At 57.8% G+C, this 52,395-nt stretch carries 47 protein-coding genes; 21 read left to right on the top strand and 26 right to left on the bottom strand.

The window, feature by feature from the left end; all coding sequences use genetic code 11:
* Window positions 1-46 precede the first annotated feature (46 nt).
* Window positions 47-1,060 carry a LacI family DNA-binding transcriptional regulator gene (locus tag AUC61_RS24425; protein WP_243248810.1) on the bottom strand — a complete coding sequence of 338 codons (1,014 nt, stop codon included), beginning with the start codon at window positions 1,058-1,060 and terminating at the stop codon, window positions 47-49.
* A 326-nt stretch (window positions 1,061-1,386) separates the two neighbouring features.
* Between AUC61_RS24425 and AUC61_RS24420 the strand changes: the two genes are divergently transcribed.
* The 7 genes from AUC61_RS24420 (at window position 1,387) to AUC61_RS24390 (ending at window position 9,704) form a co-directional block, all read left to right on the top strand.
* Window positions 1,387-3,060, top strand: a complete 1,674-nt coding sequence (locus AUC61_RS24420; protein WP_243248808.1) for an ABC transporter substrate-binding protein — start codon at window positions 1,387-1,389, stop codon at window positions 3,058-3,060.
* A 156-nt stretch (window positions 3,061-3,216) separates the two neighbouring features.
* Window positions 3,217-4,170, top strand: coding sequence for an ABC transporter permease (locus AUC61_RS24415; RefSeq protein WP_122664344.1), 954 nt, complete (start codon window positions 3,217-3,219; stop codon window positions 4,168-4,170).
* Between the two features lie 2 nt (window positions 4,171-4,172).
* Complete coding sequence (locus AUC61_RS24410; protein ID WP_243248807.1) at window positions 4,173-5,066, top strand: ABC transporter permease; 894 nt, start codon at window positions 4,173-4,175, stop codon at window positions 5,064-5,066.
* Window positions 5,067-5,068: 2 nt separating this feature from the next.
* Window positions 5,069-6,112, top strand: a complete 1,044-nt coding sequence (locus AUC61_RS24405) for an ABC transporter ATP-binding protein (RefSeq protein ID WP_243248806.1) — start codon at window positions 5,069-5,071, stop codon at window positions 6,110-6,112.
* On the top strand, window positions 6,109-7,116 hold the full coding sequence (locus AUC61_RS24400) for an ABC transporter ATP-binding protein (RefSeq protein WP_243248805.1): 1,008 nt from the start codon (window positions 6,109-6,111) through the stop codon (window positions 7,114-7,116). Before AUC61_RS24405 ends, AUC61_RS24400 begins: the two co-directional genes overlap by 4 nt.
* Window positions 7,113-8,300: an amidase gene (locus AUC61_RS24395; RefSeq protein ID WP_243248803.1), complete on the top strand. Its 1,188-nt coding sequence runs from the start codon at window positions 7,113-7,115 to the stop codon at window positions 8,298-8,300. Before AUC61_RS24400 ends, AUC61_RS24395 begins: the two co-directional genes overlap by 4 nt.
* A 138-nt stretch (window positions 8,301-8,438) precedes the next feature.
* Complete coding sequence (locus AUC61_RS24390; protein ID WP_243248801.1) at window positions 8,439-9,704, top strand: Zn-dependent hydrolase; 1,266 nt, start codon at window positions 8,439-8,441, stop codon at window positions 9,702-9,704.
* 146 nt (window positions 9,705-9,850) lie between these two features.
* Here the strand turns inward: AUC61_RS24390 and AUC61_RS24385 are convergent, their stop codons facing one another.
* The 8 genes from AUC61_RS24385 to AUC61_RS24350 form a co-directional block, all read right to left on the bottom strand.
* Window positions 9,851-10,336, bottom strand: a complete 486-nt coding sequence (locus AUC61_RS24385; RefSeq protein WP_243248799.1) for a helix-turn-helix domain-containing protein — start codon at window positions 10,334-10,336, stop codon at window positions 9,851-9,853.
* Between the two features lie 300 nt (window positions 10,337-10,636).
* Window positions 10,637-11,248 carry a PqiC family protein gene (locus AUC61_RS24380; RefSeq protein WP_243248796.1) on the bottom strand — a complete coding sequence of 204 codons (612 nt, stop codon included), beginning with the start codon at window positions 11,246-11,248 and terminating at the stop codon, window positions 10,637-10,639.
* Window positions 11,245-12,927 carry a PqiB family protein gene (locus tag AUC61_RS24375; RefSeq protein WP_243248794.1) on the bottom strand — a complete coding sequence of 561 codons (1,683 nt, stop codon included), beginning with the start codon at window positions 12,925-12,927 and terminating at the stop codon, window positions 11,245-11,247. The genes AUC61_RS24380 and AUC61_RS24375 overlap by 4 nt, the downstream gene beginning before the upstream one ends.
* The gene (locus AUC61_RS24370) at window positions 12,920-13,534 is read right to left on the bottom strand and encodes a paraquat-inducible protein A (RefSeq protein ID WP_243248792.1); all 615 of its coding nucleotides are present in this window, start codon (window positions 13,532-13,534) and stop codon (window positions 12,920-12,922) included. Before AUC61_RS24370 ends, AUC61_RS24375 begins: the two co-directional genes overlap by 8 nt.
* On the bottom strand, window positions 13,531-14,163 hold the full coding sequence (locus AUC61_RS24365) for a paraquat-inducible protein A (RefSeq protein WP_243248790.1): 633 nt from the start codon (window positions 14,161-14,163) through the stop codon (window positions 13,531-13,533). Before AUC61_RS24365 ends, AUC61_RS24370 begins: the two co-directional genes overlap by 4 nt.
* Window positions 14,164-14,405: 242 nt before the next feature.
* Complete coding sequence (locus tag AUC61_RS24360; RefSeq protein WP_243248788.1) at window positions 14,406-16,517, bottom strand: putative bifunctional diguanylate cyclase/phosphodiesterase; 2,112 nt, start codon at window positions 16,515-16,517, stop codon at window positions 14,406-14,408.
* Between the two features lie 340 nt (window positions 16,518-16,857).
* Entirely contained in the window at window positions 16,858-17,157 is a 300-nt protein-coding gene (locus AUC61_RS24355; RefSeq protein WP_243248786.1) for a protealysin inhibitor emfourin, read from the bottom strand.
* A 17-nt stretch (window positions 17,158-17,174) separates the two neighbouring features.
* Window positions 17,175-18,242 carry a M4 family metallopeptidase gene (locus AUC61_RS24350; RefSeq protein ID WP_243248784.1) on the bottom strand — a complete coding sequence of 356 codons (1,068 nt, stop codon included), beginning with the start codon at window positions 18,240-18,242 and terminating at the stop codon, window positions 17,175-17,177.
* 159 nt (window positions 18,243-18,401) lie between these two features.
* Here AUC61_RS24350 and AUC61_RS24345 point away from each other — a divergent pair, with 159 nt between their 5' ends.
* From AUC61_RS24345 to AUC61_RS24335, 3 genes are all read left to right on the top strand, one after another.
* Window positions 18,402-18,686, top strand: a complete 285-nt coding sequence (locus tag AUC61_RS24345; RefSeq protein WP_243248783.1) for a hypothetical protein — start codon at window positions 18,402-18,404, stop codon at window positions 18,684-18,686.
* A 45-nt stretch (window positions 18,687-18,731) separates the two neighbouring features.
* Entirely contained in the window at window positions 18,732-19,082 is a 351-nt protein-coding gene (locus AUC61_RS24340; protein ID WP_243248781.1) for a hypothetical protein, read from the top strand.
* 113 nt (window positions 19,083-19,195) lie between these two features.
* On the top strand, window positions 19,196-19,696 hold the full coding sequence (locus tag AUC61_RS24335; RefSeq protein WP_243248779.1) for a hypothetical protein: 501 nt from the start codon (window positions 19,196-19,198) through the stop codon (window positions 19,694-19,696).
* A 165-nt stretch (window positions 19,697-19,861) separates the two neighbouring features.
* On the opposite strand, the gene AUC61_RS24330 is transcribed toward AUC61_RS24335, so the two are convergent.
* Complete coding sequence (locus AUC61_RS24330) at window positions 19,862-20,182, bottom strand: ElaB/YgaM/YqjD family protein (protein WP_122664479.1); 321 nt, start codon at window positions 20,180-20,182, stop codon at window positions 19,862-19,864.
* A gap of 163 nt (window positions 20,183-20,345) precedes the next feature.
* On the opposite strand from AUC61_RS24330, the gene AUC61_RS24325 reads away from it, so the two are divergent.
* The gene (locus AUC61_RS24325; protein ID WP_243248777.1) at window positions 20,346-20,600 is read left to right on the top strand and encodes a hypothetical protein; all 255 of its coding nucleotides are present in this window, start codon (window positions 20,346-20,348) and stop codon (window positions 20,598-20,600) included.
* A 36-nt stretch (window positions 20,601-20,636) separates the two neighbouring features.
* Here the strand turns inward: AUC61_RS24325 and AUC61_RS24320 are convergent, their stop codons facing one another.
* On the bottom strand, window positions 20,637-21,116 hold the full coding sequence (locus AUC61_RS24320; protein ID WP_243248775.1) for an LEA/WHy family protein: 480 nt from the start codon (window positions 21,114-21,116) through the stop codon (window positions 20,637-20,639).
* A 122-nt stretch (window positions 21,117-21,238) separates the two neighbouring features.
* On the opposite strand from AUC61_RS24320, the gene AUC61_RS24315 reads away from it, so the two are divergent.
* The 4 genes from AUC61_RS24315 (at window position 21,239) to AUC61_RS24300 (ending at window position 25,318) form a co-directional block, all read left to right on the top strand.
* Window positions 21,239-22,312: an AraC family transcriptional regulator gene (locus tag AUC61_RS24315; RefSeq protein WP_243248773.1), complete on the top strand. Its 1,074-nt coding sequence runs from the start codon at window positions 21,239-21,241 to the stop codon at window positions 22,310-22,312.
* A 78-nt stretch (window positions 22,313-22,390) separates the two neighbouring features.
* The gene (locus AUC61_RS24310; protein WP_243248771.1) at window positions 22,391-23,158 is read left to right on the top strand and encodes a 3-hydroxyacyl-CoA dehydrogenase; all 768 of its coding nucleotides are present in this window, start codon (window positions 22,391-22,393) and stop codon (window positions 23,156-23,158) included.
* Window positions 23,159-23,262: 104 nt separating this feature from the next.
* On the top strand, window positions 23,263-24,471 hold the full coding sequence (locus AUC61_RS24305; RefSeq protein WP_243248769.1) for an acetyl-CoA C-acyltransferase: 1,209 nt from the start codon (window positions 23,263-23,265) through the stop codon (window positions 24,469-24,471).
* A gap of 73 nt (window positions 24,472-24,544) precedes the next feature.
* Window positions 24,545-25,318 (top strand): enoyl-CoA hydratase, encoded by a 774-nt coding sequence (locus tag AUC61_RS24300; RefSeq protein WP_243248768.1) that lies wholly within the window; start codon window positions 24,545-24,547, stop codon window positions 25,316-25,318.
* A 4-nt stretch (window positions 25,319-25,322) separates the two neighbouring features.
* Here the strand turns inward: AUC61_RS24300 and AUC61_RS24295 are convergent, their stop codons facing one another.
* A complete protein-coding gene (locus tag AUC61_RS24295) occupies window positions 25,323-27,320 on the bottom strand; it encodes a type VI secretion system Vgr family protein (protein WP_243248766.1) in 1,998 nt (665 codons plus the stop codon).
* 336 nt (window positions 27,321-27,656) lie between these two features.
* On the opposite strand from AUC61_RS24295, the gene AUC61_RS24290 reads away from it, so the two are divergent.
* Complete coding sequence (locus tag AUC61_RS24290; RefSeq protein ID WP_243248764.1) at window positions 27,657-28,361, top strand: YebC/PmpR family DNA-binding transcriptional regulator; 705 nt, start codon at window positions 27,657-27,659, stop codon at window positions 28,359-28,361.
* A 177-nt stretch (window positions 28,362-28,538) separates the two neighbouring features.
* Here AUC61_RS24290 and AUC61_RS24285 read toward each other — a convergent pair whose 3' ends face one another.
* Both AUC61_RS24285 and AUC61_RS24280 read right to left on the bottom strand, forming a co-directional pair.
* A complete protein-coding gene (locus AUC61_RS24285) occupies window positions 28,539-29,819 on the bottom strand; it encodes a leucine-rich repeat-containing protein kinase family protein (protein ID WP_243248762.1) in 1,281 nt (426 codons plus the stop codon).
* Window positions 29,820-29,822: 3 nt separating this feature from the next.
* On the bottom strand, window positions 29,823-30,398 hold the full coding sequence (locus AUC61_RS24280) for a TetR/AcrR family transcriptional regulator (RefSeq protein WP_243248760.1): 576 nt from the start codon (window positions 30,396-30,398) through the stop codon (window positions 29,823-29,825).
* A gap of 106 nt (window positions 30,399-30,504) precedes the next feature.
* On the opposite strand from AUC61_RS24280, the gene AUC61_RS24275 reads away from it, so the two are divergent.
* Window positions 30,505-31,710 (top strand): MFS transporter, encoded by a 1,206-nt coding sequence (locus AUC61_RS24275; protein WP_243248757.1) that lies wholly within the window; start codon window positions 30,505-30,507, stop codon window positions 31,708-31,710.
* A gap of 180 nt (window positions 31,711-31,890) precedes the next feature.
* Here AUC61_RS24275 and AUC61_RS24270 read toward each other — a convergent pair whose 3' ends face one another.
* Window positions 31,891-32,649 (bottom strand): anti-sigma factor family protein, encoded by a 759-nt coding sequence (locus tag AUC61_RS24270; protein WP_243248756.1) that lies wholly within the window; start codon window positions 32,647-32,649, stop codon window positions 31,891-31,893.
* Complete coding sequence (locus AUC61_RS24265) at window positions 32,646-33,155, bottom strand: RNA polymerase sigma factor (RefSeq protein WP_243248754.1); 510 nt, start codon at window positions 33,153-33,155, stop codon at window positions 32,646-32,648. The genes AUC61_RS24270 and AUC61_RS24265 overlap by 4 nt, the downstream gene beginning before the upstream one ends.
* A gap of 190 nt (window positions 33,156-33,345) precedes the next feature.
* Here AUC61_RS24265 and AUC61_RS24260 point away from each other — a divergent pair, with 190 nt between their 5' ends.
* Both AUC61_RS24260 and AUC61_RS24255 read left to right on the top strand, forming a co-directional pair.
* Window positions 33,346-34,443, top strand: a complete 1,098-nt coding sequence (locus AUC61_RS24260; protein WP_243248753.1) for a catalase family peroxidase — start codon at window positions 33,346-33,348, stop codon at window positions 34,441-34,443.
* The gene (locus AUC61_RS24255; protein WP_243248751.1) at window positions 34,440-34,982 is read left to right on the top strand and encodes a cytochrome b; all 543 of its coding nucleotides are present in this window, start codon (window positions 34,440-34,442) and stop codon (window positions 34,980-34,982) included. The genes AUC61_RS24260 and AUC61_RS24255 overlap by 4 nt, the downstream gene beginning before the upstream one ends.
* 93 nt (window positions 34,983-35,075) lie before the next feature.
* Here AUC61_RS24255 and AUC61_RS24250 read toward each other — a convergent pair whose 3' ends face one another.
* The 3 genes from AUC61_RS24250 to AUC61_RS24240 form a co-directional block, all read right to left on the bottom strand.
* Entirely contained in the window at window positions 35,076-36,215 is a 1,140-nt protein-coding gene (locus AUC61_RS24250; protein ID WP_243248750.1) for a M14 family metallopeptidase, read from the bottom strand.
* Between the two features lie 111 nt (window positions 36,216-36,326).
* Complete coding sequence (locus AUC61_RS24245) at window positions 36,327-36,887, bottom strand: DUF4880 domain-containing protein (RefSeq protein WP_243248748.1); 561 nt, start codon at window positions 36,885-36,887, stop codon at window positions 36,327-36,329.
* Between the two features lie 490 nt (window positions 36,888-37,377).
* Window positions 37,378-37,845: an Lrp/AsnC family transcriptional regulator gene (locus tag AUC61_RS24240; RefSeq protein ID WP_122664378.1), complete on the bottom strand. Its 468-nt coding sequence runs from the start codon at window positions 37,843-37,845 to the stop codon at window positions 37,378-37,380.
* A gap of 205 nt (window positions 37,846-38,050) precedes the next feature.
* Between AUC61_RS24240 and AUC61_RS24235 the strand changes: the two genes are divergently transcribed.
* Window positions 38,051-41,536: an indolepyruvate ferredoxin oxidoreductase family protein gene (locus AUC61_RS24235; RefSeq protein ID WP_243248746.1), complete on the top strand. Its 3,486-nt coding sequence runs from the start codon at window positions 38,051-38,053 to the stop codon at window positions 41,534-41,536.
* A 198-nt stretch (window positions 41,537-41,734) separates the two neighbouring features.
* Here AUC61_RS24235 and AUC61_RS24230 read toward each other — a convergent pair whose 3' ends face one another.
* From AUC61_RS24230 to AUC61_RS24200, 7 genes are all read right to left on the bottom strand, one after another.
* Window positions 41,735-43,696: an acetyl/propionyl/methylcrotonyl-CoA carboxylase subunit alpha gene (locus tag AUC61_RS24230; protein WP_243248745.1), complete on the bottom strand. Its 1,962-nt coding sequence runs from the start codon at window positions 43,694-43,696 to the stop codon at window positions 41,735-41,737.
* Window positions 43,693-44,508 (bottom strand): gamma-carboxygeranoyl-CoA hydratase, encoded by an 816-nt coding sequence (locus AUC61_RS24225; RefSeq protein ID WP_243248743.1) that lies wholly within the window; start codon window positions 44,506-44,508, stop codon window positions 43,693-43,695. Before AUC61_RS24225 ends, AUC61_RS24230 begins: the two co-directional genes overlap by 4 nt.
* A 13-nt stretch (window positions 44,509-44,521) precedes the next feature.
* On the bottom strand, window positions 44,522-46,129 hold the full coding sequence (locus AUC61_RS24220; protein WP_243248741.1) for a carboxyl transferase domain-containing protein: 1,608 nt from the start codon (window positions 46,127-46,129) through the stop codon (window positions 44,522-44,524).
* Window positions 46,130-46,265: 136 nt separating this feature from the next.
* The gene (locus AUC61_RS24215; RefSeq protein ID WP_243248739.1) at window positions 46,266-47,429 is read right to left on the bottom strand and encodes an isovaleryl-CoA dehydrogenase; all 1,164 of its coding nucleotides are present in this window, start codon (window positions 47,427-47,429) and stop codon (window positions 46,266-46,268) included.
* 981 nt (window positions 47,430-48,410) lie between these two features.
* Complete coding sequence (locus AUC61_RS24210; protein ID WP_243248738.1) at window positions 48,411-49,310, bottom strand: hydroxymethylglutaryl-CoA lyase; 900 nt, start codon at window positions 49,308-49,310, stop codon at window positions 48,411-48,413.
* Between the two features lie 39 nt (window positions 49,311-49,349).
* Entirely contained in the window at window positions 49,350-49,739 is a 390-nt protein-coding gene (locus tag AUC61_RS24205) for a MerR family transcriptional regulator (protein ID WP_243248736.1), read from the bottom strand.
* A 251-nt stretch (window positions 49,740-49,990) separates the two neighbouring features.
* Window positions 49,991-50,920 carry a LysR family transcriptional regulator gene (locus tag AUC61_RS24200; RefSeq protein ID WP_243248735.1) on the bottom strand — a complete coding sequence of 310 codons (930 nt, stop codon included), beginning with the start codon at window positions 50,918-50,920 and terminating at the stop codon, window positions 49,991-49,993.
* A 171-nt stretch (window positions 50,921-51,091) separates the two neighbouring features.
* On the opposite strand from AUC61_RS24200, the gene AUC61_RS24195 reads away from it, so the two are divergent.
* Window positions 51,092-52,315: an acyl-CoA dehydrogenase gene (locus tag AUC61_RS24195; RefSeq protein ID WP_243248732.1), complete on the top strand. Its 1,224-nt coding sequence runs from the start codon at window positions 51,092-51,094 to the stop codon at window positions 52,313-52,315.
* Window positions 52,316-52,395 lie beyond the last annotated feature (80 nt).

The raw sequence follows: 52,395 nt of genomic DNA, 5'->3' as shown, positions 1-52,395 counted from the left end.
TCGGCAGTTCCTACAGGTCCAATGCTTGCCGCGAGACAGCGTGGTGTCATGGACACCGGCTGCTGTCGCGTACGGTGAGCTCCGTCGGGAACCGGTGAGATTGCACCGGCTCACCGGCAATACGCTGTAGCAGGGTCTCAACGGCGCGTACGCCCTGAGCATGCATGCTGGTGCTGATGCTGGTGAGTTGCAGGTGCGCAGCCAGCGGCGTGTCGTTGTAGCCGACCACCGCGATATCACGTCCGGCCAGCAAGCCGCGATTACGCATGGCACCGAACAGACCAATCGCAAGAAAATCGTTTACGGCAAAGATCGCCGTGGGCGGCTGGGGGAGGCTGAGCAGGTATTCGCCGGTACTGAAGCCTGCCTGTGTATCGAAATGGCCGGGCACGACAAATTCCGGTGGGATAAGTATCCCGCGTTCACGGTAATACTCGATGAAGCTTGCGGTTCGCTCACTGGAGTTGCTGCTATGGGCTTCTCCGGCTATCACCGCGACGCGCGTGTGGCCTTGAGCGAAAAGATGCTCGGCCGCCAGCCGACCGCCCATTTCATCGTCCGAAGTGATCGAACAGTGCTGGCCACGTCGGCGGCTGACCAGCACGAAAGGCACTTGTCGTTCCGCCAGTTCTTCAAGAAATCCTGGCTGCGGGGTGCAATGCACATCGCTGATGATCAGACCTTCGACATTGCGCGCAAGGGCGCGCTCGGCCAGTTCGCGCTGGCGTTCCGGACGGTCCAGCGTGTTGGCGACGAACGAGGTGTAGCGACGTGCGCTGGCCGCTTCGTCGATGCCTTCATAAACCGTAGCCAGCACAATGTCAGAGAGTCTTGGAACCAGAATCGCGATCTCTCGGCTGTGCCGGGTCTTGAGGGTGCGGGCGTGGGTATTGGGTTGGTAATCGAGGCTGGCGGCAAGGGCGCGGATGCGCTCGATGGTCTCTTTGGAGGCTGCCCGCCCTGCATGGTCCAGGGTGCCGTTGAGTACCCGCGATACTGTCGAGACATGCACGTTAAGTTGCTGGGCGATACCGCGAAGTGTGGCGGGGCGTCTGTTCATGGGGCATGCCTCATAACGCGGAGGAGCAGGGCACAAATGCTCGCATTTCGCCGCTGGATTTGCACGGTGTGGCCCCTTGTCAGCCTGTAGCAGGGCATTTGCGCCACGATGGAGCGCGGCGTACCAAAAGATTGCACGAACCGTTGCGCAACACTACCCAAACGTTTGGGTTATTTTTTCGGGAGTTTTTTAGCGGCTCCTAACGTTATGAATCCATTGGTTTTTATCCTTCGCTTCAGGCCGATAAGCTAAGCGCGTAAAAAAGTTGGTATGCCCATTGCGTTGCACCTGTCAGTTCTCTTTACCTGACTGATGGGAAACTCGCCATGACGCACGCTTCAGCAAACCGCGCACGTAGTTTGACCCGACTGGCATTGGCCTGCTCGTTGGCGATAGGCACTCTGTCGCCATTGGCGGCAATGGCCGACAGCACGTTGCGAATCGCAATGACTGCAGCGGACATTCCGCTGACCCATGGTCAGCCGGATCAAGGGTATGAGGGCAACCGCTTCACCGGGATCACGATCTTCGACTCCCTGGTGGAGTGGGACCTGTCGCAGAGCGAGAAACCCAGCGCTCTGGTGCCGGGGCTGGCCACTGAATGGGCGGTCAACCCTGATGACCACACCAAGTGGATTTTCAAATTACGTCCCGGCGTGAAATTCCATGACGGCTCGGCGTTCAACGCCGATGCCGTGGTCTGGAACGTTAACAAAGTGCTAGACAAGCAGGCGCCGCAATACGCACCGGGGCAAATCGGCGTGACCGTCTCCCGGATGCCCACCCTGCGCAGCGCGAAGAAAATCGATGACCTGACCGTTGAGTTGACCACCAGCGAGCCGGATGCGGTGCTGCCGTATAACCTGACCAACCTGTTCATGGCTTCTCCGGTGGCCTGGCAAAAAGATTTCGCCGCCGTTCCTGCGGCCACCACAGATCCGGCCGAGCGCTCCAAGCAAGCCTGGACTGCTTTCGCCAGCCACTCCTCAGGCACGGGCCCGTTCAAGATGAACCGCATGGTGCCGCGTCAGGTGCTGGTACTGGACAAGAACCCGGACTACTGGGATGCCAAGCGCGTGCCCAAAGTTGATCGCGTGGAGTTGATCCCGTTGCCGGAAGCCAACGCCCGTACCGCTGCGTTGTTGTCCGGTCAGGTTGACTGGATTGAAGCGCCCGCGCCGGACGCCATGGATCAGATCAAAAGCAAGGACTTCAAGATTTACTCGAATGCCCAGCCGCATCTCTGGCCTTGGCAGTTCTCCTTCGCGCCAGGTTCGCCGTGGCTCGACAAACGTGTCCGTCAGGCCGCCAACTTGTGTCTGGACCGCAGTGAGCTGAAAGCTTATCTGGGCGGTTACATGCAGGAAGCCACCGGAACCTACGAGAAGGATTCGCCGTGGTACGGCAACCCTGCATTCAAGATCCGCTACGACCAGGAAGCCGCGCAGAAACTGATGACTGAGGCGGGCTACAGCAAGGCCAAACCGATCAAGGTCAAGGTCCTGACTTCGGCGTCCGGCTCAGGGCAGATGCAGCCGTTGCCGATGAATGAATACATCCAGCAGAGTCTCAAGGGCTGCTACTTCGACGTTGAAATTGCCGTCACCGAGTGGAACACGCTGTTCAGTGGCTGGCGTCTGGGGGCCAAGGATCCTGCTGCGCAGGGCGCTAACGCGATCAACGTCAGTGCGGCCGTCATGGACCCGTATTTCGGCATGGTGCGCTTTGCCAGCGAGAAGGCGTTCCCGCCGGTTTCCAACAACTGGGGCTATTTCGCCAACCCGGAAGTCGAGAAGCTGATCACCACCGTGCGCAACTCTTTCGACCCTAAAGCACTGGACGAGGCAGCCGGTAAGCTCAATGCCGCCATCGTCGATGAAGCGCCGTTCCTGTACGTCGCGCATGACGTCGGCCCGCGCGCCATTTCACCAAAAATCAAAGGCGTGGTTCCGGCGCAGAGCTGGTTCATCGACCTGACGCTGGTCTCCAAACAGGACTGAGAAGCCTGAGACCTTCAGCCGGTCCTACAGGATTGCGCAGAACCTGTGGGAGCGAGGCTTGCCCGCGATGCATGAGACGCATCTGGAAGACATACCGCGTCCTCGTTTATCGCGAGCAAGCTCTGCTCCCACATAAAAACCGTGTGAGGCGACCTTATGCTTTCCTATATCTTGCGGCGCATTCTGCTGGCGACGCCTATTCTGCTGGGCGTTGCGCTGGTGTGTTTCATGCTCGTGCAAATGGCGCCCGGCGATCCGCTGGTCTCGGTGATGCCGCCGGACGCTTCCGAAGCGTTGCGTACGCAGTTGATCCAGGCCTATGGATTCGATAAACCGCTGCCAGTGCAGTTTGGCCTGTGGCTGTGGCATGCAGTCCATGGTGATCTGGGCATGTCGATCGCCAGTGGCCGCCCGGTAACCGCTGAAGTGCTCGGCGCAGTGGGGTATTCCCTGCGGCTCGCGCTGCTGGCGACCCTGATCGGTTTTGTCCTTGGCAGCCTGTTCGGCTTCGTCGGTGGTTATTTTCAGGACAGCTGGCTGGACCGTGTGGCGTCCGCCATTTCTGCGGTGGGCGTCAGCGTGCCGCACTACTGGCTCGGCATGCTGATGGTGATCATCTTCTCATCACAGTTGGGCTGGCTGCCCGCGACCGGTGGCGGGCCTCTGGGTCAGGCCGCATGGGCGTGGGACTGGGCGCATCTGCAATTCATGATCCTGCCAGCCATCACCTTGTCGGTCATCCCCACAGGCATCATCGCTCGAACCGTGCGGGCTCAGGTCGCTGAGACGCTGGCTCAGGAGTTCATCATTGGCCTGCGTGCCAAGGGCCTGAGTGAATGGGGCCTGTTCCGCCATGTAGTGAAAAACGCTGCGCCCACAGCAATGGCGGTCATGGGCTTGCAGATTGGCTACCTGATGGGCGGATCGATTCTGGTCGAGACCGTGTTCGCATGGCCTGGCACCGGTTTGCTGCTCAATTCGGCGATTTTCCAGCGTGACCTGCCGTTGCTGCAGGGCACGATCTGGGTACTGGCACTGTTTTTCGTGGCACTCAATCTGCTGGTGGACATTCTGCAGACGTTGCTCGATCCACGTATCAAAAGGGGCTGAGCATGAACCTGTCGATATTACGACCGGCCGCACCGGTCATCGCCCCCGTAGAAAGCTCGCCGGGTTACTGGAGCGAAGTGTTCGGCCGCGTGCGCCGGGATCCAGTGGCGCTATTCGTGGGCACGATTATCTTCGTATTGCTGTTGTTGGCAGTGTTCGGCCCCTGGATCGTACCGGGTGATGCGTTCACCACTTCGATGTTCAAACGCCTCAAGCCTATTGGTACCGAGGGGTTCCCGCTGGGCACTGACGAACTGGGCCGGGACTTGCTCTCGCGCTTGATGCTGGGCGCCCGTTTGTCGCTGTTCATGGGCATCACGCCGGTGGTCTTCGCGTTTTTCATCGGTGGCGCAATTGGTGTGATTGCCGGTTACTTCGGCGGCTGGCTGAATAGCCTGATCATGCGCACGGTGGATGTGTTTTACGCGTTTCCTTCGGTGCTGCTCGCCATTGCCTTTTCCGGCGCGCTGGGTGCCGGGGTCAACAACGCTTTGTTATCCCTGACGCTGGTGTTCGTGCCGCAGGTGGCGCGGATCGCTGAAAGCGTCACCACTCAGGTGCGCAACCGGGACTACATCGAAGCCGCGCGGGCATCGGGGGCGGGTTCGTTCACGATTATTCGTACTCAGGTACTGGGCAACGTCATGGGACCGATTTTCGTGTTCACCACCGGGCTGATTTCAGTCTCGATGATCCTCGCGTCAGGCCTGTCCTTTCTGGGTCTCGGGGTTACGCCGCCGGAGCCGGAGTGGGGCTTGATGCTCAATACACTGCGTACGGCCATTTACACCCAGCCGCTGGTTTCGGCGTTGCCGGGAGCGATGATTTTCATCACTTCGATTTCTTTCAACGTGCTCGCCGATCGTTTACGGGCGGCCATGGCAATCAGGAGCTGACGATGACCAAGCGCGATATTGGCGGTCCAGCGCAGCCACTGCTGAAAGTGGAAAAACTGGTCAAGCATTTTCCGGTCAAGGGGGCGCTGGGCAAACGCAGCGTGGTCCGGGCCGTGGATGGCATCAACTTCGTTGTCCATAAGGGCGAGACGCTCGGCGTTGTCGGTGAGTCGGGCTGCGGTAAATCGACCACCGCGCGACTGTTGATGCAGTTGATTGAGCACGACAGCGGCGAACTGGTTTTTGATGCCATGACCGTTGGTGGTCATCAACTGCCATTACGCGATTATCGCCGTCAGGTGCAGATGGTCTTTCAGGACAGCTATTCGTCGCTGAACCCGCGGCTGACCATGGAGCAGTCCGTGGCGTTCGGGCCTTCGGTTCATGGGGTCAGTCAAAAGGATTCATTACTTCGCGCCCGGGATCTATTGGGGCGAGTAGGGTTGGAGCCAACCCGTTTTGCCGGTCGATATGCCCACGAACTTTCCGGCGGGCAGCGCCAGCGGGTGAACATCGCTCGCGCGCTGGCAGTCGATCCACGGCTGGTGATTCTCGATGAAGCGGTCTCGGCGCTGGATAAATCAGTAGAGGCTCAGGTGCTGAACCTGCTACTGGATCTCAAGGACAGCCTGCAACTGACCTATGTGTTCATCAGCCATGACTTGCACGTGGTGCGCTACCTGTCCGACCGGATCATGGTCATGTATCTGGGCGAGATCGTTGAAATCGGCCCTGCGGAGGCCTTGTTCTCCGACGCGCAGCACCCGTACACACAGGCGCTGCTGACCTCGATGCCGTCTATGGATCCGGCGCATCGCACGCTGATTTCGCCGCTTTCCGGTGACCCGCCCAGCCCGATCAATCCTCCCTCCGGCTGCCGGTTCCACACTCGCTGCCCTCATGCAGAGGCGATCTGTGGGCAGACCGCACCGTTGCTGACCGAGACCGGCGCGGGGCATCAGGCGGCGTGCCTGATGGTTCAGCCCGGGGCAGGGCACAGCCGCAGCCCTTCTGCGCAACTGATTCACAGAGGAGCACTGGCATGAGCGAACAACCCATGGTTGCCGTGCGTGACCTCAAAGTCCGTTTCAAGCGGGGCGGGCAGACCTTATCGGCGGTCAACGGCGTCAGCCTGCAAGTGGCTCGCGGTGAAGTGCTGGCGCTGATCGGTGAGTCCGGCTCCGGCAAGAGCGTGACCTTGCGCGCACTGATGCGCCTGCATTCGGAGCGTTCCACCACCATTGAAGGGCAAATCGATATCGCCGGGCAGGATTTGATGAAGCTGTCCCGCAGTCAGTTGCAAGCGATGCGTGGCCCTGTCACTTCGATGATTTTTCAAGAGCCATTGCTCGCGCTGGACCCTGTTTACACCATTGGTCAGCAGATCGTCGAAGCGCTGCGTCGGCACCGCTCCATGTCCAAAACTGAAGCCCGGGCGGCGGCTCTGGAGGCCTTGCGCAGTGTGCGCATTCCAAGCCCTGAACAGCGTCTGGACGCTTATCCGCACGAGATGTCCGGCGGTATGCGCCAGCGGGCAATGATCGCCCTGGCGTTAGCGTGCAAGCCGCAAATTTTGCTCGCAGACGAACCGACTACCGCCCTCGACGCCACGGTGCAGATTCAGATTCTGATCCTGCTGCGCGAGCTACAGCAGGCCCTTGGTTTGTCGATCATCTTCGTCACCCACGACATTGGCGCGGCGGTGGAAGTAGCCGATCGGGTCGCGGTGATGTACGGCGGGCGTATCGTTGAGCAAGCGCCGCTGGCTGAATTGCTTGAGAACCCACAGCACCCCTACACGAGAGTGTTGCTCGGCACACGACCCAAAGACGGGCTACGCAAAGGCGAGCGTCTGGTGAGTATTCCCGGTGCGCCTCCGGACCTGGCCAACCTGCCGGCGGGCTGCGCGTTCGCACCGCGTTGCCCGCGAGCGAGCGATGTCTGTCGCAGCGAAGTCCCGCCCATCGAAGCGCTTCTTGCCGAGCACACCGTGAGTTGCCATCACTGGAGTCAGGCCCCCGTTCATTCTGTTTGTGAGTCCATGACATGACCGATTCTGCTTTCGCTTTGATGCCTTATCCCCATGTGGACGTGCCGCGTGCGGCCAGTGGTCCATTGGCCGGTTACACGTTTGCCGCCAAGGATCTGTTTGATGTGGCGGGTTACCCCACTGGCGGTGGTAATCCCCATGTGTTGGCGATGTCCGGCATCAAGACAGCCACCGCGCCCACCATCCAGCGTTTGCTGGATGCGGGTGCTGAGCTGGTGGGCAAGGCGCACACCAATGAAATGGCGTTCTCGATGAGTGGCAAAAACGCCCATTACGGTACACCGCGTAACGGCGCTGCCCACGACCGGATACCCGGTGGTTCGTCTTCAGGCTCGGCATCGGCGGTGTCCAATGGTTTGTGCGATTTCGCCATGGGCAGTGACACTGGGGGGTCGGTCCGTACTCCGGCCAGCTATTGCGGGCTGTACGGCTTACGCCCGAGCCATGGCCGGGTCTCGCTGGCAAAAACCCAGGCGCTGTGCGAAAGCATGGACACCGCAGGGTATTTCGCCCGTGAGGCCAAGGTGTTCGGGCTGGTAGGCGAATGCCTGTTGGGCGAGGACCCGGCACCGCTGCCGGAGGCACCACTACTGATGATCAGCGAGGCGCTTTTCGGTCTTTTGCCCGCAGCCTCTCTCGATGCGCTGGCACCCGCCATTGCGCAAATTAGCGCCTGCTGCGGGCCGCTGGAAAAACTCGAAGGTGAACTGCCCTCGCTAGACGACGCTTATTGGGCGTTTCGCTACATTCAAGGCCGCGAAGCCTGGCAGGCTCAGGGCGAATTGATCGAGCGCGAAGGTTTAGCGTTGGGGCCTGATGTCGCTGCACGTTTCGCCTGGTCCAAAGCCGTCACCGACGAGCAGTACAACGATGCCTGCGCCTTGCGCGAACGCTTTGCCGCGACGTGGAAAACGCTGCTGGGTGACCGCGTGCTGGTCATGCCAACCGTTCCCGACATCGCTCCGCTGCTCGTTGCCAAAGACGAAGAAATCGAAGAAATCCGGCGCATTTCCCATCACTTGCTGGCGATTTCCGTGTTGTGCAAAACCCCGCAACTGACCATGCCGCTGGTCACGAAAGACGGTGTACCGCTGGGCATCTCGCTGATGGGGCCGGCAGGCAGTGATTTGAGCCTGGTGAAGTTGGCAGTGAAGATCGCCGGGGCTTACCACACCGTCGTCTAGTCAGTACTGGACCTGTAGGAGCTGCCGAAGGCTGCGATAGCGGTGTATCGGGATAACTGCTTCGCTGCCTCCGGCAGCTCCTACAGAGCGTGTGTTTGCAAATCAGAAAGTCAGTGCCCAAAAGATTGGAGAATCACCATGAACACCCCGTTCACCTCGACAACATTGCTTACCTCCAATGCACCGCTGATCAACAGCGAGCGTCTCTGGCAATCATTGATGGATCTGGCCCGGATCGGCGCCACGGCCAAAGGCGGTGTTTGTCGTCTTGCGTTGACTGACCTTGATCGACAGGCGCGTGACCTGTTCGTCAAATGGTGCGAAGAAGCGGGTTGCGCGGTCAGTGTGGACGCCATCGGTAACATCTTTGCCCGTCGTCCAGGTCGTAACCCCGGACGCGCACCCGTGATGACCGGAAGTCATATCGATACTCAGCCCACCGGCGGCAAGTTCGACGGTTGCTTTGGGGTCATGGCCGGACTGGAGGTGATTCGTACCCTTAACGACTTGGGGCTGGAAACCGAGGCGCCCGTGGAAGTGGTGGTGTGGACCAACGAGGAGGGCTCGCGCTTTCCTCCGTGCATGATGGGTTCCGGGGTGTTCGCAGGCCAACTGGATCTCGCAGACACGCTGCTCAAGCGAGACGAGCAAGGCCTGGTTGTGGGCGAAGAGCTGCAGCGTATCGGTTACGCAGGCAGCAGGGCGGTGCTGGGGCACCCGGTCGGTGCGTACTTCGAAGCGCACATCGAGCAGGGACCCATTCTCGAAGATCAACGCAAAACGATTGGCGTGGTCATGGGTTGCCTGGGGCAGAAGTGGTTTGACCTGACGCTCACTGGCGTCGAAGCGCACGCCGGGCCTACCCCGATGTCCTTGCGCAAGGATGCTCTGGTGGGGGCTGCGCAGGTCGTGAGTGCGGTCAATCGCATCGCCTTGCAAAGCCAGCCCCACGCCTGTGGCACCGTGGGTTGCCTGAATATCCATCCGGGGTCGCGTAACGTGATTCCTGGCGAAGTGAAGATGACCATCGACTTCCGCCACCTTCAGGCCGACAAACTGCAAGCCATGGTCGATGAGCTGGAGCAGGTCATCGAGAGCACTTGCTCGCAACACGGCCTGACCTGGCAACTGACGCCGACCGCAGACTTCCCGCCGCTGGACTTCGACGACCTGTGTGTCGATGCCGTACGCCAAGGGGCGGCGCAACTGGGACTGAGCCATATGGACATCGTCAGCGGCGCAGGGCACGACGCGATTTTCATCGCCGAGTTGGGCCCGGCGGGCATGATCTTCGTGCCGTGCGAAGGCGGCATCAGTCATAACGAAATTGAAAATGCGACTCCGGAAGATCTCGCCGCGGGTTGCGCGGTATTGCTGCGAGCAATGGTAAGTGCCGCTGAATAATATTCCGGGTTTCCATCGGTCAAGGACATTGCTGGAGTTTGATGAGCCGGCAATGTCTCTTTGTTTCATTGCAGTAACTTATAAACAAACGAATATATCTATTCGCGATAATCGCTATAACGATAACTTCAAATGAGGGTGTTCAATCAGTTCAAACGCGAGGTCACGAAGATCAGGCGTAAAGTCGCCAATGCAATGGCTTCGGCCTCGCCCTTGATATTTTCGATCTGGGTGTGCCTGCTACCCGCTTTACCTGGTCCACTGCTGGCGTCGGCCAGCCGACTGATTTGATACAAGTCAGTGGTGATACCGTGCAGGTTGGCCTGCAGACGTTCAATCAGGCTGTCCATGCGCTCAGTGCCGTTCATGTCATCGTGCACAGACAAATTCGCCGACAGTTCGTTGACTCCCAACTCCCCGTTAACGACGGGCAAACGAAGGCCGGTCACTACATAGGCTACATCGATACCGCCTTTGGCGATTCGGGACAGATAATCGGCTCTGGGATATCGCAAGCCGTTTTCGTAATTGCCTTGCGCATTGGTTTCAACACCGCCAATTGAGCCCAGCGCGCTTTGTGACAGTTTGAGGCGCAGGCGTTCTTCTTTCAGACGTTGACCGATGTGAGTCATGGCGGTTTTCCGAGCAGTTATTCATCAGGATTGCCACGCCTGAGGGCGGCAACTTGTCAGGGGTGAGTATGACTAATCCAGATTCACAGCAAAGATAATGAAATCAACCAGATATGAAAGTCCGGTGCGTCTGTGCCACGAAAAGAATGTTAACAATACAGCCAAATGAAACTCAAGGGGGTTCAGGCGCGTTAATTAGTTGGGCGATAGTTTCAATCAGATGTGTTAACGATAAGCATGCATTGCAATGAATGCCATAAGCAGCGGCCCACTGAGGGGCCGCGTAGGGAGTTCAACGTATCAAAGGCACCGCGTACTGGTCTGTGCCGACCAGGCGGTTGCCGTTTTGGCGATAGTGTCCGCCAGTCGCGAAACCGCTCGCTGGTGAGCAATCACCAGATTCTCCATGCCTTCGCCCGCAGACTCACGGATAACGCTGCTGCAGGTCAGGCTTTGGCGTTTGGCGTCGTTGTTGCGCAGGCCCAGGGTCCATACCACGTCGATCAATGCGTATTGACTCAGCACTGATTCAAAACGGCGTACATCGGTGCGCACGGATAGCACCGGTTGAGAGGCATCCTTGGGCAGCCCGGCCATGTCTCGGCTGCCGAAGCGACGCTCCAGTTGGCCGGTCAACGCATCATGAAACTCGTCACCGAGTGGCGACCCCCAGCGCTCGGCGTCCAGAATCGCCAGGCTGCCGTTGCCTTGGCGTACCACCAAGGGGGGTTGATCGACTTGTACGGCCATCAACACCGGCAGCATCTCGAACTGGAACGGTGCAGGGCTGGCAACCGGTTGCGGGTTAGAACCCATGGGCGCGATCAGCGTGTAGTAATGGGTGGGTGTCGAGGAACAGGCACTGATGCCCAGGGCGGCAACCAATGCCATGAATGTCAGGCGCAGACTCATTGTTGTGGCTCCAGGTCGATGGCACGAGAGGATGGCGGGGCTTTGTAGGAACCAGGCGCGGCGTCACCGGTGCGGCCACGGAGCAGCGCTTCAGGGTGGCGGCTGAGGAAGTCGGTCAGCACCCGGACTGAACGGGCGGTGCGCTGTACCTCATCCATGGCCTGACCCAGTTGCTGACGGGCCGGGGAGTCTTCAGCCAGGCTGTCGTTGGCAGTACCGAGGGTTTTCTGCGCCTGTTTCAAGGTGCCACGCATCTCAGGCAAGACCGTACCATTAACGGTTTTGAGGGTTTTCTGAAGTTCGCTCAAACTGCCGTTGAGGTTGTTCGCCAGATCATCGAGAGGCAGTTTTCCGAGTTTCTCGACAAAGGCCTGCAGTTGCTCCTGCAACTTGTCAAAGCTACCCGGTACCGTAGGGATTTCCAGCGGGCGTGCCTTAGGGTCGAACACGACTTTTGGTGCCTTGGGATCAAAGTCCATCGCGACGTACAACTGGCCGGTCAGCAGGTTACCGGTGCGGATCTGGGCGCGCAGGCCGCGGGAAACAAATGCGCCGAGGATGCGCGCAGATTGCTGATCAAGGTCGCCGCTGCCGCCCAGTTGCTGGAGCTTCTCTTCCGCTGCGCCGAGGCGTTTTGGATAGATAACCGCGCCAACAATACCCGGGAAGGACTGAGAGGCAGGGTCGTAGTCCAGGTCCACCGACACAACGCGGCCAATGTTCACCCCAAGGAAATCAACCGGTGCATTGACCACCAGGCCACGCAGGGATTGCTGGAAGCGCATGCGGATATAGCGGGGTTCGCCATCCGGCGGCGCGAGTGCTGCGGTCTGATCGTCAAAAATCCGGAACTCGGCATTCTCTTCTGCAGGCTTGGCATCGGGACTCCAGTTCGGTTCACGGAAGGCGATCCCTCCGGATAGGATCGAGGCCATGGATTGAGTATCAATCTTCAGGCCCGAAGCCCCAACCGTCACATCCACGCCACTGGCGTTCCAGAAGCGGGTGTCGGTGGAGATGTATTGATCATTGGGCGAGTTGATGAAGATCTGGATATCGACGCCTTTGCCATCTTTGGACAGTTCGTAGGACACCACCTGACCGACCTGGATGCGTCGGTAGTAAACAGGGGAGCCGATATCCAGAGACCCCAGATCATCTGTATGCAGCTTGAAACGCTTGCCTCTGTCGCCAAAGGTGACCGGAGGCGGTGTTTCAAGGCCGTCGAATTCGGATTTGGTTTTTTCCGAACTGCCAGCGTCTGCCCCAATGAACGCTCCGGACAGCAAGGTATCGACACCCGTGATGCCTTGCGCACCAATACGTGGTCGGACTACCCAGAAGTGGGTGTCTTCACGGGTGAACGGACCCGCATTGTTGTTCAGCTCAATGGTGGCCAGCACGTGCGTGCGGTCTTCGCTCAGCGCGATGTTAGTCACTACCCCGATGACCACGTTCTTGTACTTGACCTGTGTCTTGTTGGCTTCCAGCCCCTCCGCCGTCTGAAAGCTGACGGTAATTTTCGGGCCAATGGACATCCAGTCGTGAACGGCCATGGAGAGGCCGATCAGGGCCGCGACGATCGGCACCAGCCAGACGAGCGAAACACGCACGCGCCGCCGTTTGATGTCCGGGCTGCGTGGAGCCGATGAAGAAGGGGGGAGGGTATTGTCAGACATCTTCAACCTCTGCGTCCCAGATAAGCCGGGGATCGAAACTCATGGCAGCGAACATCGTCATCACCACTACAAGACCAAAAAACAGAATGCCGATTCTCGGCTCGATAGTGCTGAGCTCATGAAACTGCACAAGGGCGGCAACCAGTGCCACCACTAACACATCGAGCATCGACCAATAGCCGATCAGTTCGATGAATCGATACAACTTTGCCCGCTCACGCATGGCCCAGGTACTGCGCCGCTGACAGGTGACAAGCAGCAGCCCCAGAACCACGAACTTGATGCTGGGCACCACGACACTGGCGATGAAAATCAGCAGGGCGATGTCCCAGGAACCACTTTTGAAGAATTCGATGACTCCACTCATGATGGTGTTCTGGCTGCTGTTGCCAAACATCGTGGTGTACATCACCGGCAGGGTGTTGGCCGGTATATAGAAAATCAGTCCGGCAATCAGAAAAGCCCAGGTGCGAACAATGCTGTTGGGTTTACGGGCATGCACGGGGGATTCGCAACGTGGGCATTCATGCGTGTCTTCGGGGCACGCGTAGCCACAGATATGACACAGTACAAGGCCGTGTTCGTGGGCAAAGGGTATACCGTTCACGAAGGCTGCACTCCTGATTCGGTCCAGAGGCGGCGGGTGTGTTTGCCGGCAATCAGGATGATCAGCACCATCAACATGGCCATCGCCCACAAGCCGACACCTGCATGCACGTCGAGCATGCCCGAGAGTTTCACGATGGCCACCAGGATGCCCAGCATGCACACCTCCAGCATGCTCCACGGACGCAGGTGTTCCAGCGCACGCATACACATTTTGAAGCCCGGAGCTATTCGGCCTTTCTGGGCATGTAACAGCACCCAGAACAACAGGATGATCTGCAGCATTGGCGCAAAAATAATCGACAGCCCGGCGACCAGCGCTATCAGAGTGATGCGTCCCTGAGCGAGCGCTTCGACTGAAGACCAGAGCGTGACCTCATTGCTCAGGCCTTTCATGCTGATGCTGATGACCGGGAAGACATTGGCAAATACAAACAGCACAGCAGCGGCGATGGTCAGCGCCAGCAATTGCTCAAGGCTCAGGCGATGAGCGCGCCCGAGTACGGCACCACATCGCGCGCAGGAAGCCGTTTCGCCTTTATGCAAAGGCACAGCCTCGTACAACGAGTCGCAATGTTCGCAGATAATTAAATTAGCAGGGGGGCTGGTATCAGGCAAAGTGATGTTCATCTACGCCGTGGGCCGGGGAGGATAACGCAAGAGACAGAAAGGCGAGAAGATACTTCTAGGCATCTGTATAGCTCCATTATCAGCCCGTCCCGAAAAGGTCAGCAGTATCGGTATGAAAGATGGACCGCGGGCGTTGTCTGACGTTCACATGTCACTAAGCCATTATTTAGTACGAGGCGTTACTCGACTGGCGTGCGTGGCATGAGTCGGTGAATAGGACTGCACTGACAGAGAGCCTGAGCTCAGATCACCGCGATCTGTGGGTATGAAGGAGGCTGCTGTCGCTGAAACTCCGCTGCAAGATACTCGTCGGCCGCGCTCGCACTCAACGGTCTGGCGAAGAAGTAGCCTTGCAGCAGGTGACAGCCCAGCGTGCGCAGTTGTTCTATTTGCACTTCGGTCTCAACCCCTTCGGCGACGATTTCCAGTCCAAGGTTTATCGCCAGCCCAATGGCCGTGGCGCAAATTTCCAGATCCTTGCCTCCGTTGCCAATATCGCGCACGAAACTGCGGTCAAGCTTGAACGCATGCACGGGCAGGACTCTCAGGTAGCCCAGTGAAGAATAGCCGGTGCCGAAGTCATCAATCGACAGCCTGACGCCTAACCGACGCAGGGCGCTAAGGCGCTCTATGGAGCGCTCCGGATCCTGCATGAGCACTGACTCGGTAATTTCCAGCTCCAGGCTGTCACCCTTGAGGTCAAAACGCTGCAGCGCCTGTGTGACGGTTTCTTCAAGGTCAGTGGCCAGTAATTGCTGCACCGACAGATTCACGGCCACTTTAAGGTGAGTAAAGCCCATGGCGTGCCAGCGAGCGAGCTGTTCGCAGGCTGTTTCTATGACCCATGCGCCCATGTCGGCGATGATACCCATGGACTCCGCGACTTTAATGAAACGGTCTGGCATGACCAGCCCATATACGGGGTGCTGCCAGCGAATGAGCGCTTCAAGACAGACTGTCTGTCCGCTGGATGCCAGCACCTGCGGTTGATAGCACAGGAAGAACTGCCCCTGGTCCAGGGCCTGACCAAGCGCCGCTTCAAATTCGACCTGCTCTTGAATGTTTTCTTTCAGGGCAGGGTGATAGACCCGCAGATTGCCAGGACCAAAACTCTTGGCTTCATGCAGAGCCAGTTCAGCCGCGCCGAGGATGTCCTCGGGTTGGCAAGCATCATCAGGAAATACTGCCACACCGGCACTTGAGGTCACTTTCAACGGGCTGCCAGCGACATCGAACGATGATGCCAGGGCCTTGGACAATTTCTCTTGCAGGCAGGAGACACCTTGCTCGCTCTTGATTCCGCTGGCGCCCACCAACAGCTGACCGGTACCCACCCGGGCAATCAGGTCGCTGTCTCGCGTCGTGAGCTGCAGGCGTTGGGCGATCTCTATCAGTAGCTGGTCGCCTGCTTTGTGGCCTCGGGTGCCATTGATAATCCCGAGTTGATCAAGCTCCAGCAGAAATACCACCAGCCGGGTCTGACTCTGTCTGTTGATTGCTATCAGACTCTGCAGCCTGACCAATGCACCTGCGCGATTTGGCAGTGCCGTCAGAGCATCGTTGTGAAGCGCGTGTTCAAAGCGTTGGTTGGCGATCCGGTGACTGTTGATTTCCTGCTCAAGGGCTTTATTGATCAGTGCCTTCTCTCGCCTGCTCCTGGAGACATTTGTCTTGATCATCACGGAAAACCAGACGGCCAGGAACAAGAAGGCAAACGCGCCCAGGTAGGGCAGTTTGACGATCCCTGCGTCGGCCAGACTGGTGCACACCGTCGCGCTCAACAATAGGGTAATAGTCGTCCAGATCACGATGTTGGAGAGTTTTCCCGCCTGCTTTCTTATGCTCAGTGCAAAGGCTGTTACCCAGATCAGCATGCCGTAGGAGAACACGCGCATAACGTGATAAACGGCCGATGGCTCTCCGGACAGAATGTATAACTGTTCGCCCCACGCGAATGTGCTCGGACTGTCCGAGTCCAGTTGAGCGAAACGGTAGCCCAAGGGCGCAGCCGCGTTATAGATGATTGCGACAAGTGCGGCGCCGGCCGTTAGATAACAGGCTCTGTAAGCATTCCGTCTGTTTTGCAGCGCGGCTATCAGGTAACTGCTCAGCGGTATCAGCAGCAACGAAAAAAAGTTGACCCATTTATGAGCAGAAATGGCGGCTTCAAGTGTCTGGGCCGAGTATTGAAGGGCACTTGATACCTGAAACAGGGTAAACACCAGACAAATTGCCGAAAACATCCAGCAGGCTCGCGTGTAGCCGCTGCTGCGGGCCAGCAACGCAGCATTGAACGCGCCCATGATCAATATTCCCGTGGAGATGAAATACAGAGCCAGGATGGGTGCGATCATTTATTCCTCTGAGTGGGATCGGCGCGCCAGCAACTGCAAAGTCGGAATGAAGGGTTGCTGAATGGGATCCAGTGGTAATGATAGCATCAAATGGCCATTATTTTGTCTGCTTATCTGTATAGTAATTGTCGGAATTTGACAGGTGAGCTGCCTGACGAACCGCATCGCGGTCTTAAACAGATTTCATTAAGCATCAGGTCAATAATGCATTTGAAACCTTGTAGGAACCAACTTGTTGGCGAAGCTGAGTTTTTAAGGGTTCAGGTCCGACGTATCGCCAACAAGTTGGCTCCTACAGGCCACCCGTTTGCTGCACGATGGCATTTCCAGTGCTTTCAGCTCAAAGCTTCCCGGGTTTTGCATGCGTTTGCAGGTAGCTCAGCAACGTTTTAGCTTCAGGTGGAATGTTGTGCTCATCGAACGAAATGCAGATCGCGTTGGTTTCGTCTTCAATTGTGATTTCGTACTGCTTCTGGTCTCGCGCACGATCAGACATAAAGTTGCCGGACTGTTTAAGGCCGCTATCTTCTACCAGGCGCCTCACTTGCTCGGCCTCTGGCTGTTCCAGGTCGGCCGTATTCACCTCGCAGCTTTTGATAGCTCCGATAAAACCCCCTGACTGTACATAGCAGACACGCATGATGGTGCTCCTTCGAGTCAAACGTTAATGCCAACTTTTTTCCACGCCGCCTTGACGGCTTTTCTCGCCCCACTGCCGTATTGTTTGCCGCCCGCCACCTGAACGCTGATTCTGGCGCAGTCTATGAACTGGCTGTTGCTGTGCAGTTGCAGCAGCGTTTCATACCAGATCCGGCCTGCCGTTTCCCACGCGTTGCCGCCAAGCGCCTTGGCGGTCAGCACGAACGCCCGATTAGCGATGCCCGAATTAATGTGTACGCCGCCATTGTCCTTGGGGCCGGTATACAGACCCGCCATGCTCGCAGGTTGGGGGTCGTCGCCAAGTTCGGGATCGTTTACATACGCCGTTCCGGGGTTTTCCATGTCACGTATGCCGCGGCGAGTGGGAGCCGGGACCAGCAGTTCCTTACCGATGACCCAACTTGAATCTGCGGCAGCGGTGCCTTCTTTCCATTGCCGAACCAGAATGCCGAACACGTCGGCAAAATGTTCGTTGAGTGCGCCGGACTGCCCCTGATAATTCAGGTTGCTGGTGAAAGACTGTACGCCATGGGTCAACTCGTGGCCGATGACTTCCAGACTGCCGGTAAACCGCTTGAACACCTCACCGTCTCCATCGCCATAAGCCATTTGCTGTCCATTCCAGAAGGCATTGTTCATGGGCACGAAATCCCCCTGAAAATCCACCTCCGCAACGTGAACCGTAGAGATCAGCGTCATGCCGTTGTCGTCCAGCGAGTTGCGACCAAACAGTTCGTCGTAGAAGTCATAGACATCGCCAGAGCCATTGAAAGCCTCGTCTAGCGCAGCATCGTCGGTATCCGCCTGGCCTTCGGAGCGCGCCAGGGTGCCGGGCAGGGTGTTCGTGCCTTTGGCGTCGTAAACCAACCGGTTTTTTCTACCCTCGGGCGATTTGCTCGCCAGTAATGCGGGCATCGCTTGTGCCGAAGTGCGAAAGGCGACGAAGGCTGAACTGCTGGCCAGGTTGGTGATTGCCAGCGCCCTGACCCGGGCGTGAGATGACTGGGCGAGATGTTCAAGAATGTAAGGCGGGATAATGCAATGCAGCGGATTTCGATGGCACATGTGGAGCCTCCCTGGGCGTACTTGCAAAACCGTTTCAGGTTCTTTTTTAGGCAGCACAGTGCCCCGCGATGTTCCGACCGTTTGCCTGAGAGTTTATTTAACAACGATCAGGCTGTGGTGATGTCGAATGAGTTCACCCATTCAATGGACAGTTGCCAAATGAATATGCCGCACAGAACGTTTTCGGACGTCTATCGCGAGCAGGTGATCGAAATTCAGGTGAAACACGCGCCTGGGATCAAAGAAGTGGTTGAGTTTGTGGCACACGTCAAGGTGACAATGCCGGGCCGTACACCTGTTCCAATCGTTAGAATTTGTAACTGGGGTTACCTGTCAGTTGATGAGGCACGCCACGCGGGGGTGGCCGTAGGCCGGGATTTAGTCAATTCCTTGATGACAGAGGGCGACGAAGTGTCGCCAGCCCGAATAGACCGTAGTCGTTGATAGCAATGCTAAACTTGCGCCCACTTTTGAAAGGAGCAAGCAGACGTGCGCAATTTGGCAATGATGATGGCGGTGCTGGCACTGGCTGGCTGTGATGTCGACAAATCGACTCCACCGCCTCCCAAGGTGCAGGCAGCAACAACTGTCCAGGCCCCGCAAGCGGCTCCACAGTGGGAAATCCAGATCAACGCCAATGAGGCGCTCAGTGATATCAGTGCCTGGTTGCTCGAACGCAGCTATCCGCCTTATCTCGTCACGATTGATGGCAAGCAGCAATTGCTGATCGGACCTTATCCAAGCCCGGAACAGGCTGAGCAGACGCGTACTGAATTGCTGGCAAAGATAGCCAAATCTCACCGTAAGGCCGCTCCCGTCGTCATTCAGCGGGCACCTTGATCACCGTCTGACAGCCTCAGGCACGAATGCAGAGAGACACTTGCTCGTTGCTGTGCCACCCTCGGTTCACGCGTTTCGAATCATTCGATGCGTGAACCCCGGGAAGCGCTGTTATGGACGAAATTCAACGATTGGGCGAGCTGCTGAGCGCTAATCAACGCAATGAAGAACATAAGCACCAGCAATTCCATACTGGCCTTGCCCAGTGGCAGGCGAGCATCCTCACGCTCTACGAGCAGGTTGAAATCTGGCTCAAGCCACTGACTGACAGTGGACAGATCACTGTGACGTACGAGCCGCACCTTGCGCAGAGCAAGGGCTACCCCGATGAAAATTCCCCATTCAGCACGCAGCGTCTGACGCTCTCGATTGCCGGGCGACAGGTTGCTTTGATACCTGAGGCGATGGGCCCGAAAGGGCAGGTGTCGATAGCGGCTACGGGGCTGAGTCTGCATGCTCAGGAACAGGTATCACTGACCTGCGTGGATGCGACGCAAGGCGTGCAGTGGATGGAGAAGAAAAGAATCGGCGTGAAAGAATCCGAGCCGGTGCCATTTACGGCGGATCACTTTGCCAGGCAGCTACAACTGTTGGTGCCGGGGAGTTCGGTTTAAAAACCAGTAGGTGCAACTGAAGCTTACACAGGAGGCCGTGGTGTTCTTATCGCGAGCAAGCTCTGCTCCTACAAGCCAAGGTCTTGGCCCGCTATTCGGTCGCCCTTTGGAGGCGACCTGGATAGCGCTCTGGCTTGCCCGCGATGGATCAAAAGATTTTCAGGTTTAGTCGCGACGACCCAGCAACAAACCCACTACCAGGCCAAAGCCTGCCGAAATGGCCACGGTCTGCCATGGATGACCGCCAATGTAGGTTTCAGTCGCTTCGACCACTGGCTTGGTGCGTTCGCGCACGCTAGCAACAGAATCCGCTGCCTGTTTCAGTTTCAAGCCAAGCTGTGCGCGCAGGGTTTCTGCGTCTTCACCGACCAGCGCGGCGCTGTCTTTGAGCAGCTTGTCGGACTCTTCGATCAGGGCCTGCAGTTCGCTGAAAGCCTGGTCCTTGATCTGTTCTGCAGTGTTTTGAGCGGCAGTTTTACGAGCCATGATGTTTTCCTTTCGTTGATGATGGCAGTGAGCAATGGAGTCCTGCGTCTCGCGAAAAGTTGCAGTTATCTGTAAGACGAAAGAAATTTTGCTGGTGGAATTTGCCGGAAACCGACGCTCACGGGTGTAAGATGCTTCCGGTTTTTAGTCACAGGTGACCGTTATGAGTTTCAATCTGGCCAACCGGCCACTCCCAGAACGCGCAGCGCTCGAAGACGAGAAATCCCGCCTCTTCGATCTATGGCAAAGCAATCTGGGCAAGGCCAAAGGCGATGCCGCGCGGATATTTGGCGAACGTTCCAAACGCAAAGGCAAGTGGTCCGAATGGGTTCGTGCGGAGCTTGATGCGATGAGCCCGCCTGAATACGCCAATATGGTACGCAGCGAAGTCAATCGTCTGATGGCAGCCAACAAGTAACTGCTTTTTCCCGGGTGAGCTCCCGCAGGTCCAGGTTTACCAACTACCGTCGATGGGCTGCGGCAGGTTCAAGACACCGCTGTCCTTGAAGCGCATGGTGCCGAACAGCCCTCCGGCCAGCTTGCCGCGCAAGGTGTAGGGCAGATTATCGAGACTTTGGCTTTGCGTCAGGCCCACGGCCTGGCGCAGGGCTGCAAAGGCCGACACGCTGACAGGGACGACCAGAACGGCTTCCGAAAACCGTCCGATGGTGCCCTGTTGGTCGCTGACACCTGAAGCCAGTAATTTGCCATTCACGTCCAGGTCCAGCGCCACGCCGTTGTACTCGATGGCGTTCTCGTTAGGGTTCTGCAGTCGCAACTTCACCGCAAGCCTGACTTCAAGGCCCTGACCCGGTAACGGCTCAATACCGACCACATTGATATTCAGCGGGTCACGATTGGGCAACAGCGCGCAGGCATTCAAGGTCAACAGCAGCAGGCTGATCAGCAGCGTACGAATCGGGCGTAAGGGCATTCGGTGTTTTCCTGGGGTCGTGACAGGGCTGCGCTTTCCGGTCAGACCTCACTCGTGCGTAGAGATTCGTTTTCATCCTGCTCTGGCTTATGCTGCTGGACCTGCCTGTTGCCGAGTCGCAGATGCCCAGACACCAGAAACCAGCGCCACCGCTTGCAAATGCGATCGTCAAGGACACCATTTCCATTGAATTGGTCCGTGAGGCGCTGCTGGAAAGCCGTTTGCCCAAGGATGAGCAGCAGGCGCTGCTGGCGCAGGCGGGTATCGCGCCTGATGTGATGGGCGAAAGCAGGGCAAGGGTACCGGTCAGCGCATACGCGGCGCTGTGGCGCAGCCTCGAACGCTGCACTGACGATTTGTTCTTTGGCATGGACCCAAGGCCATTGCGCAAGGGCAGCCTTGAGTTTCTCTGTCGCTCTTCCATGGCGCAGCCGACACTTGCCGAGGGCCTTGAGTCCGGCCTGGCGTTTCTCGGGCTGATGCTTGAGCGCTTTGGTGCCCGCTTGATCCGCCAGCAAAGCGTGGCAGAAATTGTTATTGATCATCCGCAAGGCGCGGTTTCCAGGGCGTTCGCAGACTTCACGTTCTGGATGATTGTGCATGGCGTTGCCTGCTGGTTATGTGGGCGACGCGTGCCGATTCTGGGCATTGAGTTGCGATGTGTGCAGCCGGATTACATCGAGGATTACAAGGTGATGTTCTCGGAAAATCTGCGCTTCCAGCGTCCGCGGTCGAGAATGATCTTTGCTGCTGATTGCCTTGATCTGGCTATAAGACGCAGTACTGCCGAACTCGACGCTTTCCTTGGCACAGTCCCCGCCAACCTGTTGGTCAGGTACCGGGATTCACAAAGTCTGGCCAGTCGCATCCGCCAATATTTGCGCAGTCTGCCTGCGGAGCAGTGGCCGAACAGTGCCGAGCTCGCGCAGGGGCTGTTCATGTCCGGTTCGACGCTGCGTCGGCGTCTGGCCGAAGAGGCGCAAAGCTACCAGGCGCTCAAGGACTCCGTGCGCAAGGACCTGGCAATCGGCTGGCTGGCCGATGAGCAACTCGACTTCACTACCATCGCCAGCCGTCTTGGCTTTGCCGACGCCAGTTCGTTTCACAAAGCATTTCGAAAATGGTCAGGGACCAACCCGGGTCATTATCGGGATGTGGTACTGGGCCGTATTGGCCAAACCGGTCATCCACACTGAGCACTTTGGCCATTGCCTGAAACAGGTAGCAGCGCGACTATTTCGGTACAAAAACAACACACCGAATAGAGGTCACTCATGGATATTCGCGACAAGGTATTCCTCGTCAGCGGCGGGGCTTCGGGATTAGGCGCCGCCACTGCGCGCATGCTGATCGGCGCAGGGGCCAAAGTTGTGCTTGCCGACCTCAATGCCGATGCATTAGCCGTGCAGGTCGATCAGCTTGGGCCGAACGCCCGGGCAGTTGTCACCGATGTTTGCGAAGAGGGTTCGGCTCAGTCTGCGGTAGACGCGAGTGTTGAGGCGTTCGGCGCGCTCCATGGTCTGGTCAACTGTGCCGGTATCGTCGGAGCGCAAAAAATCCTCGGCAAAGATGGGCCGCACCCTCTGCCCGATTTTCGTCGGGTGATCGACGTCAACCTCATCGGCAGTTTCAATCTTCTTCGACTCGCCAGTGCAGCTATCTCCGCCGTCACTGCAGATGAAAGCGGCGAGCGGGGCGTGATCATTAATACCGCTTCAGTGGCTGCATACGACGGTCAGATTGGCCAGACGGCCTATGCCGCTTCAAAAGGCGCCATTGTCAGCATGACCCTGCCCGCTGCGAGAGAGCTGGCCCGCTTTGGGATCCGGGTCATGACCATTGCCCCCGGTATTTTCGAAACGCCAATGATGGCGGGCATGACACCTCAAGTGCGCGAGTCGTTGGCCGCGGGTGTGCCGTTCCCTCCGCGTCTGGGCAAACCGGACGAATACGCCGCGCTGGTTCGGCACATCATTGAAAATCCGATGCTTAATGGCGAAGTGATCCGTCTGGACGGAGCGTTACGGATGGCAGCCAGATGAGCATGCGCACTGCGCCATGCCGCGTAGTGCCGGTACTGCGTAGTGCCGGTGTTGCCAGGTAGGTATTCCAGTCAAATCGCAACCTGCTCAATGAGGAACTGAACATGCCGTCAGTAAATCCAGGTTTGAATGATGATCCCGTCGTAATAGTCAGCGCCGCGCGTACCCCTATGGGTGGCTTTCAAGGGGACTTGCAGAGCCTGACTGCGCCACAGTTGGGGGCGGCGGCGATCCGTGCAGTCGTAGAGCGCGCAGGCGTCCCGCCCCAGGATGTCGAGCAGGTGTTATTCGGTTGTGTGCTGTCAGCAGGGCTGGGACAGGCACCCGCTCGGCAGGCCGCACTGGGTGCCGGGCTTGCCACGTCGACGCGATGCACGACGCTGAACAAAATGTGTGGATCGGGTATGCAGGCAGCGATTCTGGCCCATGACCAGTTGCTGGCTGGTAGCGCCCGAGTAATGGTAGCGGGTGGCATGGAGAGTATGTCCAATGCGCCTTATCTGCTGGACCGGGCTCGCGCGGGCTATCGAATGGGCCATGGTCGGGTGCTCGACCATATGTTTCTCGACGGTCTGGAAGATGCCTATGAGCCGGGGCGACTGATGGGCACCTATGCCGAGCAGTGCGCAGAAAGCCACAATTTCAGCCGCGAGGTCCAGGATGCCTTTGCAGTCGCTTCACTGAACCGTGCACAGGAAGCGATCGAAAGAGGCTGGTTCGCGGACGAAATAGTCCCGCTGCAGGTCGTATCAGGGAAAGAGCAACGCCTGGTAAGCCAGGATGAGCAACCCCCCAAGGCACGGCTGGATAAAATCCCCACACTCAAACCGGCCTTTCGCAAGGACGGTACTGTTACTGCGGCCAACTCCAGTTCGATCTCGGATGGCGCCGCTGCGCTGCTGCTGATGCAGCGTTCAGAAGCAACACGACGAGGATTGAACCCTCTGGCAATTATTCAGGGGCATGCGGCTTTTGCCGATGAGCCTGGGTTGTTTCCCGTCGCACCCATCGGGGCAATTCGTGCGTTGATGGAACGTACAGGATGGGCGTTGGAGGAGGTTGATCTATTCGAAATCAACGAGGCGTTCGCCGTCGTGACGCTGGCTGCGATGAGCCAACTGAACTTGCCTCACAACAAGGTCAACATCCATGGCGGTGCATGCGCACTCGGGCACCCGATAGGCGCTTCGGGTGCCCGCATTCTGGTCACTCTGTTGGGCGCATTACGACGGAATGGACTGCACCGTGGCGTTGCAGCCATTTGTATAGGGGGTGGAGAGGCTACGGCAATGGCTTTGGAAATAATCCAGTAAAAACAGTTATTAAGCGTTAATTGTTAATGTTATTTCTATTATGGTTGTTTTTTTATAAAGGAGTTTATTATCAATGAGTTACGACTGCATTCTGGTAGAGATTCTAGATAGGGTAGCGCTCATTACGCTCAACCGTCCCGAGGCGTTGAACGCCCTCAACGCGCAGTTGATCAGCGAGCTGAACCACGCCCTGGACGAGCTGGACGGTGACCGTGACGTGGGTTGTATCGTCCTGACTGGCTCCAGCAAAGCCTTTGCCGCGGGTGCCGATATCAAGGAGATGGCTGAGCTGAAATACCCGCAGATTTACCTGGATGATCTGTTCAGCGACAGTGACCGGGTTGCCGGTCGACGTAAGCCGATGATCGCCGCCGTGGCTGGTTTCGCGCTAGGAGGCGGTTGTGAGCTGGCCTTGATGTGCGACTTTATTCTGGCGGCAGACAACGCCCGCTTCGGCCAGCCTGAGATCAAGCTGGGCGTATTGCCCGGCATGGGCGGGACGCAACGTCTGACCCATGCGGTAGGCAAGGCCAAAGCCATGGAAATGTGCCTGACTGGCCGGCTTATCGACGCCCAGGAAGCGGAACGCTCAGGGCTGGTGGCCAGGGTTCTACCGGTTGATTCACTGTTGAGTGAAGCGCTGAAAGTCGCTGCGTCCATTGCCGAAAAGTCGCTGCCTGTGGCGATGATGGTCAAGGAAAGCGTCAACCGGGCGTTCGAAGTCAGTCTCGCCGAGGGCATTCGTTTCGAGCGTCGTGTGTTTCATGCTGCGTTTGCGACTGAAGATCAGAAAGAAGGCATGGCTGCATTCATCGAGAAGCGCGAGCCACGCTTCAGGGGGCGCTGACAGCTCATCCGTGCTGGATGAATGCCTGATGCAATCGCGAAGGCCAGTTCTGTTCGAACCAGTCCCGCAATTTGATGCAATGCCCGGGGTGAATCAGGCACAGGCCGTCGGGCGTCTTGCGGTATGCCGTGGCCAGTTCGCGCAACTGCCGGGCGCCTAGTCCGCAGTAGCCGTGTTTATCGGTTTTACCTTCGAACAGAAAGTGCTCCGGTTGCAGGCGGGCGAGAAACTGCAATCCGGCTTCGCGCATTCGAACGATGTACCACAAGCGGTCAGGCAGTGGCGCGCCCTTCAGGCCGGGGTATTCGGTCAGACGCAAGTCCGCGTCGAAGAATGACAGCGCGGCGCGCTGCACGGGTACTTCAAGTGCTGCGCAGTGGGACTGGGCAGTCAACTTTGGCGGTGTGCCCGTCATGAGGATGCGCGTACCAGTGAGTTCGAATCTGCTCTCGGCGGTAGTGAGTGCCAGATCTCGACAGGTCACCAGATGGAGTGTCTGAGGCCCGACCAGATGGACTGCTTGCGCTGTGGGCAAGCCATCCAGGCTATCCAGGCTTTTTTGCTCCTTGAGCAGCGTGCCATGTTCGTCTGGCACTCCGTGGATAATCGGCCGATCGGGGTCGTTGTCAAAGTGGGCAATCAACAGTGCTGTACCGATTCGCAGTGCCTTGAGTTGCTCCAGAGAAACCGAAGTCGGCGCGCAAAGCTCGTCTTTGGTTGCGCACGCTGAGCGTTGTGTGTCGAATCTGACAGGCAGCCGCCCGTTGAGCAGTTGATCCTGTTCTTGCTCGCAGCGACTCAACAGGGTTGCGGGCAGAAAGCGGGTAGCGGCGGCCTTGCGGTGCTTCAAGCCGGGCCTGAAGGGCATTTCCCAAGGCAGTACCCGGAAACTGCTGCTGTAGCCCTGACTAAACGGCTCTATTTCGCACTGTATCGATCCTTCCTGTTGCGGTGTCGAGAGAGTTTGCAGGATGTCGATGATCTGCGCGGTATCCTCCGGGGGGTGATCTTTTAAAACTTCGGGTTGCTTACCGGCGTGGCTCACCTCAGTCACCAGCCATTGATCATTGAAGCGTGCCTCCGGATGCGCTTGAACCTGCATGATCTGGCCAGGGGTCAGAGGAAGTTCAATGCTGAGCCCGAGAATGATACGGCGCTCACAACGTTGACGTTCTAGAGCCCGGGCGCTGATCTGGCGAGCATGTGCCTGACTTTCCGTGGGTAGGCGTGAAAGAACGCTGGCGTCAAAGCGCTCATTACTGGCCTCCTGCCCATTGCGGTTGTCAGTGGTTCGTTCCTTCAGCGTCCAGCCATGGTCAGGCGCTTCGTAATGGGCTGTCGTCGACGCCATTGCCCATTGTTCTGCAAGGTGCGAGAGGGAGGGAGACCTGACGCCTTGCGAGATCGGTAGCTGAAATTGCACAGGCGCGGAGCGGTGTGAAAAAGAAGCCGGATCGTCGGCGAAGATCAGCACGTGCGATGACTCCCGGTGTTCAAAGCGAAAATGAATGCCTTCTTCTTCGCAAAGCCGCAGCAGCAAATGCAGATCGGTCTCTTCGTGCTGCACGCACGCTTCTCGCTGCGGATAAATGCCCACCAATTGCTCAAAACGGTAAGTATCCGGGGCAAGCCCATGCTCTTCCATAAGCCTGGAGATAATTTGCGGTGCGCTCAGGCCCTGAAAAACCCGATGCTGGCGGTGGTGTTGCAGGGCTAGCAGCGTCGGGCCCAGTTCTATCCGGTAAAGACTCAGGGCTGCTCCGCTATACAGTCGGTTAGCATTGCTGATTTTGCCATGTACGCCATTGTTCAGGCTTAGCGTGAGGTAGGCTGTCTGTTGTTCCAGGGCCCTGAAATCCAGGTGTGGGTCGGCGCACAGAAAATCGACGACGAAACTGTAAGGGGCGTTCAGGGCTTCCCGCCCGCTGATGCTGATGACAGGCAGATTCATCTTGTGATCGACAATCGCCAGTGTGATCGGCATTTGTTGGCCTTCGGACATCCACATCGCTCCCACCTTGAATTTGAGGGGGCAGAGGGTACGAAATGCCACGGTCTATGGGCATCGCTTAAGCATTTTTCGGAAAGGGACTACAAGTTAAAGAGGAATGTCGCTAGTTGCGTTGCAGTGCATTAATCACGATGCAATCCGCAAACGGTGCTCAATGGACAACGGCGGGGGTTTCATCTGGCGTCATCGGGTATAAAATGCGCCGTCGTCGTGCATCGGTCTCGACACGTAGCCACCTCATTTTTAACGCTTTGCCCTGGTTTGCAGTCAGCCCGTTAATGGATGCTGGCGCATCGGGCAAAGCGCAATCGGATCAAGAGAGCAAGCATGGGCGCACAGTGGAAGGTCAAGCATAAAGAAGCAGCATCCAATGCCAAGGGGCGTATCTTCGGCAAGCTGTCCAAGGAAATCATGATTGCGGCACGCGCCGGGGCAGATCCGGACATGAATCCGCGCCTGCGGCTGGTAGTGGAACAGGCTAAAAAAGCTTCTATGCCGCGGGAAACCCTGGAGCGGGCGATCAAGAAAGGCGCGGGGCTGCTGGGTGAAAACGTGACGTTCGAGCGTCTGACCTATGAAGGCTTTGCTCCACATCGGGTGCCGGTGATCGTTGAGTGTCTGACTGACAACATCAACCGCACGGTCTCGGAAATCCGCGTGCTGTTCCGCAAAGGCCAATTGGGCGCTGCGGGTTCGGTTTCCTGGGACTTCAACTATCAGGGCATGATCGAGGCAGTGCCGACCAATCCGGACGCTGACCCGGATGAGGCGGCGATTGAGGCGGGTGCTCAGGATTGCGAGCCGGGCGAAGAGGGCGCAACCCTGTTCCTCACTGAGCCTACCGATATGGATGCGGTGTGCAAAAAGCTTCCGGAATTCGGTTTCACCGTGCAGTCAGCCCAACTGGGCTATCGCCCGAAAAGCACTGTTGACGGCCTGAACGAAGAGCAGATGGCCGAAGTTGAAGCCTTCCTGGCGGCTATCGACAACAATGACGACGTGCAGAACGTTTATGTAGGTTTGGCAGGGTAACGCCGGTCCTAGAAGATTGCGAAGATCCTGAGGGATTCGCCCCGGTGTCCCTGACACATCGCTCTCGTGCACCAAACCTGGTTCTATGTGGGAGCGATGCTTGGTCTGGGCGGTATTCCGACGATTGGGGCGATGCGTTCTAGCGTCGCTCATCCCGGAGCAAGCACCGCTCCGGTTTCAACCCAAGCGTTGCTCAATCTCCCGCAACGTCGGTCGTCGACTGACGTCCGGCTGAACACACTGCGCCTGCAATGCCCACAAGGCATCTTCTCGCGTTTCGTCACAACGCTCCAGCAACTCGCCCAGCAGAATCCCGAACGCCCGTGTTTCGATGCGTTGCAGCGCTTGGGCCTGAGCTGGCGTGGAGTAAAAAGACGCGGCACCAAAGTCGCCCAGCAAGCAGTCACCCTTGTCATGCCAGAGAATGTTATGACCGTACAGGTCACCGTGGGTCATGCCACGTTCATGCAAGTGTGCGGTGACCGACGCGATGCCGCGCGCCAGTTGTAAAGCCGTCGACCTGGTCAGGCGTAACCCTGCGGGGTAAATATCTCTTGAGCAGGATTGCAGGCTGGGTGGGCCCGCCAGGTTAGTGAAGCTTGCATCAATCAACTGCATGACCAGCCCGGCACGGGACTCTGGGTGGTCGAAGATCTGGCCTTCGACATTGATCAGGTTCGGGTGGCTACCCGCTGCGATACAGGCTGCCATTTCGTTGAGCGGTGAACCATCACTGGTGACGGTGCCTTTGTACAGTTTGACTGCCACGGTCCTGGCTGCTTGCCGAGGTGGCTGCCAGAGCGCTTGCTGAATGACCCCGGACGCGCCTTCGCCCAACTGCTGCTGAATATCCAGCTCAACCCATGGGATCTGCCGTACAACAGCGGATTCAGGAGTCTTGCACAGCGGATTACCGGCAAAGGCCAGCCATGCCAGTGAGGGTAATTGCAGCAGCCAGTCAGGTAGCGCGGTTAGCTGGTTCGCAGCGATACGCAGTAACTCGAGTTGTTCACACTGAGCCAGGCTGGCTGGCAGGGCGCTCAAGCGATTGCCTGCCAGCATCAGTTTTTGCAGGGAGCGGGACTCACCCAGTGCATCAGGCAGTTGCTCAATGCGGTTGTCAGTCAGAATCAGCCAGCGAAGCGCGGGAGGTAGCGCGGCCGCCGAGACGTGGCTGATCTGGTTGGCCTTGAAGCCGACAATGCGCAGGTTCTGGCAACGACCGATGCAGGTCGGCAGCTCGGTGAACTGGTTATCGGAGCAGAACAGCACCTGCAGATGCGGCAGCCGATAAAGATCGTCAGGCAGGCTCTGCAGCGAGTTGCCACTCAGGTTGAGGATTTCCAGCGAGTCGGCCAGATCGAAGATTTCCATCGGGAAATGGCTCAGTCCGCAAGACAGGTCCAGGCGTTTGATGCCGGCCAGCCTGCCTGCGCGAAGGTCTGCAAGTGTGTGCATGGATCAACTACGACCACTGTTGTCGGACGGCAGGTTCAGGCAACGATCAACCCACAGGTGAACGCGCTCCAGGCTTGGCGGCGCTTCCGCATACAGGATGCGATAGATCATCGGGGCAACCACCATATCAATCAGTTCGTTGGCGTCGGGTGAGGGTTCCCCGCGAACAAGCGCCCGGTCAATGATGATCTGCAGCTGGTCACGCGTAATGCCTGCGCACTTGCCCGAGCACGTTGCCGCGCTGCTGGCGACTACGTCGCGCATCATTTCCCGGCCTGGGGCAGAGTTCATTTCGTCGAGGTACATCTCGGTCCAGGTGCGCAAATCGTCCCGCAGGTTGCCGCAATCAATCGGCTCGTCAGGGCGCAGACGCTCCACTGCAGCATCGGCGAGCAACGTGGTCAGGTCGCCCCAGCGGCGATAGATGGTGGACGGCGTGACGCCCGCACGAGTGGCGATCATCGGTACGCTCAAGGCTGCCCGGTCGTGTTCGACGAGCAGATCCCGCACGGCGCTGTGAATGGATTCCTGTACGCGGGCGCTACGGCCACCGGTGCGTATTCCTTCTTTTATAGCCATGTGGCAGACCTTAACACAAAGTATTTGCTTTAAGCGGCGTCAGCTCGCACAATCCGGAAACGCTAAACCTTAGCTTTAATGATGTGACTGATCGGAGAGTGTACCCATGTCCCGTCCTTTGCAGAACCCTGAGCGAGGAAACAACCACTTGGGATTTCTGGCGTTCACAACCCTGTGCTTTTTTGCTGCGTCCAGCGCGCCGACACCGCTCTACCATCTGTATCAGCAGAGTTGGGGGTTTTCTTCAGCGGTGCTGACACTGATTTTTGCGGTCTACGCGTTTACCTTGCTGGTGGCATTGCTCGTGGTGGGATCCTTATCCGACTATCTGGGGCGGCGGCCGGTGATTTTTGCGGCGCTGGTGCTGGAAATCATTGCCATGTTGCTGTTTGTCTTCGCGGTAGATGTCGGCTGGCTGCTTGCGGCGAGGATGATTCAGGGGTTGGCGACGGGCATGGCGGGCAGTGTGCTAGGGGCCGCCTTGCTCGACAGTGATGAGAAGCAGGGCCCTTTGGTCAACAGTATTGCACCCATGTTCGGTATGGCTCTGGGCGCGCTGGGCACGGGTTTGTTGGTGGAGTTGGCGCCCCTGCCGATGTTGCTGACGTACTGCCTGTTATTGGCCGCGTTTTTCGCACAGGCGATTTACGTCTGGTTTATTCCGGAGACGGTCAGTCCTCAAGCGGGCGCGTGGGCGTCCCTGAAGCCTTCGTTGCACGTCCCGGTTCAGGCACGGCGTACGTTGTTGCTGGTATTGCCGGTTGATATCGCGGCCTGGTCACTCGGGGGATTCTTCCTGTCGCTGTCGCCGTCTCTTCTTGCTGCTGCTACCGGAACCACGTCTGCAATCAATGGTGGTCTGGCTGTTGCCACGCTTACCATCAGCGGTGCACTGGCGATCTTCAACCTGCGTCTGCGCCCTGCGGTGCTTGGGCTCTGGATCGGCGCGAGCTGCTTGCCTGCGGGTGTCGCGGTGATACTGGCGGCAGTCAATGCCGGTTGGCTGTGGCTGTTTTTTGTCGGGTCAGTGATTGCCGGTGTGGGTTTCGGCTCGGGTTTCCTCGGGGCTCTGCGCTTGTTGCTACCTTTGGCTCATGCCCATGAGCGGGCCGGGTTGATGTCGGCTTTTTATGTGCTCAGTTATCTGGCTTTTTGTATCCCGGCGTTGATTGCCGGGCTGAGCGCCCACAGTTTTGGTCTGATTGCGACGACCAACGTGTATGGCTGCGTAGTGATAGTGCTGGGCTTGCTGGCACTCTCGGGCTTGATCGTCCGGCGTGTGACGGGAAAGGCGGCAGTGAGTCCGGTATGAAGCGGTGTAGCTACCTGACACCTCACGCTTTGGCAGCAACATTGATCTGTTGTGGGAGTCGAGCTTGCTCGCGATAAGGCTGGGCGCGGTTCACTCTAGACCGAGTTGCGCCTATCGCGGGCAGGCCTCGCTCCAATAGTGGGTTGCGCTTGCCCGGCTGCCAGGGCCTGTGCTCGCCACTCAAATCGCCCCCGGCAGCGCCTTTCGAGCCTGTTGCGCTGCGGGATCGTTGGCCGGGCTGACAATGGCGTAGTTATAACCCGAGCCTGACCAGTAATCAGCCTGCAGATCGCCGTCCAGTCGACTTCCTCTCGGCAACATATGATTTTTCGCCCCGGGCGGGCGGATGTAAAAACTCAGCGTGCGACCTTCCGGATCTTTATAAACCACCAAGGCGGCAGCGCCCTGTTCAGTGGTGGTCATGCGCCCAGTGACGGGTTTGAAGCCTGCCGCCTCAAGATTGGGCAGTCGGTTGGCCTTATTGAAGTGGCGGTCAAGCCACACCTGAGCATCGCTTGCCTGTTCGATATTCCAGTCACTGGCCATGTTGTCGTTCACTGCAAACATACGGTATGCCTGCAGGGCATCAGCCATAGGCGGCATGTTGGAACTCAGGGTCATCTCCCTGGCCTGCCATCCGCTGAGCCCGCCAATGCCCACGGCAACCATTAACATGGCGGCCGTCGCCAGATGACGGTAACGGTGGCGACGCAGGCGCTGACGGATGAACGCCGGGTCCAGCTCCGGGTTGGGTTCGCGCTTCAATTCGCCGCTCAAGGCCGTACGCAGCCGCTTCGCGTCTTCTTGCCAGGCCTTCACCTGCAGCGCGACCTCAGGATGAGCGGCAAGCCAGGTTTCCAGGCGCAGGCGATCAGCCGTGCTCAATTGCTGATCCACATAAGCGTGAAGGTCGAGTTCGCTGGGGGGCAGGGTGATCATTTCAGTATCCGCAGAGATGGGGTCGTGATTTCGCCCTCGCTGAATTGGCGAAGGGCCTGACGAGCGCGGGACAAACGTGACATTACGGTGCCGATGGGCACGTCGAGAATAGTGGCGACGTCCTTGTAGCTCAGGCCTTCGACCGAGATCCACAGCAGCAGCGCGCGCTGTTCGGTAGTCAGCCGTTCGAACGCGCCCAGTGTGGATTGGGCGACTACTGTGCGCTCCACGCTGGGCTGGTAATCCTCGTCGCCGCCGGTGAACAACGCCAGCATCCGGCTGTAACGTCGCGAGCGGCGGTGGGCATCCAGAAACTGGCGATAAAGTATCGAGAACAGCCAGGCGCGCATATCGCCTTCCGGGCGCTTGTCTTTCCAGGCTGACAGGGCCTTTTCCAGGCTGGCCTGAACCAGATCGTCGGCCCCGCTGGGATTGCGGGTCAGCGACAGGGCAAACCTGCGCATCCGCGGTATCAACTCCCTTAATTGTGCATCGAGCTCGTTCATGGGCTGGATTTTCCCTGGTCAGCAACTATGACCATCGCAGTGGTGTGATCAGCAAGACGACGCTCGCGGCCATATATTCCTTCATTTGTGCAATTTTTTTTGGCTGATGGAATAAACACTTCCCGGCTTCGTCCTACTGCGCACAAAACGCGATAGCCGATCGTGATAGCCCGATGACCTGGAGTTTCGTATGAACGACCGTGACCCTTTACACGAGAGGCAAAGACCTCCGTTGAGCCCTGCCGCGACAGGCTTGCGCCTGGTGGGGATTGGCGTGGTAGTACTCGTCGCCGCCACCGCCTTTGCCTACGTTGGAGGTTACCTGGATCCGCAGCGCCTGACTCCGGACAAACTGGTTAATACCCTTGAACACAATAATGGCACTTTCCCGGGGTTTCGCCGGAACCACCCTAAAGGAGTGTGCGTTTCAGGTTACTTCGACAGTAATGGCGCCGCTGCTGATCTTTCCAGTGCTCAAGTGTTTTCCAGCACTCGCACAGCGGTAGAGGGACGATTCGCGCTGCCTACCGGTAACCCGTACTCGCCCGACAGTGCTGCGCCTATACGCAGCCTGGCCTTGCGCTTTACCCAGGCAGACGGCCAGCAGTGGCGCACCGGCATGAATGCCATGCCGGTATTCCCGGTGGGCACGCCGCAAGCGTTCTATGAGTTGCTGCAAGCCACCGCGCCGGATCCGCAAACCGGCAAGCCCGACCCGGCCAAACCACCCGCGTTCTTCGGCAGCCACCCTGAAACCGGGCCTTTCCTTGCCTGGGTCAAGACTGCCAAGCCTTCGGCCAGCTATGCAACCGTCACCTACAACAGCGTTAACGCGTTTTACCTGGTCAGTGCTGACGGCAAGCGCCAGGCCGTGCGCTGGAACATGGTGCCCGTCGACCCGGTAGATGCCGCTGCCCCTGCGCCTGATGCCAAGGATTACCTTGAGCCGGACCTCAACGCACGACTGGCTTCCGGGCCGTTGCGCTTCAATCTGATCCTGACCCTGGCCAACGCAGACGATCCGGTCAACGACGCCAGCAAACAGTGGCCCGCCGATCGGCGCACGTTGAATGCCGGAACGCTGGTGCTTGAGAGTGAGCAACCGCAGTTGAGCGGTGCTTGCCGTGATATCAACTATGATCCGCTGGTACTGCCATCCGGTATCACTGGCTCTGATGATCCGCTGCTGGCTGCACGTTCCGCCGCCTACGCCACGTCTTACAAACGGCGCACTGCAGAAGTGGAGCAGTTGCCCAAGCCCGCGCCAGTCATGGAGAAAAAATCATGAGTACTCCCACTACGCATTTTTCTCTTTTGGCGCGCCTGCTGCATTGGTCGATGGCACTGATGATCATCGCCATGTTGTTCATTGGTGCAGGCATGGTGGCATCGGTTTCGGCTCGCCATGAGTGGCTGCTGGACCTGCACAAGCCATTAGGGATCGCGATTCTGGTGTTGGTGATTCTGCGCATCATCGTTCGCCTGTCCAGTCATACCCCGGCACTCCCGGCTGACTTGCCAACCTGGCAGGTGCTGGCGGCGAAGCTTTCTCATTACGTGTTGTATGCGCTGATGCTGGCAATGCCGTTGATTGGCTGGGCGATGATTTCAGCGGCCGGTGACCCGGTCATGCTCAGCAGTTCACTGCGCTTGCCTTCCATCGTCGCGGCCGATGCCGGAACCTTCGCATTTCTGCGTCAGACCCACACCTGGCTGGCGTATCTGTTGTTCATGACAGTGCTGATGCACATCGCTGCGGCGCTGTTTCATGCATGGGTAAGGCGTGACGAAGTGCTGGGGAGTATGTTGCGGGGAGAGGGGAGGTAATAAGAGCGTGCATTGATTACCCCTGTAGGAACTGCCGAAGGCTGCGAAAGCGATGTCTCAGAAAAATGCTTTCGCAGCCTTGGGCAACCTTTGTCAGCGCAGGACCGGAGCCATCTCCGACAACGTGGTCAAGACATCCTTGGCCAATTGCTTCGACCGCTTGCCATCCCAGCCGGTTATCAGGTCCGGCGCATCGTCGTTATCCTTGAAGGGCATTTCCAGGGTCAGTGACAGGCATTTGTATTTCTCGCCGACACTGTTGCAGGCCAGGTTCATGTTGGCCTTGCCGGGTTGTGAGCGGGGATAGCCATAGCGAGTCTGGAAGTCACGGGTGATTTCACTCAAGCGGCTGCGGAAGCGCGCTTCCAGTTGCGCTTGTTTTGGCGTGAAGCCGGGGTTGCCTTCGCACGCGGCGGTGAACACATAAGGGATTTCTTCGTCGCCATGGACGTCCAGAAACATGTCCACTCCATACTTTTCCATCTGTTCCTTGACGAAAAACACTTCCGGGCTGGCCTCCTGAGTGGAGTCCTGCCAGGCGCGATTGAGGTCCTTGCCGTTGGCATTGGTCCGCAAATGGCCGTGGAATGAACCATCAGGGTTCATGTGCGGGACGAGATACAGATCGGCAACTTCCAGCAGGGCATTCAGTACCTGATCATCCTGCTGTTGCAGGCGCTCGATCACGCCTTCCATGAACCATTCGGCCATGTGCTCGCCGGGGTGTTGCTGAGCAATAATCCAGATTTTGAGCTTTTGCTCATCGCCGTTACCCCGACGCAGCAGAGGAATGTCGCGGCCTTCGACGCTTTTGCCGGTCGCCAGCAGTTGCACGCCCGCTTTTTCCAGGGCCTGTTCAATGAGCCAGGCGTGGCGTTCGCGGCTGTACGGTTCGAAATAGGCAAACCAGACCTGCGGTTCGGTCGGTGTGAGGCTGAAGTTCAGGGCACCGTCATCGAAAGTGGAGGGCACCCGAAACCAGGTCTGGTGATCGTAGGACGCAACTGCGTTGTAGCCCGTCCAGGCATTCTTATAGCTGGACTGACCCGCGTTGGTCAGGCTGAATCGATGCGTCTGCCCCGTCTGCAGACCGTCGACCTTGAAGTGAAACCACTGAAAATGTGGGCTGCGAGTATCCGGGCGAATAGCCAACTGAATGTGTGCGGGGTTGCTCGCGTCGATCACTTCGATATTGCCACTATCGAAATCTGCGCTGATTTGGAGAGAGGTCACGGTCGGTTCCTGTGTACGTTAGTGCCAGTTATGGCGCTACTTTACACGGAACCTGCCTTGAGCAACGCGCGTTGCTGCGACGTGAATGTGTGCGAATCGGCCATGTTTGATTCAAAAATGGCCGAACACCGCGAACGCCTCTGCGGTCATCAGCAAGCTGCACAGGAAGGCTGTCGCCATGCACCAGAGCAGATAACTGCGTCGTTTACGCCGGTGCCAGCCGCTGGCACCCAAAACGGCGGCAGGGGCTTGAAGTTGTCGCCATAGGCGTTCAGTTCCTTCGAAGGCGGCAAGATGGCTACTGTCCGCATCCAGCCAGTGACGAAATTCAATGCGCTGGCTGGCTGTGGCATGCGGGCTCTGGAGGTGGACATACCAGCGGCTGGCCTGCTCACCGACAGGGTCGACAACAGGGCTCTCATCACCCGCTATTTGCCGCCGACTGTTCTGGAGCACTCGAACCATTGCCTGCTCGACCAGCGTTACCTCTATATCCAGCAAGCTGGCAATGTGGGAGTAGGAGAAACCGTCAAGTCGACTGAGGAGAAACACTTGCTGTGCACGACGGGAAAGCTTGACCAGGCCACGGCGCATGCTTTCGCCTTGCGGGCTTAATGGGGCATCCGGCTGCCGTGCGGGCAGAGCGGGAAAGGACGAGAGTTGAATACTCATGATCGATTGCCTCGCTTGATATTCATGATATGCCTTCCTTGATCGCTGCTCTTGATGTAAGAAGGGCGTCATCCTGACGCTCGAAAAGTGGCTGTTATGAGAGTGATTCTCAAGTGATAAGCCAGCTCAGTTACCGATTATCTTCCGTACAGAACCTTTGAAAGCAAACTTCAGGGGCCCGTTCCGCAATCTTTTTGCTATGATCCGCGCCATCGTAGAAACGACACCCTCTTCATTAGCCTGAAGAACGCAGCACCCGAACCTGCAACACAAAAAAATAGAACCGCAACACTAAAAAAAAGACCCGGAAAAAATCCGGGTCAAAAACCGTGATTAGCCTGATGAGGAGATAATCCAGAAGCCGACCTAAGACTTCTGAGTTATCCAACTGACCTTGCGGCCAGTTGCTTGCAATAATAATCATTATCATTTGCAAGTCAAACCTTTTTATCGCCCCCATTAAAAAAATTCAGATTCCGCCTGAGAATCCTCAGTCCAGCGGCAGCTCCGTCGTGCGCTTCACTTCGCTCATGGCGATGTTTGAGTGTGCTTCCTGAACGTGTGGCTGCTGCAGCAAATGGTCACGCAGGAAGCGCTCGTAGCTGGTGATGTCCTGAGCGACCACCTTGAGCAAGAAATCCATATCTCCCGCCATCGTGTAGCACTCCAGTACCTCCGGGTAGCCAGTGATTGCTTCTTCAAACTCGGCCAGAAAGCGTCGGCCGTGGCCCGATAACTTTACGTCAACAAAAACGGTAGTGGTCAGTCCGAGCTTTTGCGGGTTGAGCAGGGCGACTTTGCGCTCGATGAAGCCTTCTTCCTGAAGCCGGTTGATGCGCCGCCAGCATGGCGACTGTGACAACTCGACGCGTTCAGCGATTTCGGCCGCCGACAGGTCGGCATTGTGTTGCAGCAGGCGCAGGATCCTGCGGTCGATGGGGCTTAATTTGTTCTGCATGAATTGACCCTTTTTTTTATTTTTATCGAAACGAACATGCAGAAGTTCAGCAGATAAACGGCAAATTAGAAAGAAAAAGCCTCTTTGCTACAGGCAGTATTTTGCTTGTGAATGCTGAGCGGAAGCTGCTCAGCATGCAGGGCGCCCGCATGGCGACCCGGATTAGCCGCCATAAACTGCTCATAAAAATAAAAGGAGCACCTGAATGTCTTTGGCTGATATTCGTCTGGACGATAAATACCGGCTCGCGACCGGCAATCTGTATCTGACCGGCACCCAGGCGTTGACCCGTCTGCCCATGCTGCAAAAACAGCGTGATGAGGCCCGAGAGCTGAACACGGCCGGTTTCATTTCCGGTTATCGCGGCTCGCCATTGGGCAATCTCGACAAAAGCCTGTGGGAGGCCAAGGATTACCTCAAACAGAACGCCATCCATTTTCAGCCGGGCGTCAACGAAGAGTTGGCGGCAACAGCGGTGTGGGGCAGCCAGCAGGTGAACCTGTTTCCCGAGGGCAAATACGACGGCGTGTTTGCGCTCTGGTATGGCAAAGGCCCCGGTGTCGATCGCTGCGGCGACGTGTTCAAGCACGCAAACTCGGCCGGTGTCGCTGCCAATGGCGGGGTACTGGTATTGGCAGGTGACGACCATGGCTGCAAATCGTCGACCATCGCCCACCAGAGTGAACATGCGTTCATTGCCTCAATGATTCCGGTGCTTAACCCCAGCAACGTTCAGGAAATCCTTGATTACGGCATTATTGGCTGGGAATTGTCACGCTACAGCGGGTGCTGGGTGGCGATGAAAACCATTGCCGAGAACGTCGACTCTTCCGCTGTTGTCGAGGTCGATCCGCTGCGTGTGACCACGCAGATTCCAGAGGACTTCGAGATCCCCGAAGGCGGCCTGCACATTCGCTGGCCGGATCCGCCGCTGGCCCAGGAAGCACGGCTCAATACTTACAAAATCTACGCAGCGCGCGCATTTGCCAGAGCGAACCAACTCAACAAGGTGGTCCTTGATTCGCCCCATCCGCGGCTGGGCATCGTCACCACAGGTAAATCCTATCTGGACGTACGTCAGGCCCTGGAAGAACTGGGCATTGACGAAGCGTTGTGCGCTCAAGTGGGTATTCGCGTGCTCAAGGTCGGCATGAGCTGGCCGCTGGAGCCGGTCTCAGTGCATGGTTTCGCCGAAGGTCTGGACGAGATCCTGGTGGTCGAAGAAAAACGCAGTGTGATCGAGGATCAGTTAACCGGTCAGCTTTACAACTGGCCGGTGGAGCGGCGTCCTGTGGTGGTCGGTGAGTTCGACGAACAGGGCGAGTCGTTGCTGCCCAACCTCAGCGAACTGACGCCTGCGATGATTGCCCGCGTCATTGCCAAACGCCTTGCGCCGTTCTACAGCAGCCCGCAAATCGAAGCGCGCTTGCAGTTTCTGGCAGACAAGGAGCAAGCGCTGCAAGCGCCACTGTTCAACACTCAGCGGACCCCTCATTTCTGTTCTGGCTGCCCGCACAACACCTCAACCCGCGTCCCTGAAGGCAGCCGCGCCTTGGCAGGTATTGGCTGCCATTACATGACTATCTGGATGGATCGGGCCACGGAAACCTTCACCCAAATGGGTGGCGAGGGCGTCACCTGGATTGGTCAGGCACCTTTTACCAATACCCCCCATGTGTTCCAGAACCTCGGCGACGGTACTTATTTCCACTCGGGTCACCTGGCGCTACGCGCTGCGGTGGCATCCGGCGTCAACATTACCTACAAGATTCTCTACAACGATGCGGTAGCGATGACGGGCGGTCAGCCCATCGACGGTGTACTGCGCGTCGACCAGCTCAGCCGCCAGGTTTTCAATGAAGGCGTGCTGCGTATCGCTCTGGTGTCGGATGAGCCTGATAAGTACCCAAGCCGTGATGGCTTTGCTCCGATCACCACCTTTCACCATCGACGGGACCTGGACAGCGTGCAGCGCGAGTTGCGCGAGTTCAAAGGCGTCTCGGTGATCATTTATGACCAGACCTGCGCAACGGAAAAGCGCCGTCGGCGTAAACGCGGCACCATGAAGGATCTGGAAAAACGCGCGCTGATCAATACAGCCGTGTGCGAAGGGTGTGGTGACTGCGGCGTCAAGTCAGGCTGTCTTTCCGTGTTGCCCAAAGAGACCGCTCAAGGCCGCAAGCGTGAGATTGACCAGAACGCCTGCAACAAGGACTTCAGCTGCGTCGAAGGTTTCTGCCCGAGCTTTGTCACCGTGCATGGCGGCAAACTGCGCAAGCCTGCGCCGCCGACGCAGGTCCAGCGCTTTGTGACCTTGCCGGAGCCGCACCTGCAAAGTCTGGAAAAGCCCTTCAACATTCTGCTGTCTGGTGTTGGTGGTACGGGTGTGACGACTGTCGGTGCAATGCTGGGCTTCGCCGCAAACCTGGAAGGCAAGGGCTGCAGCGTGCTGGATCAGGCCGGGCTCGCACAGAAATTCGGCCCTGTGGTCAGCCACATCCGCATCGCGGCGCGTCAGGACGCGTTGTTTGCGGTACGCATCCCGGCGGGCGAAGCCAACCTGCTATTGGGTTGCGATCTACTGGTGGCGGCTGGCCCGGATGCCATCGCGAAACTCAACTCAACCTTTTCTCATGCGGTGGTTAATAGCCAACAGACGCCGACGGCTGAGTTCACCCGCAACCCGGATGCCGTGTTCCCCGGCGAAGCGATGAAGCAGACCATCCGTGATGCGGTCGGCGCGGAAAAAACTCACTTTGTCGAGGCTACAGACCTGGCGATTCGCCTGCTTGGGGATACCATTGCCAGCAACCTGTTCATGTTGGGCTACGCCTTTCAGCTGGGTTTCATCCCGTTAAGCTCGGCGGCGATCGAAAAAGCCATCGAACTCAATGGCGTGGCGGTGACACTCAATCAGCAAGCGTTCCTCTGGGGGCGGCGTGCGGCGCATGATCTGGGCGCAGTGCAATCGATTGCTTACCCTCAAGAGCAGGTCATTGAAGAGCCTCAGCCTGTCGACCTTGCGCAGCGCATCAAAGCCAACGTTGCGGCGCTGACCGAGTACCAGAATGCTGCTTATGCCGGGCGTTATAGTCGTCTGGTTGAAAACGTGCGCCAGACCGAAGCGCGTTTGTTCCCGGGGCAATTGGCGGTGCTGACTGAAGCTGTGGCCTTCAGTCTGTTCAAGGTGCTGGCGTACAAGGATGAGTACGAGGTTGCGAGGCTCTACAGCAATGGCGACTTTAAACGGCAGTTACAGGCGCAGTTCGAGGGTGATTACCGGCTTGAATTCCACCTGGCACCGTCGTGGCTGGCCAGACGTGACAAGCAGACAGGGGAGCCGCGCAAGCGCAGTTTCGGCCCGTGGATGATGAAGGCATTTGGTGCGCTGGCGAACCTCAAGTTCCTGCGCGGCACCGCATTTGACCCGTTCGGCCGCAGCCTGGAGCGCAAGCAGGAGCGGGAGCTGATCGAGGCGTACATCAACGACATTGAGCTGATCCTGCTGAACCTCAACGCGATGAATCGGCACACCGCATTGGAGTTGGCTCGCTTGCCGGAGAAAATTCGGGGTTATGGCCATATCAAGGAGCGCGCCATGAAAGCTGCGAGCCTGCATGCTGAGCGTGTACGCCATAGCCTGGTGACGGGAGAGGTCGTGCCACCGAAGCTGTTTGAGGTGGCTGTCTAAACCCTCATAGGCATTGGTCATCAGGTAGTGAATCGCGGGCAGGTCTAGCACCCACATTCCTTGTGGGAGCCGGGCTTGCCCGCGATGCTGATGTTTGTATTTTGCAGGCCAACCAGGTTGCTCTTATCGCGGGCAAGCCCGGCTCCTACAGAACTTGCGCGACGTCGTGGGGGCCGCTTTAACCGGGACGGAGGTAGTTCATTCTGCCGTCCCGTCAATCTCCACCAGCACCGCGCCCTCACTGACCATCTCACCCTCGCTGCAATGCACCACGGTGACCACGCCAGCGCTGTCCGCGCGGATGCTGTGTTCCATTTTCATCGCTTCCAGCACCACCAGCTGCGTACCCGCTTCGACACTCTGACCGACCTCAACCAACACCCGCACGATGCTGCCATTCATAGGTGCTGTCAGGCCGCCTTGCGTGGCCTGGCTGGCGCCTGATGCGGTCATCGGGTCGAAGCGCCTGATCACATGCAGATCGCCAGCCCATTTGAGGAACAAAGTGTTATCTCGGCGCAGAGCGAGGTGCTGTTGTTGCACTCCGTTTTGTGTGACCTGCAGCCGATCACCCTTCAGTTGATAGGATGCAGGGTTGTCACCGCCAAGCTTCATGACCTGTTCCTGGCCGTCACAAACGAGATGCAGGTCGACTTCATCCACGCATCCAAAGCGCGTGCCAAGCGTCGACGACCAGGGTGAATGCACATCATCCTGACGAACCCGGGCAGGTTCACTCTGGCTGAATGCGGCAGCGGCAGCTTGCCAGAAATCATTCGACAACTGAGCCGCTTGTGGCAGTAGTTGCGCCTGATGCCTGGGGATGAAGTCGGTGTCCAGCTCTGCCGCAGCAAATGCCGGATGGGCAATGATGCGTCGCAGAAACGGCAGGTTGGTCTTGACCCCGCCGACCACGAACTCATTGAGCATTGCCAGTAGCCTCAGGCGGGCTTGTTCGCGGTCCTCACCCCAGGCAATCAACTTACCGAGCATGGGGTCGTAAAACGGTGAGATGCTGTCGCCCTCTGCCACGCCGCTGTCAACCCTGCGCCCGGTATTGGCTGTGCACTCTCGATAAAGCTCCAGAGTGCCAGTGGCGGGCAGGAATTCGTTGTTGGGGTCTTCAGCATAGAGGCGTACTTCGATGGCGTGGCCGAGCAGGGGGACTTGCGCCTGAGTCAGCGGTAGCGCTTCGCCCCGTGCTACCCGTAATTGCCATTCAACCAGATCGAGGCCGGTAATCGCCTCGGTGACGGGATGCTCTACCTGCAGCCGCGTGTTCATCTCCATGAAGAAGAAATCGCCCCGTGCGTCGAGCAAAAACTCTACGGTGCCCGCACCCACATACCCAATACTTTGCGCTGCTTTGACGGCGGCTTCGCCCATGGCTTGGCGCAATTGTGTACTGAGGCCCGGAGCAGGTGCTTCTTCGACGACTTTTTGATGGCGACGCTGGATCGAGCAGTCGCGCTCGTTGAGATACAGGCAATGGCCGTGCTGGTCGGCGAACACCTGGATTTCCACGTGACGAGGCTTGAGCAGGTATTTCTCCACCAGCATGCGTGAGTCACCGAAGGATGACGCGGCTTCACGCTGCGCTGATGCCAGCGCCTCGGCGAGATCCTCTACGCGCTCCACGACTTTCATGCCTTTACCGCCGCCGCCCGCAGTGGCCTTGAGCAGTACTGGATAACCAATCCGCTCGGCTGCATCGCTAAAGGTCGTCAAATCCTGAGCGTCGCCGTGGTAACCCGGCACTAATGGTACGCCAGCACTTTCCATCAACGACTTGGCGGCGGACTTGCTGCCCATGGCATCAATAGCGGAGGCGGGCGGGCCGATGAAAATCAGACCGGCGTTTTCGATGGCACGAGCAAACTCTGCGTTTTCAGAGAGAAAGCCGTAGCCGGGATGAATGGCCTGCGCGCCACTGGCCTGCGCAGCCGCAATTACCTTGTCGATTCGCAGATAACTGTCTGAAGCCTTACTGCCCCCTAAATCGACTTTGATATCGGCTTCTCGGGTATGACGTGCATCTTTATCTATGGCGCTGTGGACCGCGACAGTGGTCAGGCCGAGGCTTTTCGCGGTACGCATGATGCGGCAGGCAATTTCGCCACGATTGGCGATCAGCACGCTCGTCAGTGTCGGGACGCTCATGAACGGGACTCCTTGGGCTGTTCGACCTGCCAGACGGGTTGGCGTTTTTCCAGAAACGCGCGCAACCCCTCCTGGCCCTCGGCGCTGGTGCGAATCCGCGCAATACTATTCTCGCAATATCGGCGTAATGCCGGAGTCAGCGCACCATTGCCGACCTCTCGCAGCAGGTCTTTGCTGGTACGCATGGCTTGCGGGCTGTTCAGCAGCAAGTTATCGGTCCACTCGGATACCTGTTGCTCCAGTTGTTGCGCAGGATAGTGCTCGGCGATCAAACCGATTTCCCGGGCGCGCGTACCGTCGAAGCGCTCCGCAGTCAGCGCGTAGCGACGTGCCGCGCGCTCTCCTATAGCCTGAACCACAAACGGGCTGATCACCGCGGGCGCCAGACCAATGCGCACTTCGGACAGGCAGAACTGCGCGTCCACGCTGCCGATGGCCATATCACAGCAACTGATCAGTCCCAACGCCCCTCCGAACGCTGCGCCTTGCACTACGGCAAGCGTAGGAATTTTCAGCTTGGCGAGGTTGTACATCAGCTCCGCCAGTTCGCGGGCATCATCCAGATTGGTGTTGTAGTCCAGATGGGCTGACTGCTGCATCCAGGCCAGATCCGCTCCTGCGCTGAAGTGTTTGCCGCGTCCGCGAATGATCAGGAAACGCAGGCTGGCATCAGCCTGAACCGCATCCAGTGCGAGAATCAGTTCACGGATCATCTGCGCATTGAACGCGTTGTTCTTTTCGGGCCGGTTCAGCCAAAGGGTCGCGTAGCCCCGAGGGTCACGAAGCAGTTCTACGGTTTGAAAATCAGTCATGGGCATTTCCTGGTCACATCCGAAACAGGCCGAAAGTCGTCGGTTCAATGGGCGCGTTCAGTGAGGCGGAGAGGGCCAGGGCCAGAATCTCCCGGGTTTGCGCCGGGTCGATAACGCCGTCATCCCAGAGGCGTGCGCTGGAGTAGTACGGATGTCCCTGGTGTTCATACTGATCAAGGATGGGTTGCTTGATGGCCGTTTCCTGAAGTGCGCTGAATGGCTCGCCACTGCGCTCGGCCTGTTCACGTTTCACCTGAGCCAGTACGCCTGCGGCTTGTTCGCCGCCCATCACGCCGATTCGGGCGTTAGGCCACATCCACAGGAACCTGGGGTCGTAGGCGCGGCCGCACATCCCATAGTTACCGGCACCGAAGCTGCCACCAATGATCACGGTAAATTTCGGAACTTTGGCGCACGCCACAGCCGTGACCAGCTTTGCACCGTGCTTGGCGATGCCTCCCGCCTCGTATTTCTGGCCGACCATGAACCCCGTGATGTTTTGCAGGAACAGCAGCGGAACGCCGCGCTGGCAGGCCAGTTCGATAAAGTGGGCGCCTTTCTGCGCGGCTTCCGCAAAGAGAATGCCGTTGTTGGCCAGAATCGCGATGGGATAGCCATGCAGTCTCGCGAAGCCGCAGACCAGCGTGGTGCCAAACAACGCTTTGAATTCGTCGAAAACCGAACCATCTACCAGGCGAGCAATGACTTCGCGAACATCGAAAGGCTGTTTGGCGTCGGCAGGGATAATCCCGTACAGCTCTTCGGCAGCGTACAGCGGAGCAACGGGGGTGACGCTGTTGAGTTGGCCGAGCTTGCGCCAGTTGAGGTTGGCCACGCTGCGCCGGGCGAGCGCCAGTGCGTGTTCATCGTTATCGGCGTAGTGGTCGGCAACGCCGGAGGTGCGACAGTGAACATCCGCGCCGCCCAGGTCTTCGGCAGTGACCACTTCACCGGTCGCAGCTTTGACCAGCGGCGGCCCGGCAAGAAAGATCGTCGCCTGCTGGCGAACCATGATCGCTTCGTCCGCCATGGCAGGTACATAAGCGCCGCCGGCCGTGCATGAACCCATGACCACTGCGATCTGCGGGATGCCTTGGGCGCTCATGTTGGCTTGATTGAAGAAGATCCGTCCGAAGTGCTCGCGGTCCGGGAACACCTCGTCCTGTCGCGGCAGATTGGCGCCCCCTGAGTCCACCAGGTAGATGCACGGCAGCCGGTTTTGCTGGGCAATGGCTTGAGCACGCAGGTGCTTTTTCACGGTGAGCGGATAGTAGGAGCCGCCTTTGACCGTCGCGTCATTGGCGATGATCATGCATTCCACACCTTCAACACGACCGATCCCGGCGATCACACCTGCGGCGGGTACCTCTTCGTCGTAGACCTGCAGAGCGGCCAGTTGGCCAATTTCCAGAAAGGGCGAGCCTGTATCGAGCAAGCGGTTGATGCGCTCGCGAGGCAGCAGTTTGCCTCGGGAGGTATGCCGCTCCTGAGCTTTTGTACCACCGCCTTGCTGAATGTCTGCAAGCAGGGTGCGCAGCGCGTGAACCTGCTCCAGCAGGTTGGCACTGTTGCTGGTGAATTCCGGGGATCGTGTGTTGATACGGGACTGGAGGGTGGCCATGGTTACTCCGGGCTTTGTCGCACGGCAAACTATATTTTTGTAGGAGCTGCGGAACGCTGCGAGGCGGTACCGTTGATAAAACCGCTTCGCAGCCTTCGGCAGCTCCTACAGAATGTGGGTCAATCAGCGGGGCACTTCATTTCGATTCATTAAACAATTCGCGCCCGATCAACATCCGCCGGATTTCACTCGTACCTGCGCCGATCTCGTAGAGTTTGGCGTCGCGCAACAGGCGGCCAGCAGGGAATTCGTTGATATAGCCGTTGCCGCCCAGAATCTGGATCGTTTCCAGCGCCATTTGTGTGGCCCGCTCAGCGCTGTACAAAATGATCCCGGCGGCGTCCTTGCGCGTTGTTTCGCCGCGTTCGCAGGCTTGGGCCACAGCGTATAAGTAGGCGCGGCTGGCATTCAGTTGGGTGTACATGTCAGCGATCTTGCCCTGTATCAGCTGGAACTCGCCGATACTCTGGCCGAACTGCTTGCGATCGTGGATATAGGGCACTACCACGTCCATGCAGGCCTGCATGATCCCGGTGGGGCCACCGGAGAGGACGACGCGCTCATAATCCAGGCCGCTCATCAACACTTTCACGCCGCCATCCAGATCCCCGAGCAGGTTCTCTTCCGGGACTTCCACGTCGTCGAAAAACAACTCGCAGGTGTTGGAGCCACGCATACCCAGCTTGTCGAACTTGTTGCCACGGGAGAAACCTTTCCAGTCCCGTTCGACGATGAACGCGCTGATGCCATGAGCCGCCTTTTGCAGGTCGGTCTTTGCGTAGATGACATAGGTGTTGGCGTCGGGGCCGTTAGTGATCCAGGTCTTGCTGCCATTGAGGACAAAGCGGTCGCCACGCTTCTCGGCGCGCAGCTTCATGGACACAACATCGGAGCCAGCGTTTGGCTCGCTCATGGCCAGGGCGCCCACATGTTCACCGCTGATGAGGGAGGGCAGGTACCTGGCTTTCTGGGCCGGGTTACCGTTGCGATTGATCTGGTTCACGCACAAGTTCGAATGCGCGCCGTAGGACAATGCAACGGAAGCCGAGCCGCGACTGATTTCCTCCATTGCCACTACATGCGCCAGGTAACCAAGGTCTGCGCCGCCGTATTCTTCATCGACGGTAATACCCAGCAAACCCATGTCGCCAAACTTGCGCCACAGGTCGGCGGGAAACAGATTGTCTTTGTCGATCTGAGCGGCACGAGGTGCGATTTCAGCCGCGACAAATGACTGAACCTGATCACGCAACATGTCGATTGTCTCGCCCAGAGCGAAATTAAGGCTGGGGTAACTCATGGTTAGCGTTCCTTTTTATTTTTGGATGAGTCGCTATGACCTTTACGTTAACGTAAGCCTGTTGGCAGAGGTGTGTCAATGCAATCTCGTAAGTGCGACGGTCAGGCGCAAGAAGTGCTTTGCTGTTGCTTCTGATTCAGCAAATTTGTGTCATGCACGAATCTTATGTACGCCACGAGAATAGCGTCGGAAGGCTGAGCGCAGGAGCGGTGGTGTGGGTCGCTCGGCATGGATGCCGAGCGAGCGCCGTTGGGCCAGGGATGGCCCGTCGGCGCGTGCCCGCACCACAGCTCCGGAGTCGAAGGTACCCCTGCGAAGCAGGGGCCGGACGTCAGCGCAAATGGTTTTGGTTACTTTTGTCGAAACAAAAGTGACCCGGCCGACAGGACGGAACCGAACTCAGCGACGCCGCAAATACATAATCAAACCCCAGACAGCACGAAGGGGAGCCTGGGCTCCCCTTCAAGGTATTTCTCGATGCTCTTTTTTATTGTTGGGCGGCCTGTTGTTGTTTTTGTTGGCCGTACCCTTACTGCTGTTTTTAGCGATCCCCATTCAGGATCAAGAGCAAACGTATTTTTTTGAGCGCTGATGCGGCTTTTATCTCGTCGATCCAACCAGGTCGGGCGCTACCTGACGGTAGTTTTATTGTTCTCTGTCCGGTTGCGAGGAGCTCTTTCAAGACCCTCCGAAAAGCTATCCACTCCAAAAAAATCTGTTAGCTGCGCCTCTGTCCGTGTTGTTCTTGTTATGTCAGAGCCGATACGTCTTGTTTTTATTGGGTTACTGCATTTTTTTATTTTTGTTGTACTGAAGATAGAGCAGGAGCCGTGCCAGTTTTTGAAAAGCCTTATAAAACGGGGGTTTGAGAGACGTGCTCAGCTCAGGACTCAATAAAGCACGCTGTCAGCTGTTTCCGTGTTACCCGTTTTTTCCTGCCTGATGCGGGCAGGGTAACACTCTGCGGCAACATGTCGCACCTCAGGCCGACAAACGAGCCCTTGCCACGCGAGAGCCATTGGGCTTGCCCAGCACATCGCAAATCTGCTGACCAGCAGCTATCAGCCGATCCAGATCCACACCGGTATTGATGCCCAGCCCGTTGAGCATGTAGAGCACATCCTCGCTGGCGACATTGCCACTGGCACCTTTGGCATAAGGGCAGCCACCGAGCCCGGCCACCGAGCTGTCGAACACATGAATGCCCTCCAGCAGGCTGGCGTAGATGTTGGCCAGCGCCTGGCCGTAAGTGTCATGGAAATGGCCGGCGAGCTTGCTTCGGGCGATACGTCCAGTGACCACATCGAACAGTTCGCGGGTCTGGCCAGGTGTGCCCGTGCCGATCGTGTCTCCCAGTGAAACCTCGTAACAGCCCATGGCAAGTAGCTCGTTGGCCACAGCCGCAACCTGCGCAGGCTTGATGTGACCTTCGTAAGGACAACCCAATACGCAAGACACATAACCGCGGACCTGAATGCCATGCAGGCGGGCGGCCTGCAAAACAGGGACGAAGCGTTCAAGGCTTTGACTGATTGAGCAGTTGATATTGCGCTGCGAAAAGGTCTCGGATGCCGAGGCGAAAACCGCCACCTCTTTCACCCCTGCGACCAATGCGTCTTCAAAGCCACGAAGATTCGGCGTCAGTGCCGCGTAGGTGACGTTGTCTCTGCGCTGGATCCGGGCAAAGACGTCTGCCGACCCTGCCATTTGCGGCACCCATTTGGGCGATACAAAGCTGCCAACTTCGATATGGCTGAGACCGGTTGTTGAAAGCTCGTCGACGAGATTCACTTTGTCCAGAACGCTGATAGGCCGTGCTTCGTTTTGCAGACCGTCACGAGGGCCTACTTCAACCAAGCGTACTTTTTCGGGTAAAGGCATGTCCGGCTCCTCTCGAAAGATTCGAGAATGATTCAGTAATCAATTGATATTTATAGTTTTATTTAGCTCAAGCTTGCATCGTTCTTCCGCGCTGTCCAGTTCCAGCTGCATCTGCTGGATGTCCAGCAGTTGCTGTTCTAGCTGGGCGCGGCGCTCACCGATTTTGCCGAGCATGGTATGGAGCTGTTTGTGATTACCGCCGGAGGGGTCATAAAGCTCGATCAACTCGCGGCATTCGGCAAGAGAAAAGCCGATGCGCTTACCCCGCAATATGAGCTTGAGGGTGACCTTGTCTCTTGCCGAGTAGATACGCTCCAGGCCACGTCTTTCGGGGGCTAGCATGCCTTGCTCTTCGTAGAAACGGATCGCCCGCGTGGTGATATCCAGCTCGCGGGCGAGGTCGGAGATGCTGTAGGTCTGACTGGTCATGAACGCGCTCGGCAAAAGCAAAGGCTTAACCTAAGGTTCCCTTTACGTTCACGTCAAGCAGCAAGTGCTGCTGGTCTGACTCAGCTTGATGGCTTGGATTGTATTTCTGTGGGAGCCGGGCTTGCCCGCGATGCGTAAACCACGATCTGACCGTGGTGCAGAGTTACCCCCACCGTGGCCAAGCCCGGCTCCCACAGTAGATGGTTTATGTCTGATAACTATATTAATAACAATGAGTTGAGGTTATATATTCAAGCTACTTCTAGCTTGTTTTCCTGCGCAGTCACTTGCTGACACAGCTCGATTATCTGCTCACGCATCCAGCGGTTAGCCGGGTCCTGATCGGTGCTTTCGTGCCAGTACAGGTGAGTTTCGACTGCCGGAACATCATGCACAGGGAGGGGGAAATAGCGCAGCTCGTGGCGTTTAGCAAAGCGTTCCGGCACGGTCATGACCATATCGGTCTGTTGCAGGACTTGTGAGGCCATCAGGTAATGTTGCGAGCGCAAGGCAACCTTGCGCTGAATGCCCATTTTGCCCAGTGCCAGGTCGACATAGCCCAGGCCGCTGCGACGGCTGGAAATATGGATATGCGACAGGGCCAGATAGTCCTCCAGCTTGAAGACTTCTCTAGTCGCAAGGGGATGACCCTTACGCATGGCGCAGACGTATTTGTCGGCCATCAGCTTGACGTGACGTACTTGCGGGTCGGTATTGAGCGGCGCGTCCACGGCAAAGTCCAGGCGTCCGGCGGCCAGTTCCTTGGTCATCTCCCGGCGTTTTGACAGAAAGCTTTCGATGGTGACCTGCGGGGCCAGGCGACGCAGGCGTTGAAACAGGGCTGGCAGGACCACCGCTTCCGTCAGGTCGGTCATGCTGATCCGGTAATTTTTGACGGCCTGGAGCGGCGTAAAAATCCGGCTTTCCTGTACAGAAACCCGTAACAGCGCCAGTGCATTGCGTACCGGTCCGATAATGTTTTGCGCCATGGGCGTAGGCACCATGCCTTGAGCTGTGCGCACGAACAACGGGTCGTTGAAGGTTTCACGCAGCCGCGCCAACGCATTGGACACAGCGGGCTGGGTGATGCCGACAATCTGTCCGGCGCGAGTCAGATTGGCTTCGGTGTAGATCGCGTCGAAGACAATGAAAAGGTTGAGATCGACCTTGCTCAGGTTCATTCAGTACGCCTCGTGTGCTGTTCTTGTTTTATCGCTTCCTGGACGAAGCGTGGCCCGATCATATATCGGTTATGAATGTTTATACACGCTGAGAATAGGTTAGATAAATGTTGGTTGGAGGCCTAGCATCGTCACATGACCTTACAAACCTCACTCAGAAGGTAGCTGCCCATGGATTTTGCTTACTCCCCGAAGGTTCAGGAACTGCGCGAGCGCGTGACGGCGTTCATGGATAACTATGTTTATCCCGCTGAACCGGTGTTCGAGCGGCAGGTCGCTGAGGGGGATCGCTGGCAGCCTACGGCGATCATGGATGAGCTCAAGTCCAGGGCCAAAGCTGAAGGCCTATGGAATCTTTTCCTGCCTGAGTCCGAACTGGGTGCCGGGCTGACCAATCTGGAGTACGCGCCGCTGGCGGAGATCATGGGCCGTTCGCTGCTTGGGCCTGAGCCGTTCAATTGCTCGGCGCCTGACACGGGCAACATGGAAGTTCTGGTGCGCTACGCCAGTGAGGAGCAGAAGAAACAGTGGCTCGAACCGTTACTGCGCGGCGAGATTCGCTCGGCGTTCGCCATGACCGAGCCCGATGTTGCATCCTCCGATGCCACCAACATGGCAGCCCGTGCCGAGCGTCAAGGCGACGAGTGGGTCATTAACGGGCGCAAGTGGTGGACTTCAGGTGCTTGCGATCCACGCTGCAAGATTTTGATCTTCATGGGCCTGAGCAATCCTGACGGGCCGCGTCATGGGCAACATTCGATGATCCTGGTGCCGACAGACACTCCTGGAGTGAAAATCGTCCGTGCATTGCCGGTGTTTGGCTATGACGATGCGCCACATGGGCACGCAGAGGTTGTCTTCGAGAATGTGCGGGTGCCATACGAAAATGTGCTGCTCGGTGAGGGCCGTGGCTTTGAAATCGCCCAGGGGCGTTTAGGGCCGGGCCGCATTCATCACTGCATGCGTTCGATAGGCATGGCCGAGCGTGCACTGGAATTGATGTGCAAACGAGCGATCAGCCGTGAGGCATTCGGGCGACCATTGGCGCGATTGGGCGGTAACGTCGACAAGATTGCCGACTCGCGAATGGAGATCGACATGGCGCGCCTGCTGACGTTGAAAGCGGCCTACATGATGGACACGGTGGGTAATAAAGTCGCGAAAAGCGAAATCGCCCAGATCAAGGTGGTTGCGCCCAACGTCGCGTTGAAGGTGATCGACCGCGCTATCCAGATTCATGGCGGCGCAGGGGTTTCCAATGACTTCCCGCTGGCCTACATGTACGCCATGCAGCGCACGCTACGCCTCGCCGACGGCCCGGATGAAGTTCACCGTGCGGCGATAGGCAAGTTCGAGATTGGCAAATACGTGCCGAAGGAAATGCTGCGGGGCTGAAGCTTTCAGGACGCTGGAATGCGGCTTGTTGGAGCGAACCGAGATGATAATGCGGGACGGGGCGAGTAGTTCTGTAGGAG

It is taken from the genome of Pseudomonas maioricensis, from assembly GCF_022790535.1.
Classification (GTDB): Bacteria; Pseudomonadota; Gammaproteobacteria; order Pseudomonadales; family Pseudomonadaceae; genus Aquipseudomonas; species Aquipseudomonas maioricensis.
The sequence above is the reverse complement of the archived record's forward strand: the minus strand, read 5'-3'. Positions and strand labels throughout refer to the sequence as shown.

Coding starts and splice junctions, on each gene's coding strand:
- AUC61_RS24215 (WP_243248739.1), bottom strand. CDS start 47,429: ATGAGTTACCCCAGCCTTAATTTCGCTCTGGGCGAGACAATCGACATG.
- AUC61_RS24310 (WP_243248771.1), top strand. CDS start 22,391: ATGGATATTCGCGACAAGGTATTCCTCGTCAGCGGCGGGGCTTCGGGA.
- AUC61_RS24235 (WP_243248746.1), top strand. CDS start 38,051: ATGTCTTTGGCTGATATTCGTCTGGACGATAAATACCGGCTCGCGACC.
- AUC61_RS24425 (WP_243248810.1), bottom strand. CDS start 1,060: ATGAACAGACGCCCCGCCACACTTCGCGGTATCGCCCAGCAACTTAAC.
- AUC61_RS24325 (WP_243248777.1), top strand. CDS start 20,346: ATGAGTTTCAATCTGGCCAACCGGCCACTCCCAGAACGCGCAGCGCTC.
- AUC61_RS24385 (WP_243248799.1), bottom strand. CDS start 10,336: ATGACTCACATCGGTCAACGTCTGAAAGAAGAACGCCTGCGCCTCAAA.
- AUC61_RS24410 (WP_243248807.1), top strand. CDS start 4,173: ATGAACCTGTCGATATTACGACCGGCCGCACCGGTCATCGCCCCCGTA.
- AUC61_RS24275 (WP_243248757.1), top strand. CDS start 30,505: ATGTCCCGTCCTTTGCAGAACCCTGAGCGAGGAAACAACCACTTGGGA.
- AUC61_RS24365 (WP_243248790.1), bottom strand. CDS start 14,163: ATGAACATCACTTTGCCTGATACCAGCCCCCCTGCTAATTTAATTATC.
- AUC61_RS24360 (WP_243248788.1), bottom strand. CDS start 16,517: ATGATCGCACCCATCCTGGCTCTGTATTTCATCTCCACGGGAATATTG.
- AUC61_RS24305 (WP_243248769.1), top strand. CDS start 23,263: ATGCCGTCAGTAAATCCAGGTTTGAATGATGATCCCGTCGTAATAGTC.
- AUC61_RS24255 (WP_243248751.1), top strand. CDS start 34,440: ATGAGTACTCCCACTACGCATTTTTCTCTTTTGGCGCGCCTGCTGCAT.
- AUC61_RS24380 (WP_243248796.1), bottom strand. CDS start 11,248: ATGAGTCTGCGCCTGACATTCATGGCATTGGTTGCCGCCCTGGGCATC.
- AUC61_RS24280 (WP_243248760.1), bottom strand. CDS start 30,398: ATGGCTATAAAAGAAGGAATACGCACCGGTGGCCGTAGCGCCCGCGTA.
- AUC61_RS24400 (WP_243248805.1), top strand. CDS start 6,109: ATGAGCGAACAACCCATGGTTGCCGTGCGTGACCTCAAAGTCCGTTTC.
- AUC61_RS24350 (WP_243248784.1), bottom strand. CDS start 18,242: ATGTGCCATCGAAATCCGCTGCATTGCATTATCCCGCCTTACATTCTT.
- AUC61_RS24415 (WP_122664344.1), top strand. CDS start 3,217: ATGCTTTCCTATATCTTGCGGCGCATTCTGCTGGCGACGCCTATTCTG.
- AUC61_RS24195 (WP_243248732.1), top strand. CDS start 51,092: ATGGATTTTGCTTACTCCCCGAAGGTTCAGGAACTGCGCGAGCGCGTG.
- AUC61_RS24240 (WP_122664378.1), bottom strand. CDS start 37,845: ATGCAGAACAAATTAAGCCCCATCGACCGCAGGATCCTGCGCCTGCTG.
- AUC61_RS24220 (WP_243248741.1), bottom strand. CDS start 46,129: ATGGCCACCCTCCAGTCCCGTATCAACACACGATCCCCGGAATTCACC.
- AUC61_RS24210 (WP_243248738.1), bottom strand. CDS start 49,310: ATGCCTTTACCCGAAAAAGTACGCTTGGTTGAAGTAGGCCCTCGTGAC.
- AUC61_RS24230 (WP_243248745.1), bottom strand. CDS start 43,696: ATGAGCGTCCCGACACTGACGAGCGTGCTGATCGCCAATCGTGGCGAA.
- AUC61_RS24390 (WP_243248801.1), top strand. CDS start 8,439: ATGAACACCCCGTTCACCTCGACAACATTGCTTACCTCCAATGCACCG.
- AUC61_RS24420 (WP_243248808.1), top strand. CDS start 1,387: ATGACGCACGCTTCAGCAAACCGCGCACGTAGTTTGACCCGACTGGCA.
- AUC61_RS24345 (WP_243248783.1), top strand. CDS start 18,402: ATGAATATGCCGCACAGAACGTTTTCGGACGTCTATCGCGAGCAGGTG.
- AUC61_RS24290 (WP_243248764.1), top strand. CDS start 27,657: ATGGGCGCACAGTGGAAGGTCAAGCATAAAGAAGCAGCATCCAATGCC.
- AUC61_RS24260 (WP_243248753.1), top strand. CDS start 33,346: ATGAACGACCGTGACCCTTTACACGAGAGGCAAAGACCTCCGTTGAGC.
- AUC61_RS24295 (WP_243248766.1), bottom strand. CDS start 27,320: ATGTCCGAAGGCCAACAAATGCCGATCACACTGGCGATTGTCGATCAC.
- AUC61_RS24285 (WP_243248762.1), bottom strand. CDS start 29,819: ATGCACACACTTGCAGACCTTCGCGCAGGCAGGCTGGCCGGCATCAAA.
- AUC61_RS24300 (WP_243248768.1), top strand. CDS start 24,545: ATGAGTTACGACTGCATTCTGGTAGAGATTCTAGATAGGGTAGCGCTC.
- AUC61_RS24225 (WP_243248743.1), bottom strand. CDS start 44,508: ATGACTGATTTTCAAACCGTAGAACTGCTTCGTGACCCTCGGGGCTAC.
- AUC61_RS24245 (WP_243248748.1), bottom strand. CDS start 36,887: ATGAGTATTCAACTCTCGTCCTTTCCCGCTCTGCCCGCACGGCAGCCG.
- AUC61_RS24375 (WP_243248794.1), bottom strand. CDS start 12,927: ATGTCTGACAATACCCTCCCCCCTTCTTCATCGGCTCCACGCAGCCCG.
- AUC61_RS24265 (WP_243248754.1), bottom strand. CDS start 33,155: ATGAACGAGCTCGATGCACAATTAAGGGAGTTGATACCGCGGATGCGC.
- AUC61_RS24330 (WP_122664479.1), bottom strand. CDS start 20,182: ATGGCTCGTAAAACTGCCGCTCAAAACACTGCAGAACAGATCAAGGAC.
- AUC61_RS24320 (WP_243248775.1), bottom strand. CDS start 21,116: ATGCCCTTACGCCCGATTCGTACGCTGCTGATCAGCCTGCTGCTGTTG.
- AUC61_RS24205 (WP_243248736.1), bottom strand. CDS start 49,739: ATGACCAGTCAGACCTACAGCATCTCCGACCTCGCCCGCGAGCTGGAT.
- AUC61_RS24270 (WP_243248756.1), bottom strand. CDS start 32,649: ATGATCACCCTGCCCCCCAGCGAACTCGACCTTCACGCTTATGTGGAT.
- AUC61_RS24200 (WP_243248735.1), bottom strand. CDS start 50,920: ATGAACCTGAGCAAGGTCGATCTCAACCTTTTCATTGTCTTCGACGCG.
- AUC61_RS24335 (WP_243248779.1), top strand. CDS start 19,196: ATGGACGAAATTCAACGATTGGGCGAGCTGCTGAGCGCTAATCAACGC.
- AUC61_RS24355 (WP_243248786.1), bottom strand. CDS start 17,157: ATGCGTGTCTGCTATGTACAGTCAGGGGGTTTTATCGGAGCTATCAAA.
- AUC61_RS24395 (WP_243248803.1), top strand. CDS start 7,113: ATGACCGATTCTGCTTTCGCTTTGATGCCTTATCCCCATGTGGACGTG.
- AUC61_RS24405 (WP_243248806.1), top strand. CDS start 5,069: ATGACCAAGCGCGATATTGGCGGTCCAGCGCAGCCACTGCTGAAAGTG.
- AUC61_RS24315 (WP_243248773.1), top strand. CDS start 21,239: ATGCCCAGACACCAGAAACCAGCGCCACCGCTTGCAAATGCGATCGTC.